Raw genomic sequence first — 57,671 nt, 5'->3', positions numbered from 1 at the left:
AATTCAGTTTGCCTAAATAGGTCACCACTGTAGTCAATATAACTTCGTGTACCCTGCCCGTGGGGTAATCCTCTAGGGTATCTTCATGTACGTTAGTTGGTCCAAATACCTTTTCCTGTATGAGTCTTATTAGGGAATATGGAACCACGTCAATTTTGCTTATAACCAGTGGAACTTTCACGACGACCGCACCGCTCACAATAATTTTGTCACTAGTCAAACGTTTTCTTCTTTTAAATATTCAACGAAGTAAAATTTTTTAATTTAGGTGTATAAGTAGAACCCCTATAAGCAGAGGGAAACGTTGTGTAGCTTACCCTCCGCCTGAGTTTCAATTCTTCGCGTCCCCAGTCACGTAAACCAAAATCACCTTGATTACGAGTAGAATAAAATGTTCTCAAAGGATTTTGACGTCTCGTCCCTCATGGAGTTAGACAATTTTGGCGATTTCGGGTTAATGACCAGAAGAGCCGCTTAAGCGTTTGACGAGATTTCGTAAATCGGGCTTCAATAGTTGCCATAAATCGTTTTTGTAGTCTACTAAAATCGCTATAAACAAAATGTCGACGCTGGACAGCACTCGTAATATGAATAGCTAACCGAAATCAACGAGTATGTTGAGTTCTCCGCTCGGTTAACAACCTTAATCCAGTCATACAATACAGAGTACTTTGTTCATTACAAGAACTACACGTTTTACTCCGACGTGAGTTAAGACAACACTGGTCAATGTACGTTCCCTTTGTTGAGCTGACCTTAGATATGATATTTTTGTCACCAGTACTCAAATTGTTTCAATTAAATGGAGTAATACATAAACTACGCTGACTTAAAACCCAACTATTTTTTTAGAGCTGAGTTAGGGGGCGCCTACAACACGTAGGAGAAAATCCAGTTTACAAAAGCGACGGACCATTACTCAAAAATAAATCATTATTCGACCTGAATCTTGTAAACTGTATGTAGTTAGTCTTAAAATAAAAACTATTTCAACAAAAAGGGCGTTGGCGAAAATAACTCAGTCCAAACCGTCGGCGGTTTGATCATAACGTTGCGTTACGAAAAAGATAACTTGTTAAAGTATAACTTGCAGGTAATATGGGTTTCGTCCGAGTTCTCAAAGTCAACGTTCAGTTCGGTTTTTCGCTGCTTGTTATGTTTTAGTTATAAAAACGCTTCGTTCTACTATTAACCGTTGACAAAAGACTTTACCTTTAGTTAAGCGCTCGCGGCAGCGAAAGACTTAGCCAACTATAGTTACTCAATTTTAGTAGAAAACTCGCAGCGAATCTAAATAGCGTTTAAATACTCTTAAAATTTTTTGTACGAAACAGAATAGCTCTACTTAAGGTCCAAGACGTGCTCTCAATGGACGTAGTACTGTCGTAAAAAAGGTTTTATGAGGACTGGTTTTCGTCGGTTCCGAAATTGATAATAATAGGTGGATAAAACGAACTACCCCACTACGTTTCATAAAATAATGAGTCTTACTTACTTAAACTCGTAAGGTGAATACACGGAATATGCAAACGCGCTTACTGATGTTGAGTCCTTCATGGAGCTTCACACACCTGGGCTAATTGCGTTTCTCGACGACTCGTACTATTACTCGAAACAAAACTACAGTTTAAAATACTATTAAGTCCAAAAGACTAACCACTTTAACTCTTCAAATTTGATTCTTCTCACTGCGTTTCAGTAAAATAAGGAATACTAAGAATAGAAGTCTTAGACATAGTTTGAGCTACCTCAGGGAAGTTCAAGTTAAACGGCTGGGTTTTCGTCTGAAGGTCCAACAAACACTATAGTTTACTCGGCCTCTTCCGTTTTTTCGATAACCCACTAGACCTAATAGTTAATTATGTACCAGATTTACTTAACCCCGGATAACTCTTATTTCTATATCACAAGAATATATTAGTTTCGGTTAAGTTACTAGATAAAGTAACAACAGTTTTTTACAAATTCAACGCCGGAGTAGCGAAGTATAACCAGTGTCTTTTACGTATACGCTAAGTACTATGTCTATTCCATTTAGGGATGGTATGATACCGTACACGAAAAACCTTTTGGAAATCATTGCTTGAACTCGAACAATTTTTAATAAGTTAGCTGAACCTATGGTTCTCATGGAACGGTCTCTATAATTTCATAGATAATCGATGGTTGTCGCAACTTTTAGTCAAACGTTAGGCTCTATGTAAAATATAAGGGTCTAATTTCTTTCGCGTCTAGAGTCGTTTAGAACAGGTTGTTCTCAAATTTTCACTACGTTGGATAGACTAATGCCCACCCTGACCTCCGAACCGTTTTTGTAATTAACTCATGGAATAAGCGTCTCCCCGCGTAATATAACAGTAATGGTCATCTAGCCTCACAAGACTCCTATGGTTTTGCGACTAGCTCGCACGCGCGTTTTTCGTTCATAAATAATTCGTAATAGTCCGTCTACGGTCATTAATAGTCGTTTACCTTGTCTAGTAATGACTATAACTTGTTTCAAGGTTTGGGGACGTTCCGCATAAAGTAGAGCGGCCGTAACACGTTCTACCGAATAACCAATTAAATTCACTGCTACTCTACGTTTTACATAATTCACGCTTTTACCTATCACGCAACTATAACGTAGTCAATTGGTTTCTATAAGGTAACCTAGATAAACAAAACAAAAGGAGGAATCGGAGACATAATCCACGGTCTCCTGTTCGTTTAATACATCGCCGATTACCTAAAGAGCTACCTAACCGAATAAATGCCGTTGTTGTTCCTAATGGACGTGAGAGCTAATTAACCCCCGGAAAAGTGCGTTGGCCTTACTGACGTTTGGACTCGGTCCGATAGGTTGTTGCACCGAAATGGGAATACCTATTCCTGTCATAGCTACAAGAACTACAAAATAATTCACGAGTTAACCGCGTTTAACGACATACAGGATAGTTGACCCTATAAATAAAATTTATAAGTGGCTTTGTTCGTACCAACCGACTCGAATACTTTGTATGAGTAGGTCGGCTAGCTTTAAAGAATTTAAGAGAAGCGGTTGTATGGTTCCTTCTCAGCTAACGGTATGACTCAGTTCAAAACGCGCTTTAATGCCACCTACACAATCCCAATCTGTTATAGCTTGTTTAACTTCATCTACTACCAAACAAGAGTAATCCAAATCTGAGCGATTACCGATATCTTTAAGCGTTAGCATAAGTACTGTTTAACGTTTCAGGTTGGGACTTGAATAGATAACTTATGAAATAATTACTCGGTTCATAATCGTTCTAACGATTTTTATAACGCTTACTTAATGTTTCAAATAAATTGAAACTATTATCTCGCCGTCTGGTATGGCGATATTTGTAGTAACCGCTTCTTCATGGCAATACACTAAAAGTTATGCAAAAAACCCATGAATTGTCCGTTCCGATAAGAATATTACAACCTTGCGTTAATGTCTAAGTTCCGTCCGACTTATTCCTAATACAGCGAGTTCGTAAACTACGACAACACTTTGTTTTATCATCAAAAACCGACTTAAAGTTATGACTTCACGGTTAGGTCCACAATTTATTCTTTCCTGTTAAACTTAATTAGATGTTTCTGTAGAGAGATCTGTTACTCCTCTGCAATGAGCTAGTTCTTAAGGTTTTATTATACTCCTCACTATAAGGCGATTGGGTAGTTGGCGACTAAGCTCATAAAGAAATATTCTATTTATCACTAGACGTACTTAATGTGTACCACTAGGGAGTATAGTAGCAACTACCAGGAAGTACACTAGAACATAACCCAGTTAAATTTTTTATGATACTTTACAACCATGTTCCTGTCTGCAACTAAGACCTTGGTCTTTTCCTCAGCAAAGAATTAAAGCAGTTTTTTTTATTAGTAGAAATACTCTGCTTAAATTTTGTATTTTAATTAAAAACCGTCTTAATATTATTTCCCAAGTTTTACGACATAGAACCTGTATTTATGAAATACGGATATTCGTCGGTCTTTTTCATAAATAAGGTAATAGGATAACTAAGCGTAGTCCGTCTTGTTAAATATCTCACCGTGGCTTGATTTTTATACTTACAGTCGTGCCCTAATTAACGACGTACGGTAGAACAAAAAATGTTCAATTCAGCCGTTTTCTTTTAAGGTAAATAGGTCTAAGTATCGCCGTCCCTTCCGTCAGTTATATTAAGACAACAGCCAAACAAAAGTCTTATATTTGCTAATTTATAGCGCCATGTGCTAGTTATATGCAAGTAACTAAAATAATTCAGCTAACTCCTAGTTGTTAATTTTTGACGAAGAAAAGTTTTTACGAGCGTACACTAATTTTTGTCACTTAAATTTCTAAGACCCAATTGTTATTCGGTAATAAATAAAATATCTACCTTGTTTGAGACCAATTGGTTCGTTAAATTCTTGTCATTTGAAGTAAGCTACTAACAACTAAAAATAGAATTCATAAATTCAACCCGGCTTCATTAACCAAAATTACGTAGTGAATTTTCTTTTCAATTATTTAATAAATTTAATTTATATTGGGACGTTTTTGGTCTCGCTAATTCCTAGGACCACTTATAATGAGGAAGCAAAAAATCGTTTCGTCGAGGTCTTAGCTCAGTATGTTAAGAATTTATAGTTATACGCTTGGTAAAACCTTCACTCCTAGCGGGACATTGATTAGCCAGAAACACCCAAAATAAGAGTTTTTTAGTCCTTCCACTCATGAATTAAAGTGAATTACCCGGGTATTGATGAGTTACATTTCTCAATTAACGGGTACTTAAATTAGTCCACTAACGATTCCATCATCTTTCACTACCCATATGTCAACTGCTAAATTAAGCTACTATGTCATCAACTTTGGTTACGTTAGTTAGACATATTATTAATATGTATTCTAGAAACAAACTCAATTAATAATACGGATTAAAAGAATAGTTTTGTCGGCTATGAAATAATGAACTACAAGGAGCTCCATTTGCAATACATCCACTCGGACTATATGAATCTCGAGTTGGACGAGTTTTTCCTCCATGAACACGCGAGATACGTGATTTAGGCAACGCGAAAGCAAAACCCTTTTTACTATCCCTAGGTCTCGTACCTTTTCTTGCTAAATAACTCAATCAAAAGAGTCTTATAGCAGCCCCTAATTTATTTTAACTTAAGCTATTTTTGTGACGGTTTAACAATAGTCTTCTTAAACTACTGAAATAACGTCTTGTTTTTCTATTCTTATAATGGGTTCTCCACTATTTTTTGAAGTAATTTTTCAACCTTCGCCTATACCTCCTGGAATTCAAGGATAGATACCTATGAAGATTTTATTTTGTTGTCTATCTTTGGATATAACTTAAAACATTACTAATATAGTTTTTCATATTAGTTATACTACTAAAACTTCTTATGGAGTTATTTGCCCTTATGCAACTAACACAGCGTAATCGTCTTTTTTGCGAACTGGCAAATTTTGTATATTGCCCAAAACTACGGCTTTAACGTTATGTTTTAGTAAATCTCAATACATAATTTAGTCACCATTTTAGAGTACTTTTAATAACACTATTATATGTTAATTTATTTCTATTGGGACTCGAGTACCGAGGAAAGATGGTAGTCCGTCACCAAGCAGACCGACGTAGTACGATAGTTAATCTCCCAAGTCTCACCCTAGGAAGTTTTGGCTAACTACCTGAGTACCTCTATGAAGTTCTCATGCCAGGATACCATTAAATATGTCGGGGATCACAGCATAAATAAGGACCTTATACATGGTAACTCTCGTCATGACTATTTATAGTTTAAGTATGATTCTTTGTTCCGGGAGTTTTTTGTTAACTTCCGTCGGTAAGCGAAAATTAACAACCCCGTCTCGCGCCTTTTCTTTGCCTAATACAGATAAACTACCTGGGATTACAAGGTCGAGGTAATTGACCGGGTACGGTTAAGATATTTTAATGAATGTTCCTTGAAAATCTATTAGAACAATTATAAATACCCCATAGATAGTTTCTTCTACGACTATTTTAATATCCTGGAAAGCGAAAAGTTCGCTTCTTTCCCTTAAAACTATCTTATAAAGTCAAACAGCTCCCAAGTCATTTCATACTTTTTAATCGGTTGTGGTTCTTTTGGAGATAACTAGAAAAAAATCTCCTCTAACAAGTCGTTTGCCTTCTTTTTAACCGATTTTTTTGTACTAACTAACTTCACTACATAACTCAAAGTGGATTGTTTTTATCCCTATTCAGTTACTACGTTGTACCTGTAACACTAGTGTGTGTAGTAGTTTTTTTTTGTAGTCTTGGTTACTTACGTGTAGTCCCGACAGTGGCTGTAGTAGTCTACGTTTCTGTCGGTCTAATAGGCCTATCAATAGCCTGACACTGGCCTTAAATGTGAACAGGATACGTAGGTCTTTAAGCAGTTAGGCGCGGGCCTTTAACAGGGTAAACACCGTACCGGGATCTTGGCCTTTCGCAAAGGCGTCTTGTTCTTTTAGGTCTTATGTTCTCGTACTTCGTAGCCAAAACCAATCGTGAATAAGACTCATATGGACATAAACATAATCTTTACCCACCTGTACACAAAGTACTAAAATAGAACCGTTTATCAAGACGGACCTAAGTTAAACATAAGCGTTGGGGGCATCAAAATACCACACCAAAAGGAAAATAGGTTGCGCGCAAGTAAAGTGACTTTTGTGCAGTTGACTTGTACAAGTGGGAATAACGATACCCCTATCCACAACGTACCCAAATGTCATGGTAGCGGAATCATAATGGGCCAAATAAAGGACGACGGAATGTCTTAGTTCCATACTAGTTGCAAATAAAACTTCGTCGACGTCAGTAGTGGTGAAACCAAGACGATCCAGTTCACGACCTTAATTTTCGTGCTCTTGTTTGTCCTCCACGATAAGCGCGAAATAACTTGGACCAAGGACTTTCACGCGCAGCTTAACTAGGTTTTCCATTACTCCTCCTTCATTGGAACCTAGTTCAGGTCCAACCCCTATTCGAGGCACAAGCTGGACCTCTTTTTTATGGGCATCTACCACTCCACAAACTTCCTGCGTCGTGACAGCTACTCAGATACCAATGACCCCTTAGCTACGGTTAGTCATTTTTACACCCGAGTTTTCACTAACCTCGGTGTTATTTGGTCTTACCGTCAAAATATTACTTCCGTCTCGTACAACCGTCGCTATGGTACGATCGTGTGTAACATGTATACCAGTCACTTCGCGTTGCGTCGGCTCGAGGATAAGTTGCTGACCGGCTATGTCAAAGACCAACCAAACACGGACGCCATTAAAACTAACGACATCAACGAAAGTAGCGAACCAAGAAGGACCCGGGCGTTGGACGCAAGTCGATACCAAATGAACGTCGCCAAAGTCACGACTAATAACGGACAGGAACACGAGATCCTAATCGGTGGGGGTACAGGTAATACCAACGACAGCCGTTTCCACGCGTCTTACCACATAATCAATTTTTACGTCACCGTAACCTTGTTTACCTCGTTCACTTTTAAGAACAACAACTATTTTGCCCATGAGACTGGGAACCAGTGGGATTTAATTGGGTTTAATAGTGTCTTTTTCTCAAACTTCGACTACTTTATGAGCGAGATCGCCGACGTGATCTTGTCGTTTCACTTGTAGGAGAACGGTTACGTTAATACTGACGTCGTTTTCTCTTTGTTAATAGTGAACGTCGTCATAGTCTAAAACTTCGTCAAAGCCCTTTTCCTCAATAACCGTTCTAGCTACCAAATTTTTAACGCGAACCCTTAGACGTTAACTACGCTCTTATACCCTGTTTATTAGGGAGTGAATAACTCGCACGTCTACTCAATGCACGGCTTCCTCGTTGGCACTACAAAGACCGATAGCGTCCACTTTGCCACCGCGAAGACAGTCAACTCCTAGGATAATTTAGCTCGTGTGGACTTCGGTATGAACTCAACGTTTTTTTACCCTAACTCCAGATATACGAGTGACCTCTGTCAGTTTTTTGGCGTCTCAGTCACCGCTCAGCCAACCCATAGTTATTACACTAACGACTTTAATACGGGCTCCTATTCGCAGCGCATCAATCACTCGAGTTTCTCTTTCCGAAATAACACCGTTACCGTCCCCTACCCCACTTACTACGAGGTCGAAACCGTTATCGCCTATAACCATAACGTTACCCATGTCCATGACTACATCGTTAACTCTCACGCCCATAATGAGATGAGGTACCACTAAACTTACCTTAGCAATTTCGGATGGTGGACAGAGCCCGTTGTTACTCATTGTATGCGGTCTTAAATAAGAAACGGAAATAAATATTGCCTAATCCTCAAGGCGACCGACGTCCTCATAACATAGGTCATTGGCCTAACGACGAGTTAGGATAATAGCGACGTTGACGTTACCGTAATTCGAGACAAAGCCACTAATAATTACGGGAGTCTAATGCTTCTCGGTACGAAATTTTATCGGAACAAAGTTATGTAAGATATTTGATATCAGACCAATAACTACACTAAATTAACTATGTTTTTAAAAATACGGATTTCATGAGTACTCGCGAACAGAAGAACCAGTTTTTCAAGCAATACTACCCCCTCTAACGAACGTTTCGGTAGGTGAAAACGTCGTTACCAAATTCCTTCCTTTGTATTAATGGTAAACAGGCCTTTACCGACCACCCGATGGATGTGGTTCTGGAGGACGACTCTAAGTCCCATTTTTTAGCCCACGACTACATAATTTCTTTTTACGAAATCAGTTTTGTTTATCGTTAGTCCTACACTGACTAAAAAAAGAAGTTCCCCGCGTTTTTCGTGAACTCGAACATTTTTTTATAGTGTATGCACAACGATAAAATTTCCGCTCTTCGGGAAGAACACCCAATTCACTCTAAATACTACCTTGAAAATGAGCGTGTAATTATTTTCCACGTCCACAATGACGGCGCGATAATTACCTTGTGCCACAAGTCCATAAACTACTTTTAGTATAACTACTCCGTAAAGCACAGCGTTGACGTAATCCCATTTGGAGTCCTTATGTTCAAGTATTAAACACAGATATAACTTTCTTTAAATAAAAGTTCCTCCTCAACATTACCTTATGTTTACAGTATTTACACCTTACCCGCACTTTTTGAATTGCACGTCGTTTACATTAAGTGGTAACCAATTGCTACAACAGTTCTGCTTGCTACCATACCAAGTTCATCGCTTTACAGGATTATCTACACCCGTTTAATTTAGTGGTTGTACAACACCAGTGCTATACCATACAAGACTAATTAATAACCGATACTTAACACCGACCCACCCCGCATCGTTTTTGGCCCAAATAAGTATGAATATATCTTTTAAAGACTCAAGACGATGGAAGATAATTCAATAATTAGAATCGGATGCGGGGCACAAGACTGGGACTCTCCCTCCGCGAAAACCACTGGTAGAGAGTCTGGATTTCGCGTTATGCATCTTGTAGATAATAATTTATTATTCGACGGAAAATATCAAGTCCTGAATGCTTTTTGGGTTAGAGAAGCAATTTTTGTAAAAAACGGAGCTGGAACCCCAAAAGCATTCAGGACATCAACACAATAGAGTCACTATTGTGTTCGTTCTTCCATACCCTACATCGTTCTGTGTACAAGTAATTGAATAAATGCCGTTCGAACGTTTATCTACCTAAACATTTAATTCTTATTTAGGTATAAAGTATGTTATAAGACGACGTATAAGCACTAATGCAACTAAAAAAAGGTCTAGATTTTCTGGACCGAGGGTTTTCGACTGGTGAAGTAACTAAAGTCTTGCAAGACGGTTTCAGTTTAGGACAGGAAATAGAGCTTACCGCGCTTGTGCAACGCCAAGAAAAACCATAGATAAGTACCCTGAGTGTTTGTGGACAAATAAGCAAAAAAGTCGGGTAAGTACACGGGTACGGCCATGAAGCGATATCCCAAACATAACTAGAAGAAGCCCCCGACTGTACTGTTTGAAGTTTATTAGTCGAGCAAGGTTGTAAAAACGTAACCCAAGGTTCATAGCTTAGCAAGCGGGTAAAAAAAGGTCCGTAAACCCTGATTGATGATTATAGCACGAAAAACCTTCCAGTCTATTTTATCTTTATGGCAAGCTAAGTTAAACTCATATAACCTTTATGCCAACCCGAAGGAGATTTTTCCGTCTATTTAAAACAACATTACTCCCAAGGGGTGGTCATTACTGATTTTAATAAAAAAAACGGTCTGGGACCCGGGTCCTCCCCCATCTCTCTGAGGCTAAGACTTTTTTTCGTAGTTAATCCAATAGACGAAGGAGGTTATTTCTCCTTTTTGAAGAGGTAAGTGGTTGCAGTTTCATTCATAGTGTTTTTCTTGTACGATTTAATGTAAACCGATCTGCTTATTTTATCCGTCCTACTGGTGCTTTTCCGGGAAGAGGGACATACCATTTTTTTGCTGACCATTGTTTTTCAAGTGGACCTAAACGACAAAATTTTTTCCTAAAAGGATGAAAAAGCAAGTCCGGCTTGTAACTAAATGGGACCGCACATATTTTAAAAATGTATAATATGAGGTAACGTAAATTTTACAATCGTGAACGATAAATAAAAATAAAATATCAACATAACGCACCAATGAAAACCGATCGATGACTAACCTAGTTCCTTTTAGCAAACTAATTTAACTACAAAAGACTCCGGTTAACTATTTAAGAAAGTTAACAAACGACCGAATAAACTAACTTTCACTCAGAATAAAGTAAAACAACCCTGACACCATAACCATTTATAAGTACGCTCACTTCTTAAAAAAAGTAACTTAAGTTTAGTTATCGTAGTTTTCGTATTTTTAATAACGCTCATATTTAAAGTTCCCCTTTACTACGGAAGAAATAAAGTCCTAATTTTAAGTTAAATGATTTTCCATCAAATAATATCAACCTCGTTAAGTCTAGAAATATAGCAAAATACTTCAAATAAGCTAAATTTATCTTTTTTAGAACGCTTTACGGCGAATCAAAAGACAAATATTTTCTCGTCAATTAATTCCCCTCCGGGTCCGGATGTATTAACTATTTTTCGTTAAGTTTATGAGCAAGTTACATCTAAAGATAAAATACAAGTACTACTAAATAATTACGAAGCACTTATTTAACTTTCAGCTCAGGAAAGGTACCACAACATAGCTTTACATTTATGGTTTCTTCCATCATTTGAGGTAGGGTACCAACACGCATTATGACGAGACGATAAAATAAAACGTTGAATGCTTAGAGTACTTGCTCTCTACCCCATTATTATATTCCTTAAAACCCGAAATTTGTTTGGCGGTACGGTAAACAAAATACTAGTGCTTACCGCTCATTGAGCTATAATACGTGTCGTTAGGACTAATTTTATTTTTTTTGTTATATTTATTCCCTTCTTGTATATCTTCACATCATTTCTTTAGACCTAAAAAGTTTTTTTGCGAAAAAAATAACAAATACCCGCAATCTTTGGTCAGCATGTAGATAATATGAACTTTACACAGAATTAACAAGTGTTTCAACCCAATTACTAAGAAATCCAGGGCTATATAGTTAGTCCAAGTGTCGTTAACGGGGTGCACTAAATAAAAGGTAAACAAGTTACAACATCAAATCAAAACTATATAAAACCCACTAAAAGGGGTAGCGAGGACCCCGTAAAAACAACTATTAATTATATGCCATTGTTAAGCCATGAACTCAACGACTCTCCCTATATAATCCTTTTAATTGTCTTATAAGCTACTACGGTACAAGATTTATTAATGTTTATAACGCTTACTGGTAAAGACGTCGCGAAACAAGACGAAGGACTCATGAACGAGGGTTTACCCCCTTCCTGTTTTGTAACCCTACTGGCCGGTTTAATTGACAACCCTTTAGACATTATATAGGGTACTAAACGACCAATAAATTAACAACGTTTTAGCGTCGAAGTGACTGATAAACAAGCGCGCTTTTTAACTCATTGTCGTATACCCCAAATTGGTTCCATTATAAAAGAAGTAATTAATTTACTCAACATCGACTTAAATTTCCCTATACATCCCATTATTATAGACGTACTCGTTCATTATGTAAGTAAAGGTATTGAAAAAGTTGAGGTCCGTAGTTTCGGTCTCGTAATCAGTTTCAGTATAAGCATAGTTTTGGGTTATGGAAGTAAGGATTTCGGTCGGGTCGTAATCGATGAAACTGCGGATATAATGGATTCGGATACTGGGGGTTTCAAAATGGACTTTAAAGTACCGGTTATTTAAAGAAAAAAAATCAAAGCTAAAGAACTAACTTATTTACGAGGAGGAGAAAACTGTCAAGTCATTATTTCCTCGCCCAAAGTAGATTTACAGATATTGGGTAATAGTACCGTCGGTAGTGGTTAAGAAAATGACGTAACCGTAAACGAGGCCCTCGTATTTTATGGCCTTATGGGTATAAGCATTCATGTAGTTGTCCCTATAATAGTTATGGCCAAGGCCGAGCACGATGGCGGAAATTAGAAAAACTTTTAACTACTAATACATTAAATACCCTCGCGTGTTCTTACCGTAGTCCGAGTTGACCCAATTCCGGATCAACTATTTACAGTCCTACTTTGTTTGAGTTCGGGACACCGCTATATAATAGTTCTTGAACTTACTATTTGTACCAGTAGAGGGAACTAGTCTTGTTGTCTCAATATTTAAAGTCGTTCGGGGACAAGTATTATTCGTATTATAACACTTCCGTTAAAAAAGTTGAGTAAGACTCAATCGGGATTTCCCTAATAGCCCATTTTTGAACTTAACGACTATATTTTTAGTCTCACTAAAAAGTGGGTAAGGAATCCTAAATCCGGACGTTTTGGTTATTTAGCACAATGATAAAGAGCTCGAAGGGTCAGTGAATGCGGTAGTGGATAGTTATTTCTCGCAAGTAGCCCAAACTCATGACTCCGTTAAAGATAGCAAAATGGTAACGGAACCCAGTATAACGAAACAAGTAGTTTAGGAACTATTAATGGAACGAGTAGTTTTATGTGTAGATGACGCTCGTGTAATCAACGTCCTTAAGGATTTCAAACCCGTTTGACTTGGTGACGGTCAAATTAGGGTCGTCTTTATTATATCTAAAAAAATAAGTTTGACACATTATCGACTTACTCAAGAACACGAGGCCCTCGTTATACAACAGACATCGTAAGGCTATTGAGAAGATAAACAAAAGCTCACCCAACCTGTATTAGGTTCGCGACCGCTATTAGTGACCATCAGTATGGGCAAAACGGGTATGTCGCACGTCATTAGACTACATGAACGAGACGCTGGGGCAAATAGCAACGATTAAGTAATTACGGGAGTTATTCCCTATCCCATGGTAGTGTTAGTTTCTTTTTTCATAATTACCCCCATAAATATCGGGTCCCTAAGACTACTACGTACATTAACGGGGATAAAAATTTAACTCTAAGTGTCTTGACCACAAAGACTCGATACCAATATGCGGAGAAACCGGTAATTGGCCACGTTAACAAGCCGTTAACACACGGTTATCAAAAATAGTATTTAATAAGGAACGGCACCAAATATAAGTACCGCAAGATTGTCTGCTAACTTAACAAGTTTATTTATTCACCGTTTTCTCACCAAAAGTATCGCCCATCTTCCCAGGAGTTTTTTAACGAGGTAGACGAAGTATTAATATAGTCATAATAGCGATCGAAGACGAAGTAACAACTAGAAAAGGCGAGAATAAACAGGTAGGAGCCATACCGCGGTGGTTGATTTGGTAGGTAATCCAACCGCCCACAACTATGGGTCAAATATCATTAATGATATTCGTTAGGTACGTGGGCTATACCATAAAAAGTTGAGAAATTCGGTCAGATGTCAATTCAAATATAGACAACGTGTTGGACAATAAACGAGTAAAAAAAAATTTTTTAGCACGCTACTACGTAACTCAAACGCGGCACAGGCACTTCCTAAAAATACGAAATAAACCCCAGAACTAAACCATTCTACTGATTCACCAAAGCATACTCATAATAAACATAGGCCTAGTTACTTACAGTGACTACAATTAGATCTAACAAGAGACCGCCGTTAATTAACGCGGGAAGAAACTCGTTGATTAGGACCTCCTTATAGTTTTAACAAAAAAGGACGTTTACTTCAACTGACGAATAAGAAAAACGGGTAATATTAAGGAATAGGGATTCAATAAGTAATCTCGAAGACGTACACGTAAAAAAGTAAATAACGACGCAATAGAGACAAAGACGTGACGAGTAAATGAAGTACATTTTAGCCGAGGAGCTTTGTTTTTACGGAACATGACTCCGTTTTGGATGTCAATACGTTCTAGAGATAAATAATGTAGTTTAACTATACTAAGATTCCGTTGAATTAGTATATCCGAGAAAAAAATGATACGTTATTAGGACTAGGATTTAAGTAGAACGAAGTTAACAATCTTATTCAATTCCGAATTGCAGCATGGAGTTCTTATCCAGATATGAACCTTATATTAGCCAAGTCCTTTTCCTTACGGATACTTGCGAATATGACATCTATAGGTTGTAGGTCATTGGTAAGGGTCATTTTTACAAATAGAGTTGCCCAAAAATAAGTAGGGACTCCTCCGCTTCCCATACCACTAAAAACATGTACCTTCACCTTCGTCAGCTAAGTCGTTAGCGTTGGTTATACATCGTTCGTGGAACTTACTTCCTTTTATACGTTGCAACGAAAAACTAGATGAATGGAGTGTTCTTCTACAGTAACTATTACAGTGAGCACTTAAAGCAAAACTATAAGTAAATAACCGGAGAGCTGAAGAACTACATTAAGTAACCACATGGTTTCTTAAACGTCGTATAGTAAAAGGTTAACCAAACAAACCCCGATCGTGTCCTCCACCACGCCGTGAACATCGTCGTCGTGTCCCGGGACTAAATCAGTTTCGCTAACATAGTGCACCACCATCTGGTCTAAATCGGGCTTTGATAAATGGAGTTCAGTTCTCGGGATGCAATGAATAACAACCACCTCTACTACTCCATCAATAACCCGAATTAGTCGTCCGCTACAGAGTTTACTCGACGTAGTGTGTTAACCTTGACCAAGGGCCTCGTTGAGTAAACAAACTCCTCGGACCTTTTAACCTCCTCCAAAGTTTGAATCGGTTTTTTACCAAACTGGTTATAACATAACCTATTTCAAACACAGGCTCCTCCGAAAATACTTATTCCTACGAAACGTTTTCGACCAGCTACTTGACTTACTATGTTAACAGGGAAACCCGCGGGTTCTACTTCTAATACTACGTCACGAACTCGTTTATCCGCTACGAGCAAAACATTACTAACCACTTCGCAGGGTACCTTGGGTACTCAAGATAGTCCGAGCATAAGTTTATAGGGTTGCAGAATAATTTCTCACGCCTAAATACCGTTAACGTTAACTTCCTCTAACCGGACTACGAATAGCACAGGTAGCAATAAATGTCCCTCTTCCTTGATATCGAGTATCACTCGTTAGAAACCTACGAAAACTCGCTAAAGGTTGAACCTACACCGCATTATGCTGCGAAGGAGGTAAAGAATTAACCAATGCAGATATATTACTGTCAAACGGACGTCGTTTTTTTTAACCTAAAATACCAGAACTAAATATATCGAATTTAAGTAGCTACGTTCGTCATTAACTAAAAGATTTATTTTAGCTAGGACTTCGCCGTGATGCACGGTTTGTCGCTATACGCACAAAACTAGTAGAATTAGTTCTAGGAGTTTACATGCCGATAGATTAATCACGGCCTTAATTTTTTAGGACATAATTACTTCGTCACCGAGTTAATCAACTTAACGTTGTGGCACGAAAACTTATGGACGTAGCACTACCTTAACGACAACTTCTACTTATAAAGAAACGTTGAGTTTTACGAGCTAACCATTTTTTACGTCTTTTAATAATAGCGAGGTACGACCTTCCGTCCCAAAGTTGTACCTTATAGGCTCTATGAGTATACCGTCTTTGTGAATTACAGAACCGACTAGTAAACCTTTGTGCGAAGTTATTCGGCCGATTTTAGTAATAAACCCGCGTATTAAGTGTACAACCCCTAAGCGCACGCTGACTTTACCCACTTGCACTACTTAAATTAGACCCCGTCAACCATGCGCTCGTTATACCGTATTTAAGAATAAGAGAACCAAAGAGTTGAATACTCCCGTGACAATACCGACGTAGACTAACCCCTTCTCGTCCTCTCTTTTTCGTGTATTCTGGACCAAACGGTCCTTCGATACTTCTTGAGAAAGTAGTCGATTTTATGTTCTTAAAAAAGAATTTAAATGAGTTATTACTCTTTAACCTTATGATAAATTTATAAGGAGCGAACGTCGCCCGATATCCTCACCAGATAGAAGGTCTTTCGCTTGCGAAGTCGGTAATAAAAAAATGCGCTGAAGGAATAGTTAAGCTACCCAATTAAGTAAAACTATTTTGCTCGCGAAATTTCGGTAATTCAGTTTTTGTCGAATACTGGTTAGTTACTATTGTTTTTTCCTATGGAAAACTACATACATTTGACCTACATCGTCTCACCTTGAGCGCTAAGACCTTATGAAGTTAATGGGCCCAAAACGACACTCAGGGGTCCGATGCTAATAATAAACTATACATTACACCGATTTAGAAGAAGTAAGTCTCAAAGAAAAAAGTTATTATTTCAGCGCGGAAAAAGATTTTAAAATTATACGAAAAAATATTATAAATGCCGTAGTAGTTTACGCCAAACCTATTAAAACGCCTGACGACGTAGTTAGAGTGTTCGTCAAAGAAGTGATTTGAGTGCTAGCACTCCGCAGTATCCTCTGAGGTCCTTACCACTCACAAGAAAGACCATCCAATGTCCAGGCTCAAGAAACAGGTACGGCATTGCGTACTGGTATGAAGCACGTTATAGACAACGGAACCGTTCTAGTAGCCGACGAGGGCAACTTTTAGCTGGTTTATGTTGTTTAAGACGACGAGAAGGAGGCTCGTTATGGTAGTAAAATAAAAAATTAAGAAGGAGTCAGTAGTCTATCGCCAGAAGTCACCCCGCAACTTACCATATGGGGTTTGAGGGATACGGCGCACCTTATTATCTTTGAAACACGTGGACTAGATGTAATCCATTTCTTTCGCGCTAGTTTCACACGGGGTAAAGCACTATACGGTGACGAAAAGCGAGAAGTCCTAACTCATTCGCTAAGAAAAAGAGGTTTGGGCGATGTTAAGCAAGTTGTCGCAACCATTTCAGTAGGTACGAATGTCTAAGTCGTAGTACTGCGCACCGTTCGTTTCGACGGAGCAACTGCTCTAAACGGTTTAGACGTGGTCTTTTTGGGCCGCAATTCCGACGTTAACAAAGTCCTAGTTATAGCCTCCGAAAAAAATAAAAAAAGTCTACTTGTAAATCTTAAAGATGAGCCGGAAAAAATAGTCCAGCTAGCTGCTCATGTACCGCTAGTTTTGCAGGTCGTGCGTTATTACGGCCTAGTTCTTAAAGACCAGCTAAGCAGCGCCGCTCATTCTAATTAGGGAGTGACCCCAGTTTCGGTAGGTAAAGTCTTTCATTGACTAAATTTCAGACAAGGAAGAGTAGTACAGGTGGCGGTTCTCCTATACGTGGTGCACGAGAGGGGTTTCGTAGTTCGAGTAGTTATTTTTATTAACGGCCTCGACAAAGGGCACGTACCTATTTCTCTAGAGCATGCGCACGTCGGGGTTGTGGTTGTTTGTAAAGATGCTTAAGACTTGGTAATTAACTTTTTTTACCATGAGGACGGAGAGGACGGTGGCGAGCACGCTCATTACAAAATGGACAAGGTCCTCCTGGTTGATTTTCATGAGGAAATCCATATACCCGAGGCTATGCTCATATTACGACGCCTAAGAACTCCTTGAGCTGCTGAAGGTATTCGAGTCGAAAACGAAGTAGATGAGGACGTTGTAGAACTTTACTATGTACACAAAGAAAAAGGTACATCTAAAATCGAAATGAAAAGGGTTGTAGGTTTTGAGGCGGTCGTCGACTTGGGTACGCGGAATAGTTTTTTGAGGTGTTTCGTTTTTTTTCATTACGTCCTTATTAGGTTCTGTCATAGTACCAATCGGTAAACAAAAGTCGAACAGGTAATTTAACATGAAAACGACGAAGGTCTCACCTATGTTCTCTCCCTAGTAATTATGCCTGACATCATTAGACCCCAAGAAACGGTGGCATAAGAAAATAAAGAAACTCAAATAGAAGACCCTCATTAAGACAATTTGGAAGTCCAAAATTCAAACGCCATTATATCAGAACTCATTCATTCTGCAATAGATTGAATAGACGAAAGTTTTCAAAATATTTTAGCGATATTCGTTATAGATGTCCTACACTACGCTTTTTTATCAAGACCTTATTCTCCTATTAGGTCTTTTAGTAGTTTTATATGGTCTCGCTTTTGACGGTAACAAATAAAAGGTGGTGAGGGGGACTAAATTCTAAAAATAGAATGAATCATCTCTTTTGCTTGACCAAAATATGTCATATATGGTTTGCTACTTACTAGTACAGTAGTCATAATCGGTTTAAACTATAAAAAATGCACATCTACAGTACGGTACTACGGATTAACTCGTTATGATCGCGAGTAAAAAATTCAGCGTTTAGCTATTTAAACCCACACGATTGATAAGGTCTTCTATTATTCTTTTCTTTTTCACTCTATAGACTTAGACTTAATAAACTCCCCCCGCGTTATATGGCGGTTTTTTAGTAGAAACTTAATTATATCCCTTGCTTATATTTTTTAGTAGTTTTATGGTCGTTTGACGACAACCAAAGATGATGTGAAAGTTAAATTCTGATAATAAAAAAATCATCTTTTTTACTCGACTAAAATAGTGAGGTACAATATCCTATTTAGTAGTACAGGAGTCGGAATGAAGGTAAGGTATAAAAAAATACGCCGCTACAGTACTGACCCTCTCCTTAACTAGTTTAAAATTGCGTAGGAACACTTGGTGTTGAGATACTTAGAATACAATGTCTACGGGCATAAATACAAAGGGAACGGCTTTCTCGATTACCATGCTAAGGAGAACCGTTGTTTCCTCGTATACACACCCCCCTACCGAATTTACTTAATTTCGATTCCTTTGGTCTAAAAGCAAATTAATTAAACCTTTGTTCGTAATGGTCGTCGTTATGAGGTACCGGTAGCTTCCCCTAGTTAATAGCGTACGTAGGACTCTTATATCTACGATAATGAAGTCGTGTATAACTACAAACACGAAACCGTTTATTAGTACATAACCTAACCCCATCTCTTCCAAAAAATCTTTGTGATAACTGAGACCTATTCCGTGCTTATCCAATATGACCACGACCTTTTTTGTAAGTCCTTCGTTGACGTGGTCGTTAAGTAAAATAAGGCCCAAAGTTCCCATCTCAAGAGCACAAGAGATACCCCGAATCAAGGTCACCATAAAAGTTTCTTACCCCACGATGGGTCCTTGTCGGTCCTCATACCAACGATGGACTAGACGTTCTTCTAAGGTAGTTCGTTTATTTCTTGTATTAACTCTTAATATCTTTCAGTCTTCTAAATACATAACAATCGTAAGTAACCCCCCCCTTAACCCCCATACTCTAGGGTCGGGTTGTAGTCGTTAAACGAGTATCTGAATAACTACTTCGTCCGCAATTGCACTAAGTACCAGTGAGTAGTGTAGTAGGGTAACCATAACTTACCATGGTAGTTCCAAATTAAAAAATACCAACACCGCTAAACTAATTACTAATACTCCCGTATTCACCGACCCTTCTCAAGTTTTCACTAAACAGCCACTACATAAAAGAGAGAAAACTACGGGTAAATGTCAACAGTGTTAACCTCAACCAAGGTTACGATTCTTTTTTAAAGTTTAACGTCATAGGTTCATTGCTACGGACAGTTACCTACCACTTTTTAGAACGCTTTAGAAGTGTTCTAAAAGTCTGTAGGAAACTTAACTTTCTGGTATAGTAAATAACAATATTTATCTAATCCCGTTAATGAATCCAAAGATCATTACTATTTTGGTTTAGTGACGTTGGTCGAAGAAATCCTGAAAAACGGAGCTTAATCTTCTTAGCCGTAGCTGCGCAACGCTTATTGTGGAAGACGCTGTGATGGTTCGTTATTTACGACTATCGGTGCTGCTGGTACTCAAGGATCCTGTTAGTTTAGTCGTCCGGTTAAAAAACGACGAAGTTACTAAAAAAGTCGTTGAAAAAGCCATCTCCCTAAGTAAAGTTCTTCAACACGAAGTGTCAGCCGTACGACAACTTCACGATACCAAACGTAGAATAAGTTTTTAACAACTGGTATAAGAAACTTACTTCGGAGTTCGAAGAGTATTAGTTGGGGCCAAGGTTCTATTCCTCGTATTTTGAGTAAACATTACACGTGTTAAGCATTAAAACGGACTACGTGAAATGACTCGAATTAGCGAAGGACCTTCCGAACGTAACTACATAGCGATAGTAGTTAGCGTTGATTTTATAAGACTATGTAAAGATAAAGGAATACTTTCATTACCCAAGGTGACAAGTCGTTATAGAATGGGATATTAGATCTTACTTTGTATCTATCTTACAAAATTAATTAAAATCTTCTTTATTTACTTAATTAAAACTCATACTTATTGACGTACTCCGTTGATACTGATGCTTGGTACTTTAAAATAAATCAGGAAAATTAAATTCTCTCGAGTGCGATTTTTTAGCGTAACAGTACCGAGGTAATTGCGCTTTAGCAAGTTAGGTACCTTAACTATGAGGAAGTCTTGAATTGCGTCTTATAATACGCGTTGCGCGCCTACGTCCGAATTAATAGCGGCTTCGTTGCGTTTAAAGCGGCTGGCCTTTTCCTATACGAACCTGGGGGCCTTAGATAAGGAGTCTTGTTTAACGACCTACCTTTAACCATTGCCTACGACAAGTGCGTTTTCCTCCCCGATATATAAACGTTGAAACCGTACATCCCGCTTAAAGTGTAGGAAGAGACGTTGGTCCTCCGTAACGAGGACAACGAGGGAGTCGGTAACGCCGTAGTCCTGTCGCGTGTAAATAACTTTTACCATGAAAACAGCTTCAACCTCACGGTGCACGTAATTTCGAGTCACTTTAAGGGGCGGAATAACTTCTAATAGCTTAACGACGTTCTTTACGATAAAATCGCCCCAAACTACCGCAACTTTAAGTACGTCGGTTACCTATAGAGTAAGTAGTTAAAAACACACTACCCTGTTTAGTAGCTTGCCTAGTTATACCGCCAAGTTAACGTTTGGCTAATGCAAAACGTGACCTTCACTGACGATGGTAACAACTACTTTAACCGCGTGTAGCTTGTCCTTAGGCAGAGCGAGGTCATTCAGTACGGTTACCTCAGTGTCTATGACGTGGACGACGACAAAAAAAAGGTGAACATGCTCTTGACTCAGCTAAACTCAACCGAATACAAGTACAATAACTTCCTCTTTGAGTTCCCCGTGCGCTTATAATACCAAAACTAAAGTTGCGTAATGCGTTTCTTAAATTACCGGGGACCTACCATTTATTGCCAATATGTAACCTTTACCGGCTGCTTCGTCAGTGGTCACCAATACGGCTAGAGCACCGAAAACCTGCTATAAAATAAAGGTTGGGGCTAGACCAGTACGCCAAATCTTTTTTGCGCGGTAACTTACTTAATCTAGCACGTTGAAATATGCCCCCGTCACGTTTTCCTATATGTCTAATGGGTAAAAATGTTAGTTTTGTTACCTACATCTACTTTATTTTACTACGTTTTCGTTACCAATGACCAAGAGAAAGAAAAATAAAATAAACGATGGCACCGCATAAAAACCGTTGCAATAAAGTAAATAAAGGGTAGAAGACTTGTTGGATTAAACGTTCTAAAAGTCCGACTTCTGTACGTTTAATAATTTTAGGGACAACGCTTACCTAACTGAAATTCAAGAACCATATTTGGGAGGCACCTATTCTTTGGTCATTAAGAGATAAACGTACCTTTACGTCCCGTATAACCGATAGCATACGGAGAACAAGCAGTTGAAGAGAGTCTTCCCAAACCACACAATAATGACCTTATAGCACCCATACCTCCTTTAGGCCCTTCCGGTTGACTTAGTCCTAATATAGTCCTACGCGCTCGCCGTTATGTTAAAAATGTTGTTGTCCCCCAACTTCTTTTAGTATAGCACGAGATACCTCTTAGTAATCCTTGACCTCAACGTTGTGTTTACCGCTGTCTTAAAGGACACACGCGAAATCACGACGTTAGCGGTATATGGAGTAATTGCCGAGACCGTGCAAAAGTAATAAGGACCAATGGTTACGGGTACTAACTATTCATACTAAGAAATAGTGCGTAAGTTTTTTAAGTACAAGGGTAGAACTACAACGTACCCTTTGACCTACTACAACAAGGAATGTTAGTTCCAAACCAAGACAAATTAGTTCGGTTGGTCGGATTCCTTACCTAACTCAAAAGACTATTTCCCGTAGTCTTGAATACCTTACGAGTAAAACGCGTTCGTCAATAACTAAAATAATTACATATAACACCGTGAGTGAGGTTCGTTGATAAACTATTTATTAGGAGTAAATCGGACGGCTCGGCTTTTCCATGTAGACGTCTAATTAACTATTATTTAGACTATTTAAAACTTGGTTACCAGAACGTCATCTTTTTTTATAATTGTATCTTACCAAATACAAAGAACAATTCCCCAATACCTACTGGATAAACTTCGTGTAATGGCAATAAAGATTACGAGAGAACAATCAAGTCCCTAATTCAAAGCGTTTTTGTTTATGTCTTTGTTCCTATACGCTACGGTCATAGGTATTAGGGACATAACACGTTCTGTCACTCGCAAGTAGAAGAGGTAATTTTACCAATGCACTACGGAGATACTAACGGTTACGCATACTTCCCTTATGTAACCCGTAATTGCTTAACTGGTACAGACCGTCACTTCTCGGCTCACTTTTCCCTACCTTTCTATAAAGACTAATATAACGGTACGTACCTATAAATGCACTATTCGGTCATGACCACAACCTAAATGCGGTCCTTTCGGTACCGATAGAATTACCGTCTCGCTAATGTAATCATTCACTTATACTAACCTATTTAGCGCCTTTTTGTTTACGGGTTTCAGAACGTCTAGTCCTTTTAACCGAGCCAAGTAATTTTTGAGTCTTTTTTTATTCGCCTTAAGATAGAAGCGTTGTCAAGCGACGGTTCCTCAAAAGGTCGCCGTTTTCGTAGGGCCATTTTTTCTATTTTTTACTTCGCCTGTATCAAAGTTCTAATCCAAAACTTATAGTAGCTAATATGCAATGGCTAGTAACACGTGGCAGACTAAGTCTTCAGCTACGGAAAAATCGGTATTATTTTTTACGCGGATTTCTATGAACCAAAGTGTATGTAACATCTCCTCCTTTTCCCGCCTGTTGCTCAAAAAAACACTACATGCTGTACAATTTTTTACGTCTATTTCACTCAAAACTTCTTTAATAACGTGCTGTGCGTAGTTATGGAGGGATAATATTAAACAAACTTCAGTTAGCTCGTCTCGGAATGGATTGAGGAATAATACTCGTCTCTTAAAACAAGGAACGGGTAAAAATAGTCAAACGCGTTGTCGCAAATTTCCCTATAGTTCCTTGCACCCCCGTTACCTTATACTCATTAAGACTTTCCAAACTATTCCAGTCCTGAACGCTTTTTAGGGTTCCAGCTCCGTTTTTTACAAAAATTACTCCCTCAAATCTATCTGATTTACTGGCTTAATTTTTGTAAAAAATTGTTTCTCTAACCCCAAAAAGCATTCAGGACTTCCAAACTAACGCTCCTATTAGAACTTGTTATTACGACTTTATTTTGAGCCAGCATTTAACTATTCTATACCGCAAAAAAATAAAAATAATCCGAATTATTGCCCCAAATATAATGGAAATTACGTATTAGGGTCTTACCCCGAAAGGTCAGTAGAACTCCCTTATGAGTTACCATAAAAGGATTAAGATAATCCTAATTATACCGGCGTTAATTTAAATAGTTGTGCACATGTCTCAACACCTAAGCAAGAAAGAGATAAACCGTGGATATGGTTAACCCGTTGGTGAAAAAATCGGCCTTACACCCCGCGACCACGTCTTTACTACGGATAACGACCTCCATTAAAGATACCCAATCCGACCGTTCTTCACGAGTAATTTAACCCTAATTAAAGGAACAGTAACCGTTACCAAGAGCAGACGACGTATCATGAAACCCCGGACTCCCCTCGATGAGTGTTTTTTTCACTTTTTCTCTAGATTATGCTATGAGAAGATGACATTCAAAATATCAAACATGATATCGCTCGTCGAAGTCGAGACATACGTAAGGAATTGTATAAAAAACACACCGCCGTCAACATATGGTGAAAAGAGGTTCTTCCTAAACGAGGGTGGTCGAGTCGTAAAAACTGCGTAAGTAAAGAACGGTAAGGTGGCCGACATTGTGATTGCGTAGTCGGTAAGCAAAACTGTTTAGTATGTAGCGTTGAGCAAATCCTTCTCTCAGAAAGAGGGTAAGTAATTAACGAACGACTTGTAGAAGTATAAAGAACTCTACGAGTGACTCCGAATTACGTAGGACTTACCGATTCCTTCGTGGTAAAGGATGTACCCCCGCATTATGACACGAGCGTAGTGGATTATTTTCGCGAGGTAGTCAGTGTTCTGCTATTCGTGTCTTTAGGTGTTAAAAGACGTATTTTCCTCTAACTCATAGCTCCTAATAAACTCGACGTCGGACCCCATTGAACAGTACACGATTAACTATCTCTACAAGAAATCGAAAATGTCTTTTCAGCTATTTTCTACAACCTGGGTTTAGAAGATCTAGGAGTTCTCGTTAAAAAAGTATTTTTTGGGTCAAGTTAAATAAAAAAAACACTACTATATGGCCTATTCAATTATTTACAGGAAATAATTTTGTCATTATTTCAGGAACGAGTAATTTTTCTCAAAATAAAACATAAGCAAGTTTAAGGTTCCAGGGCGCGGTACGTTGTATTGGACTTATAAGACCAACGCGTAACCTATAGTTGACAGAAGGTTTCCTAACTTGTGGTAGCCGTTTTTGTTAATTTAGTTTAACGTCACAAAAAGGTCTAAGATTTCATTAAACCGGCCCCGGAAATAGGAACTCAAAATGCAGATATTGGAATTGTGGAACTTCCATATAACCCAGACCATAAGAAAAGGAATTTAACCATTTATTTCATAGGGTCACGTCCGAACGGTACCTTTAAGGGACAACGGTATTTTTAAAGGGTATTTGACCAAGTAATAGACGGACCGTTATTTTTGATGCACGTCACGTTCATACCCTATTACACAGAACTAGTTATTCTAAAAACCGCTTATTTCGCAAATCATTAAGTTCGCTTTAGCATTATGGGCGAGGCGCGCTGAAATTTAGTAGACGAGCGAGTTTTTGACATTGAACCTTAACCAGAAAATTATTATTCCGATCCCGCGTAGGCCGATATCTCGGTGGTTATTATGGCTAAAAGTTACATTAAAGAAGGACTTTTAACTTATTTATGTCACCTAATATATTTCATTAGTTTGTTTTAGTTAATTCTCGTTGATATTCGTGGCCCCAAACACAATTTGGTTTTTAAAAGTATCCGTTTTGGTACGATCTCCGTGAGCTACGCCAAAAGTTCGTACTAAACCACTTGCTATATCAGTAAAAGGGTGGTTTGTTGGAATCTATACTCGGTGTTTTGCGTCCTAAGGTAAACATGGAACCCCTGCTAAAGACCGTAGAACAAGTCTCATATGCAAATTTTTTTATTTCACCAAAAACGATTCTGATATCTGGTAGGGACCTGGTTAACGGGTTTGTGAAAGGAAGGCTGGGCCCTTAGGTTGAGGTAATTGGTTTCACAGTCATTAGACTAACTTTTTCATCGGTAAATGGGGGTGTCACTTGAAAAGATCATGGCGCATTGGATGTCGTTACAGACGTTTTTATCGGACAGGACGAACTTACCTCAATTGTAACCCAGGTTTCCGTTGTAAACCTGATACTAACTGTGGTAAGGTGTCTATTACGTTAGCGCGCCTGCATCTGTTAAATCCGCAGTAGGTTTTGCATTTTCGGGTTATGCCTAAATTTCTGGTTTTTGCCGACGACCGTAATTAACGTAATTACGACGACATAGCAGGATAACCCCGGTGTTGTAGGTCAAGCTAAGCACTTTGTTTATTTCCAGGAAAAGGTAGAAAAGCGTATTAACCTAGCTTAACGTCGCGTCCGGGTTAGGTGTTTAGTGGACCAGGTAAAAGACGAAAATTGTGCGATAAAGGGTTAGGTAGTAGATGTGCTAGTAATTGTTGGGTTCCATTTTCGCGTCTTTTTGGATTTAATCGAGGCTTTTAAAAAAAACAACATTCTATTTATTTGACTCAATATAAGCGATGTTGTAGTTCGAGACATGCCCCGTCTCTCTCAGATAACGGGAACAACAGCAATTTCGCTAACCTACACATCATGACTTTTATTAGGACCTTTATTTTCGGACCCGGTCTTCCTCCGTAAGGTAGTATTTTTGACCATATGGGGTCTAAGTGTTGGCCAAGTAGCATTCGGTCACAACCACTACGCTGGTTATGCTAATGATTTGATTTTTTTCTTACGTCATAGGGAAAGGTAACGTATTTTTTAACAGGAAAGATTTAGACAGAGAAAAAACCTCAATGAGTTAACTATACAAGATAATAGAACTTGATTTAATAACAATGAAACTTACGATGACGTCTTTATATTCGAAAAAGTACCGAGCCGCAAAACAAAACCTTCAAGGGTTAGTAAGGGAAAACATATAGGTAATCGGTATTAATTTAGTAATAAGAAACTATTAAGTACTTTAATACAGACTAAATACGTTCTTCCTGTTATACTTTTTTTAACTAAAAAAATATACTCAGTTACTAATTTGCAATTACTCTCTTTAAATTATTTTACAAAGGGTATCTAAAATCTATTTTAGGTTCATTTCTTTTAGTGCGATGGATCCCAGATAACTGCTAACGAACTAATCGGATGCAAAGCGCGAAATACGGCCGTAGGTCATTTCCGGCGAAATTTTTATCCATGTAAAATCACACAGAGAAATATCTAGGTCGCGTATTTCGCGCTCTTCATCCCCCTTAATTTACTTTACAGTTATCTGAGATCATAAACTTACCTTAATTTTTATTTTTCTTACATTAAAGAAATTACTATAAGTCCTCATAAACTACCTCCATTTATGTTACGCATGGCGTAAATATCCAGACCTGATATAATAACTATAATACGTAGGCGTTCCGTTCTATCGCGCGAGTCGGCGCGTGAGAGTCCTCGCACTATATTAATTTTTTCATTTATTTCAAGAATTTTAACGTTTTAATTTTTTAACCAATTGGTAAAACCACTTTCACCCGAAATCACGTGTAATAAGCCTTGTTGGTTTCGTAAGCGGATAGAAACCATTCCAAGTACTTAACCTACGAGACTTCGAACCGAGATTTCCTTGTCTTAAAGTAGGACTTAACGACTAACCGCTTTCAAATCATTACCACTTTGGTTCTTAATCGCGTAAAATACCCTGACGTGAACTACGCCGCGATGCTCGTTTGGTTTATCTTGCTCACTATGATCCTCCTCAGTCATGAAGGACCCGTCACGTTTCGTGACGAGCGCTACGAGTACTAGCACTAATATTTCACACGCAACAACTTCTATAAACACGTCGCCGATTAGTCCTTCTTGTAGTTAAAAGGTAGGTTAATTACCTTTTTTATCGCGTTTAACAGTGACATTTACTTAATTTTCCATAGATTACATGCAATAAAGGTTCTGCTATGTTTGTAATTTTCTACTTTAAGACTATCCCAGAAACGACGCTCCGTAGTAACATAACACAGGGAACCGAGAAGAAATAAACTCATGGTTATTGGGATAAACCGAAGTTAGAAGACAAAATTGATATAGTTGAGAATAACATCTCCTTGCAGAACTCGAATGACGTAATCCTCATAATGAAGTACCCACGTACTAGCAACATTACAAAATAAACGATAAATAGTGGGTTGAATACGGACACGACATATAACAGAGTACGTGGGAGCGACGATGCTGTCATTAAAACCAATGTTATTTCCCCCTCTTCAACGCGGGAAATCCCTCAACCTGAAAATAAGGACGGTAATAAGAGCGATGTCTCAAACGACGTCTCTGATTAGGATGCCGTTACAATGTAGTCCGAGTAGTTAAAAATGGAATAAACAACTAACGTAACCAGGGATGATATAACGAACGGGTTAAACTACTTTATTCGCGTATAATGTTTTTTGCACTATAAGTAATGGTGGGTAACGCTAATCCTCCAAATTTACTAAAACCTCTCGTTTTAGGAATACAACTTTCGTACTAGCGATACCGTTAGCGGCAAACATAAAGTCGTAAAAACCAGCTTATAAAAGTCTACGTTTTGCCCGTCACCTACTAAACCCCCTGACGGTCACAGCAATGACCGTTACATTGATGTAGTGGTGTTTTTAACTCAGTTGCATAATAACCACATAGTAATCCACAAGGGAATCCATAAAATAAGCCTAAATAAGAAGGGTCGTGTGGAAAACTAAACTGGAAACGGTAAACACCGTAAAAAAATTGAAATCAAAGGAAAGCAGCAATACAGTAACGTATAAGAAAAGCCACAAAGAAACAACGTTGTTGACACTACAATCAGTGAGTAAGTCAGTCGCAACGTAGTCTCGCGAACTGCGTACAATATAACCCGCCCTAGTATCCCAAGCCAAGTCAATATAAGACAGTAAAACGATTGGCACGTGTGAGTGTAACCTACTTTTTTATTTTAAATTTTACGTTTGAATCGACTCAAAAACGCTAGTAACAGAAAGATAGAAGAGACATAAAATCGTTTAAAGAAGACATAATAAAATTTCTAGTAGACGTTATATGGAATGTCCTCCATTCGTACGCATCATAACAAAGAAGTTTAAGAGAATCACGATAAAATAACTGAAATTAATAATAAGGCTGGGCGAGTAACCGTCGTGTTTTTAGAGTAGAAACTATTCATTTCCGTTTTTTTATTCTACAGCATTTAATATAAGATTTTTATTTTTCCGAACTTTTTACGAACGATAGCAACTTAGGATAGCACGACCAAATGATTGTAGTTTTATAACCTATGTTTTAGATTAACGACCTAACTAACAACCTCAACAACGTAACGGGAATCGCTACCGTAAACGATAACGAAGACCACAGTTTGGTCTCGTTCCAGAAATATGGCGTTAATAACGCCGTAATTAGCATCCATAAAAACCACCATCGGCCCATGTTTAACGTCCAGGATGACCACGTAAGCAATAATAAGAACGTTTATAGTGTCGCGCTATACCGTAACTACCAAACGTTTATCGTTGGAATAAACGCCCGAAATAAAATCAAAAATACCCGAAAGAGTTTAACCCCCGTCACTAATTTAAATATGGTCTAGGTCAATAACAGCCCAAATGACCACCATAGCCACAATAATAAAAACATCCACTTACCTTGCTAAAAAAACCTAACAGGCATGTGTAGGGAGAATTACGTGGAAAGATAAATTTCAATAATAGTAATTAATCTCGTAAGGGAGTAGAACTAACCGGTTGTCATCCTAACCGAAGAAACTCAGAAAATAACTATTAGTAATGGGGTTTTAAAAATTTCGCGTAAGGACCAGGAAATTAACGTTACCAACATCGATGCCACAATGTTTGTGAAAAGGTGAAGTTTTCACAACGTTGATAGCCGTCGTGCAAACCACCGTAGTGCGTTTGAAATGGTGTCAAAGTAAATGGGGTTTAGGTTAATCTTATACGAAAATTAAATTAGCCAGGTCGCAAATGATAACGAAACGAGCCACGCTAACTTAGTGAAAACAGACGTTGTCGCCGTCTACCGTACAGTCGGTGTGCGGTATTAAGATTAGTTCTCAACTAACCTGTTCCAAATCGATTATAAAAAAGTGGCAATAAACCACCTAAACGACGTTGTCCACGATAACGCGCTTGTCGGTGTTTATAAGCGTTACCGCCGTTATCAGGAGAGCGACGCTAACAGGTAAGATATAAAAATTAGAACCAATAACACAATGATCGCGGAATACGTAGACTATAGGGTGACACATGCGAACGCCGCTAAGATAAACAACAACGTATGTTATACTCGCTGTATGGAGTAAAATATGTATACTATTTCGTACGTGGTTCAATACTAGATGAGCATAATTAATGCTGAAAAAATGAATGATATAAATGACTAAATCAGCAGCGTCAATTACAACCACAATAAGAACGTTACGATGAAAAACATGCAGCGTACCCCGTTAAACAGCGATAACTCGTCGTCCTAGTACTTTGTGAATTTTTACTTGATAGACTATAATAAAACGGTTTCCTATGCCAACATATATGATATGTTCCCGGAAAGAAAAAGCGACGTCGTCTTTTTAATCTTGCCCGAAAATACTAGTGTGTAAGGCTAGGTTTTTTATAACAGAAAGCTAATTTTCTACATGGAAAATACCTATAATGGCCAAATGTTTGTAAATAGCTTTATTAGCTCCTCAAAGTATTTGCAGTATAATTACAAATGGAAACACTTCGATTAAGATTTCAATTTTTCTTCAATTACTTATATCCTCACTCCGTAACCTATTTTCCTCCCGCGTATAAAGAGTGTAATTTTCTGTGTTAATTTTTCGATGTTTTGATTTTTTGACCAACTTAGCCGGTTCTCGTGAGTTACGTCCCCTCCCGGTCTCTGGAAATAAAGGTACGGTCTTAAAGACCACGAAATGCTCGGTGATGTCCCCCAAGTGGTCGGCCTTATGGATGTTATTAACCACGTTAACGACACTACAGTCTCCCTTCTAAATCAAAACAAAAGGTGAGACCCCATAAATTACGACTTTGTCGTTCTGGTTACTGTGTTCATGGTTCAGGAACTCGTGTTCGTCAGTCGTAATTCAAAAGTCGACGGTTGGTTGTTAGTCGACGATGTTTTCCTGGAACTATAAATGACATCTAGTGTTACTCCCATGAACGTAATATTTTACGTACTTTTAGTCCTAATAATTGGTCAAGAACGTCGCTAAAGTAAACGTGAAACCTTTTTAATACCCGAAGTCATATTTAGTCTCGAAAGTGTGACAGACTATTCGCTAAATTACATAGGACTAGAACTTACTAATGTTTCCTGGTTCCAAGAAGTACGTAGCGACATCCCCGAACTTGACGTCGTAGATCGTTACTTACTTACTCGCTCGCTAGGTCGAAAACGCCAAATATTAATGCATGCCGCGCTGCGAATATTTAACGAAGTTAAAGTGAGTAATCCCGGAAAAGAAGGAATTAAAAAAAACTTCATCGGTATTAAAAGAGGTATATTTTGAGCACTGAACACGTCAAAAAGATATTGTAGTTATTAAGGAAAATACCAGGAATTTAAGACCAAGTAGAAGGATGAAACAGTTCGAGAAAACGTAAGTCTCGTCACGTATCACTTATAAAGTACTTATTAGAGAATAGTATATTTAGTAAACTAACATATTATTTACTTATAAAACCAATAATTATTCTAATTTTTACCGAAAATTTCTCAATTACCTTTAACTTGCTAATTTTGACTTATTATAGTTTCTTGGCTTTGTTGTATCACTTGAAAAATCTTCTCAGGTTCTTCTTATATATTTTCTTCAAGTCTCAGAGTATCTTGTCAATTTATTTTCGGTTCTACGAGTTGCATCGCTACATAATTTTGTTTAGTTTCTTTGCCTGGTTGAGATAGAACTTTATTTTCCCTAAGCTTAATGTCCAGTACAGAATAAGTCAGCAGTACCTTTTACGTCTTCAACCCTTGTTTTCTTTAAACCAAATTCGGGTTTACGACGAGAAAGACTTCTTCGACTTTTTTTGTACCCTCCTTGATCAGTTAGGTGACCACTAAATAATAAAATGAGAGGTTCGCTCGTAGGAGGGAGTTAGCGACAAAGTGGTTACTTAGCTCGTGATGTTTGTCGACCTAACCACTAAGGTTTCCTTTAATTTTTACGTTGTTAACGACAAGACGGAAAAAACCGCCTTTTGTCATTACGTGGAAGCCCAATACTACAAGCAAGATACCGTCTATACGTCTTCAATAGACTAGTCTAAAGGAAAACCTACAGCGGATAGTTTTTTGAAGAAAATTTCGATAGCAATACCTAAATATCACTAGTTCTGAAGCGAAACGAATTATTTTTCTCTTTCTTACGACGACTTTTTTATGTCCTCGTACCATTATTCTAAGAAGAGCTCCCTGAACTACTACAGACGGTTCTAAACCTAATGCTACCGCTGTTTTATCTCCTATGAGTTTAAAAATAACCTTTACATCTTGTCGCTCTAACAACCAACAAACCTGTACCTTTTTTAAAGTTTCGGAAAAAAGTTTGTCAAAATCCTTAATGCAATCTAAAACTAATACCGCTTTGTGCGGCACAAATATTCCATCTTCTACTCTTAGTATTTAGGAGTAATAAACAAGGAGGTATACACTACGAGTAACTAGTTCTTTGACCTTTTTAATTTCCTCTTAAATGCCCGCAGTAGCCGAGAAGAAACGTTTTCCTTAGACTTTGAGATAGATTCTTTCTCAATACAGGTTTCTATAGTTTCCGCTATTCGTCAAATCCTCCAAGTCAACATTGCGTTCTTTAGGTCGTTCTTTTACGAAACGTGCTAGGTTGTTTATAACCCAACGTTGGGCTAAGTTTTTAAGTCATAGACCTCTCGCTCGGAAACTATCGCTTTTTCGGGACTTAAACCGCGAGTACTGAGATCGCGTAACAAGAATAGTCTAAATACATTAATATTTTTTTACTATTTCAGAGATATTCTGTGTCGACGTATTTCCACCTACCTATGGTACATGCTACGTTAATAAAAACTAAAACTGCCCCAATAAAATCTATCGCTTGGGTAAGTAATACTTCGTACAACAATACAAGAATTCAGTGATCCTTATTCATATCTAATAAGGCTCATATACCTTTTTATGAATCCAAATCGACTATTTCTATACAAGGGGTTCGATAACGTGTTACTCCCATAATTCTAAAGACTACACCTTTGATTTGCAAACTAAGTCGTTTTTCGCCTCCAAATGTAGTTTTAATAATTATGGGCTTTGTGGGAGGGAGACTAACATCTGAAACTCGTTAAATAAAAATTTTAACGAAGGTTTTATTTATTTTAACGGTAAACGTCGCCTAGGTTGGCACTGCTTTATAGACGCCATGAAAGTGCTCATTCTCTCCCATTTAACGTACTTATAAAACTACGTTAACACTGTTAACTCCTGCATGTCTCACCCTTCGGAAGAGGACTTCCAATAAATAATCGTCGATTTGCAAATTTACAATAAGGATCGGCCACAAATCATTAGCTTCTGTGTGACGTACCTTATTTCCGTCGTTTTCGGCGGCCTTACGTCCATTAACCCAACTGATGTTGGATACTGGCTGTAGTCAAAAATTAACGTCTAGTTCAATAATGTCCAATAGCTGTTAATAATTCGTCCCAAACCATTCCACGCATAAAAAACGTCGTAAGATACTCAGATAACTAAACGGTTGGTTAGAAGTATCCAATCTCGTTTCGCATTTACTAGTGTGGTATATGGTAATTAAAAATTCATAGAACCACTCTTGGGGAGGAACTCTTTTGGTAAAACCCACTAATTCACCTACCTACGTCGTAAGCAACCAACTTACAAACGAAGTTACGCCACGTCAAACTCAGGATTCTTATAAAGAAAATTTTGGTCAAAATTACGCACTGAGTAATTCGGAACCGAACGTATTCAATGACTACGTTTTATAGGGTATATCCGCGAAACTTTATGCGGAGCTTAGTAAAGTGATTACAACTTATGGGGCTATTACACTAGCAAAACTAAATTACGGTTTTTTGTAGCAACTAAAAGAACGACCTTAAAAAAATCCATCTAAACCTTAAGGAGTACTCAAACCCCCCGACATTATTTTCCCATCACTTTTAGGGCCGAAAAGACGTACCAATTCTCTTTTAAGCGAAGTAGTACAACTAGATTAACCGCGTCTATATAGAATAAAAATCACACGTATCCCTAGCTGTAAAACCCTTTATACTTTAAAATAGTATCTAGAATACGGCCCAAATAGGAAATTGTGAGGACGGACCTTAAGCGACTATTTAATTGCCATTATGTATTAAACTTAGTGAGATAAAAAACCCTATTTTAGCGCGCTTTTTATTGTCCAATGGTCGAGATTTACTAATAAAACTCTAAGTTTGTTGTTTGAACTTCTTTTACTTAATTCCGTTATACTTGTTTAATACGAACCCTTAACACAATAAAAAAAAGAATTAGCCCTTAAGTTACTCATACCGATACCTGTATCATTGACACCTTGTTGGACTTATGGCAGTCCAAGATTTCTCATTTCGGGTTCTTCACGTCAAAGGAAATTCAGTCCTACTATTTCTAAATTAGTGTCGGTACTTTTCATTCAACGTACTCAATCCACCCCAACCAAACCGCCGTGGAGTCCAATTAAAAGGCTCTTCTTAGTAATGTCACATGTAAGGACTTCTCCGCTGAAATAATTCCCTATTACAATTTTTTAAGATAGGATACGTACACTACTAATTAGGTTCGATACTTGGGCATAGTCCAAGACATTATGTCGTTCTATATCTTCCCACAATGAGACAAAGGTCGTTTAGGCCCTTCCAGGGCGCTATACTTGTTTAGTGGCACTCGATAATACTACTCAGTCCGGTCAAAGTAGTCGTGTAACTTCTTCCTAAAATACGAGCACAAAACGTCGTACTTTAACTAGTAAATTTGCCGAAAAATTAATGGCTAGCGGAATGAGGTCTAACGTAGGTTCCAAGAGAACTTCTTTACTACCGAAATGCCGCTCTTAGGAACGGGGGACTTTTTTCTCGAGAGATACTAGTCCAATACCGAGCGTTCCGTTTTTTTATCCAAACATAGATTTTCTAATTTAATATAGCGTAACAATCATACTTCGACTCTCAACGAAAAATTATTAAGGCGATTTAAAACTCGCCATTCAACCCGAAAACGAACAAGTATAGGACGAAGTCATTAAAGAAACATAAAAAATTTTAGGTTTTATGGCTTGACCAGATGAAAATTTCACTACGGTATTAGTCGGTATCGGTAGTAAAAGCGTCATAAAACTACCCTCGATTACCAATTATTGGCGTTGTGGTTGAGTGGATTTAATTACCCGTTATAACTAAGAAAGGGGTACTTAAACAACATTTCGTTGAAGGTTGGACTTTCTCTTATTCCATAACCTCAATTAAACTTCTCCGATGACAATAATAAGTGTAAACTCCGTTATTAAAATGATGATACTCTTATGACGGAGTACTGTAGTCATCCATATAATAAGTTATGTGGCGGTAGTTATTCGTCAGACAGTAATTTGCTATGGCCACCCATCTATTTCCCATCCCTATATGACCTCGCTTAACTAAGGGTATTAGCAGGAGATAGTACTTACATATTTAAAAACGACTAATTCAGACAACTCTGTGTTTTTATCAAGTCGGTGTTTAGAAGCTAAACTGACAGGAGTGGTATCTCAAGTTAATCCGACAGACACCGAGAAGACGGACATCGTTATCGTTATATTCCCTTCCATTTTAGTTAAAAACGAGGAAACTAATTTATAAGAAGTTGTTCAAAATTCTCGAGTGAACTTCTTATAGGGTAGCGGTTTTGTCGTCGTTCGTAACGAGGGTATGAACATGGCCGTTATATCAGGTGGCCATAAGGTGCGAGAAGATTATCGGCTATTTGTGGATACACGCGTTCTGGCGCACGAGGTGGTGGCGACTCATGATTCCTTTACCATAACAGCCATTTCTAAGCGTAGTACGCTCTATATGGAAGTAGACATAACGAAGCTTGTACTTTTACTGACAACTGCCACGCAAAAAGATTGGTCGAAAATCATAAAGCTCCACCCAAACGTCAAACTACGTCTTCATGATTATGCAAAGCAAATTATTTTAATACGACGTACACATTATATATTACAAGATGAAGTCTATTTAGTCGTAGTACAAGAAGACGTTCGCGATTTATCCGCTCGCTTAGACGAACTGCCCGTGTTTTAAATCAGGTTAATCAATAGCAAAGTAGGCGATTTATTTTTTATTTTCTCATAAGAAAAAGCTAAACCAATTAGGTATTTTAAGGGAGTAATGAGTATAAAGGTAATAGTAGGTCCTCCGGTCCAAATAAAAGATCCTTTGACGATCAATTATTTTCTTAAAAAAGGGGTATTCTTATTGCTTTTTAGTAAAGAACATTAACTTTAAGCTCTAGAAAATACCCAGAATAACCTTAATTTCGTTAACTAAATAATGCACTTCTCCGTCGTACTTAAGGGACATCACTTAGCCAATTAGCGAATTAACACTTAACTCAATAAAATAACTCATCAAGTCCTATACTAGACGTATTAAAATCCTTTAAAAAGAAGCTATTAAAATTCTACTATGATAGCGCGTTACATATCTGTAATCGTCTCGCCCCATTTAGTCTATTTTCCCGGTAAAGTGGCTACTAACGGGGAAGTACATTAAGCGGAACTTTACAGTGTAAAGGAAGCCATAGACAATGGACTATCATCTCTGCAGGAAATTAGTCCTACATTTCTAGTAAGTACAAAAGGGGAAAAACTTAGTTTTCCCTTAGTCGTCAAGCTCTAAGATAGAGGTTTTGTGCCCTTTCAAAACTTTCTGTACGCAGCGAGTACGTTGATTTACCAAGTACGACGAATTACTTAAGTTTTTAAAGAAAACCACACTTATCTCCAACTAAGTATAGAATAATAATTATCACGCAATTAATAAGAATTAATATCTGTCACAAAAATTAATTCCAACGAAACGTTCCGATTCAGGACATTCATTATTTGGAATAATTACATAACTCATTATTAAATAAGAAAATGGTTCCTTTCTTCTCTTTCCAAGTCACGATGTAGTAATGTCACTCAAACTACAACTACTTGCTTGACCTTGACTAAACGCATAGCGTCAAGATAGCTCGCCGGACGAACTAAAAATGTCCTGAATGCTTTTTGGGGTTAGAGAAACAATTTTTTACAAAAATTAAGCCAGTAAATCAGATAGATTTGAGGGAGTAATTTTTGTAAAAAACGGAGCTGGAACTCTAAAAAGCATTCAGGACAAAATAAACGGCCTAAGTGAAATTCCTTTTGGTAATTAAAGGTATCCGCTTGAACTGTTTTAATTTAAAATGAAGGATTTTACGTTCACCGATTTAATATAAAACGGATATCGTATAAATTGATTGAGATTTTCCTTAATTCATTTACTTATTTAATGTTAATTGTCCGCAACGAAATCGTTAACCACGACGAAGATACAAGCGATAACGAGGACGAAAACGTCGTCTACTTCGAAGATGACCATACCATTTTACGGTTCCACCATTGCGAACATTTCCTGTTCCGCGAACGTTTTGACGACTGTTACGAACGTTTCCGGTTTTGCGAACGTTTCCGTTCCCTTACTGACTTTACTGATTTCTTCTGACGGTTTTTCGACCACCGTGACAACAAGTTATTAAAGTTAACTTTAAGCGTAACGAGGTCCGTACTTAACGTACGGACCAAAGAGAAGTAGGGGCCTAAATTATGTACCTATCGGGTTTTATATTTCACTGAGTTTTTTACGGGAAAAATCCCAAACCTGACCCTAATGCTGGGCTAATAATACTTCTTTAGAACCGCGTTTTCGGACTAAATCTAACCAAACTCTATGAATGGCTTTTAATATACCAAGGCCCCCCTTTCGGTGAAATAATGGAACTGGTTTATGCTCGAGTAATAGGTTATCATTACGTACCACAAAGAGAAAGTAATCCTTCATGCCTAGGAGACCTATTACTGATAAATTTCGTCGATTTCCTTGAGCAATGAGCTCAGCTTGGTCATACCCAAAGACTGGTAAATACGACCTGTCCGCAATTGCCTTATTTACGTGTACTAAACAACGGACAAGGGATATGAGCACTTCGCCATTTAGTATAACATAGCGCTTAAGTCGTTCATGTTCTATAAAATCCTGCGGGCTAAAATTAACTTTTACAAAGATCAATAGATTGAATGTTTGTTAGACTTTACAGTCTTACCCTTAAATAGGATCTTTAACATTTTGTCCGCCTAACAATATAAGATAATCTACATTTATTGCAAATACAATCAAGACATTTAGTAGTCAAATTGGGTTACCTAATATAAAAACGATACGGAGGGCTCGCACAACGGGTTTAGGTAAATCGTCCGGTGAGCTTAGTACCACTAATGTAATAGCTATGCGTACTACGTGGTCATTAAGTTGGGCAGACCCTAGAAATACGACGTTGTAATGTCGCGAACCCCGGCTATAGCAGCTACTAACTTGCCCTACTATTATACGGAGGAAAACGTCTCAATGATCGGCTTTAGTTAGTACGTTCTGCCTAACGTCTTAGTTAAAACCAACTTCTCCACGAACATACTTACTCGAAAAAGTGAATCTTCTAGTTAAAGTTTTCAAAGATAATAGTCCAGCCCGTCTCTAAATACTAAGTTAACAGGTTTGACTTAATCAAAGCCACCTATGAGCGAATCCATAAATAGCACTGCGCATGTTTGAAGCTGAATAACTCTCAAATTCATAATTAAAAGGACGTAACATACGAATAAATCCCTGACTCCTTAAATTGTTCGATAGTTGAATAATATAACTGCGGGTAGGAAGAAGAATAGCAAGCTAAGCGACCATACCACTAAATAATAGGCTAAAATAATTCGTGTTAATGAGTGTTATAGGAATAAATCGTCTCGAACGACTAAAACTTACCTTTTACTTGACCCGAAAACTACGACGACTACTTGTCCAACATGCCCAACTCCTATACCGGCGTTAAGGAGGACTTCGCACCCGTCTAAATGTTAAATACGAAGTAGGTAGTGATGTTTCTTAGTTAATAAATACCTTGTATTAAGGAGAAACCGTCCGAAATTAAGTACTATCTCTCGAAGGACTTAACGTTGTATCAGGCCTCGGATGTCGGACCCAGTATACCGCGCGTGGCCTTATATTCTAAGTTAAAATGTCGAATAGAGTTCTTCTCCGAACCCGAAACCTATCGAATAGTGTTCCTGATAGAAAGCCCCGAGAAACACTTCCTGATACAGTTACCTATGTTGGGCTTCTTCATCCATACTTGCGACGAAGAATGGATTTCCCGACCTAAGTTTTCCCATACTATAGCGTTAATGAGTAACGTCTAATCGATGAACCAAAGGTTCTTCAATGAAAGATAACGCTCAATTAGAGAGAGCATCGTATTATACACTTGTAGAACACAAGATATCTACCCTTTAGCCCCCTCTTTTTAAGTTACAGATACTCATTTTATTATTAATCGTTCCTTGTTAGGTGCCGATTAGGGTCGAAGTTTCTACTAGGGTGATATCTCAACGTTCTTTCTTAATAACTATTAGGACGGTTTCCATTAACACCAATAATACGGAAGCGTTAACCGAATTAATTATAATAAGTCGTTCTTCCTTGACCTTATTGAAAACTGTTTACCCAGGTTAACCTAGGGAGATATTTCTTAATAATACTACGGTAAACATTTAAACTAAAACTATTGGGACTATTGTTCAATGAGCTTCATAATGTTTCTTGTAATTCTAATTAATGAATGTTAAATGTCTAGCTGCTTAATGCGACCCGTACGTGAAGTCGCTTTTTTCTTCTACTTATATCTCGTAACCAACGTTAATCATGAATATCTTTTAAACGACTTTACATAGTACCATGACTAAATCTAGGAGCAAAGTTGGTCAAACAAAGTAGGCAACTGTAATTTTTACGCGAGTTTTTTTAACTAGTAAGTTCTTAACATCGCCTCGTACTTAGTAATCACAATCGCGGTAATAAATATAGTAATTAAATACCACTTCTCCAGCGAGGTCTTTGATAATGTCATAGCTGGCTTGGGTTTAAATTGAGAGGGTATTAAGACCGTAATGTGTCGTAGTGAGTTCTAAAACATACCCGTTGAGTAAATCTTGACCTAATAAATCGATTACGTAAACTCCATTTAGACGTATGCGACCTTTTACCCCACGTCGTTATACTCATGTTCCTGAACGGAAGAGTTGTATGTTAATGCGATTTATTAGTCGTATTATACGTAACCTGATGTTTTCATTGTTACCGATTTAGTGCTTTTAGAAGTCGAGTTGGACCGCTAAGAAGACCTCCGAGACGGGAACCAAATTCGTCGTTTTTTTATTTTCGATATCTGAGTCTTGGAGTACAGTTCTTTGTTTGATCCCTTCTTTTTCTACGGTATCGTAATTGTTAAGTTCTACTTCTAAACGTCTTTTGCTTTTGTCCATGAGTTTTCTTTTGACTCGGACATTCTCGCCTACAACTTTATTTTGTTTTATTTTTCGCCCCATTTGAGGTTCTTAAAAGGTCATTTGGAAGAGAAAAGTCCGTTGCACTTCTTTATAGCAACCGCAATTAATGAAGTTTACGCCTCGTTTTTCTTAACTTAGCCAATTAGGCGTATCAGTTATCTCGCCACCACCTAATAACAAGAATGTCGCTACCTTAAGAAAAAAGTTAAAAGGTATCTGTGCCACTTAGACCGTCCTCTTCTCGAGCCTTCAAATTACCTCTCAAAAGAGACGAATTGTTTCTCAAAAGATTTTAATTACCACTCAAAAGAAGGTAATGGCGAGAATAAGTTCGGTTCCTTTACAATTAACTAATAGATTTTCTACCATTTTTGCCATCCTGAGTGGGAGTAAGTAAGTCCTGATACAATAACGTCCCTAATAATTGTTTGTTTAACCTCTCCCTTTACCTAAATTTTATACAAAGATTTTTAATAAGGTTAGAGAATCGGCTTAAACTTCTTGATAATTAAGGAGTATCTCCCGTAGTTATATAATTAATCCGATTAAAGTAACTAGAGTTGTAAGTAATTTTAACATCGGACCTATCCTAGTTAGGTCCAATGCGAAGATAAAAAGGTACCAAGCAAAAGCTGAGTAATTTCATTCTTATCCACCCTCATTTCTTTATTTTTATTACGACATTTAATGATAGCTCTTTAAAAGAAAATAATTACCTTAACTAGGGTCTTTTATTGGATTCGAGTTGTCTGACTTCTAGGTATAATTCCGTGATTGGTTTAACATATCGCTTTTTACTTCTTACACGTAGCTAGGATATGGGCGTTGTTTACCTCGTTTTCATGCATACTATCCTTCTTTTGCACGTTTTTAATAGCAAAAAGGAGGTACAAAAAGTATTTTACGTACTCAAAGAACATTCACAAAAAATAACTCATTGGTCCTAGATAGCCACTTTTTTTATGCACCGGGCTCGTTTGCTGGTTAGTATTTTAACTAAACTAAAGGATTTTGACTCCGTTTCTTTTCGTCCTATTTATTTTAGCTATATAAATTACCCAAAGGACGAACCCGACGATATGAGGGACGTCGTTTTTCGTTCCTTAGAGGTCCATTTTTTCCACAGTGATGTTCGGGACAAAGTGTCTTTTAATGACGTTTATTTTCGTTTATCCAGGTTTTAGGTATTCAACACTGTTACCATAAATTTATATGTAGTTACACTTAATACATTAGTTTTTATCTCAAATTTTCGTAAAATACAAATTTAACCTAATTTATTTCATTTATAAGAATGTGTGAATAAAGAATTAATTATATTTAAAATATAGATGTCGAATTATACAACAATGATAAGAAATATATTATTTGGTAATATTCCTAATACTACTTTTGAAATAAAGTAGAACGCAAAGGTCACGTACTGGAGCGAAACCGCTTTGTCAAAATAGTAGTAGTCAACCCAAAAAGTAATCCTGCACTTAGGCTCGTACGTAACTAAAATCTCAAACCGTTAGTAGTTTATCATCGTGTATTTTAACTGTGGTAAGAAGGAGGTGTTCTTCCGTAGATAGGCTCTGTAAAACCGAATTAAAAAGAACTCGCTATACTCATACTACGAAAAGATCTTGTTCAATTCTTCCTCGTGTAAAGGAAACTCTAAGGTAACTTTTGTGCTAAATTTTTATGAGCTTAACTTGTAGTTAGAAAAAAGAACTTTCTAGGGTCGTTATTAAATGAGCTTAAATTTATAATACTTAAACCAAGTCGATATAAACCACTTTTTCTAATATTTTTTTAACCGCTCAGTAAAAGAGTCTTTACTTAATTCTCGTTACTGTATTTTTAGCAGGGGGCCCCAAAGTAAAGCGACGTGGGCTAGATGTCCCATCAATATTACTTTACGTTGAAGAGCTGAACGTAATAGTTTTGTTTTGCTTAGTAAGGATAAGCACATCACTAAAATTCTTAAAGGAGACATAGTATTCCTATTGGTTTGTTTAGAGGACGAACAAAGCTAATTAAACGGTGTCTCGAGCATGCTTTTAGAACTATTCCTCGTTCGGTAATTGGGAGGTCCTACCAGAACGAGGAAAACTTTCCAATTTTTATTAGTATATTTTGTCTATACAACTTATTGTCAAAAGCATTGGAATGTTACAGATAATACTCTCCTCAAAAGTTCAGTTCCTACGAACCACGCAAAAAATAAGGGATAGTCGAATAAGAATTCGCGGTAAGAAAATAAATCGTAAGTTGGGTACCAGCGCTTTAGAAACAACGGACAAATACCCCCTTGTGGCCGTCAAACCTGATAAACGTACAAGAAAAAAGTCCACTATAATGACAAACGAATACCTATACGGCATCATGAACCAAAAAAACTATTTGGCTAACGTACCGCTGATTGCGTGTCGCAAGAGTAAAAAAATTCGAAGGAACGACACGGATAAAATAAAGCTGGAAATTAATTATCACTTTCAGGACTTACCCCATAAAATAGATTAAACAATTAGCTTGACCCTAACGGGAATGATCAATAACCTCGGAGTCGGGGAAATGATGTTAAACGAATGTCGGTTTGATTCCTTTTTCCACGACGACTAGGAATAAAAAATATGCGACGAAGATTAGACCCTTCAGAGAATAGAAATAATGAGATAGGGACCCATTAGCTCGCAAAATATCCCGAGTTCCTCGTTAAAATAAATACCTCGTATCCGATACATCAAATACATCAAGATAACAAATAATAAGAGATACGGTTAGCAATAGTTAGTAACTTTTTTGTTTTACTTCAGTAACGGTGGACCGGAACCGTCTTGTACGACATAACCTAAAAAAATTCAAAACAGGGTACGTCAAATTACGAACCTCACTGAGATATATAATGATGCCTATAACGTCGTTGAGGAAATAAAACCCATGATGGGGACCGAGATATAGATGAGTGAAAACACGAACGTAAGTGGTTATTAAGGAACTAAAGTAAATTTACCTATCGTGCTTTATCATAAAAAAAAGAATAAAAAGGTTAACAACCTAAATAAAATTTACGCCCCGTTCATTTATAACCCGTTTCATAAAATAAAGTAAACAACTTAAAAAAGTAAAACCGCAATGAAACAGTAGCGGTCAATAAAAATCTATCCGGATACGGGCTTAACGACTGCAATAAAATAAAAACAAACCGGGAACCACCCCATAATCGACCTCATAAATTACCTCAAAACCGGGGTGTAACCAAGTTACCCTAAATACTTATAGGAAATCGTTAAAATGACTCAGAAAAACGAAACGGGGTTAACGGTTACTTCTTACCGACCACCCAAGGACACCACCAAGACTAACAAAACAACAAAGTAATGACGTAGTAACCACAAGTAACCGGACCACCAAAAAGGAGTAAAGTTCACACACGGAAAAACCGCAATTAATAATATCAATAGACCGTTTTTTCATTTTAATCAAACTAAAATAGAAATAACTAAAATAAACCCAAATAAAAAAGTGGTAATAGTGTTCTACTATGTCAAAATTACGTCCATGCGCTAAAAATACCTCATTTTTTTCATTATCTATTTGTTCCTCAGGTACAGAATTAGTTGGTCAGATGTCACGTACCCAATGTTCAACAACCTCTCTTTTTTGGATTTCCTGACTGAAGAATAATACCTCGCTGATTTGGATATCAACTACGTTACGTTGTTTTTTCCTCGAGAAATAGTCATTGTTAGTAACCTAATCCCCAACCATGGTACGAGACAGTTAAAGCGTTTCTCCTATTCCAATTTCATTAACTTTAACTAATAGTCCAGTAACTGGAACGTTCATTAGGGGTTAACAAATGAATGAATGCTCTAACAAGTGGTTTACACTGATAATACTTTTCGCTACCTGCTAATCGGCATCTTGTTAATGGCCTAGTGAGAGTTTTGAATAATCAATATCTACGCAAATCAAGTCTGAGTTAAGGTCACGTAAATAATTGGGAACTTCGTAAATAAAATATAGTTGTCTTTTAATGACTTCTGCCGCCATATAACTAAGTAAATTCATTAGCTGTAAACGTTAATAATGGTCACTAATTACGACGCCCATCCAGAAACTCGGAAGAATCATATAAAATACATTTAATATTTTCATAAAACCGCAATCCAGTCAAATTAAGCCTCACCCAAAAAAACTGGAGCTTTCTTCTAGACCGAAAAGTTGAATACTTTCCCTCGTTAACCGCCAAATTACGTTCGCTGCTTGTCAAAAATACCTGACTACTAATAAGATTAAATTAAGGTAATAAGTTCACTTTCCTTCACCTTGGACGTAGTTTATCTCAATTCGGGACGGAGCAATTTTTTCCTCCGTTCGTTAGGCGTATATTAATTTGCAGTCGATTCAAAGGGAACCAGAGATTGGTCTGAAAAGATAGCGAACGGGCAAAAAATAAATCGTAGTATAGGTATTAACGAAGCCGAGGATGGAGTAGTAGGTACCACTCAACTTGGTTAGCGGACCATAACCCTAGGTATCAGCAAAGTGCATCAACATACCCTAAGTAAAGTGGATTTGGAAATTTGGAAACCTGTAACCCAAATCGAGCTCAACAAACACGGTTTACCAACTCTTATGCTAAAAAAAGAAGTAGTAGGTCACGTATTATTTGTAGAAATGGACGTAGTTAAGCTATTTCACCACCGTATCGTTGTTTATGTACGGGTCGAACCTGGTCTCCGAATTTCACCGCATTTTTGTTTCGTGTTTAGTTTCATCGTTATACACGTGGTAGACTCAGACGTAGACGCTCTTACGTATTAAACGGTATCGCTTCTGGCGAATCCAGGCTTCTCGGTCCTAGATGAGGATAGCGATGCCTCTATAGTACTTAAAGGACTCTACGGTCCTGAACACTGCTTAGGTGAAGGGTTCTCAATTCTTAAAAAGGCGCGTTGCCATTTTACCGGACCTTTAGAAATAATGCACGAACAAAACGACTAGGTGGACGCCTTAGTGGAAGATGATTTTTATTAAGCCGGACTGACTCTAGTCATTCGTTCGTTAGTCGGTTAAATGGTCCCTCTCGCCCCGGAACTGAATGAGCAAACGCACGATGAACAAAACGAACAGAATTTGCAAAAACACGCGCGAGCTAACGGTTTCTTCGTTAGCAGAGTGGAACTAAAGCTACAACTAACTCGGTTTCACGTTTTCGCAGAAATTGATGTAATGACTGTTTTCGTCTTTAAACTGCTCTCGAATTCGCAAGAAACCAAACAGGACGTTTAACACCAAGAAAGTAAAAGTGGCTATTATGTATGACTGTCCCGAGGGTTTCTAGTAGACGACATTCAAAATAAGGAGATCCATCATTTAAAGAATCGAGTGTTTTAAGACGGTATCGTAGTTTATTCGGCCTCGCATTCGGTAATTGTACCCATGGCGGAACTTAACAACCTTAATTTAAATGTATTGAAAGTGATTTTGGTGACGAACTAGGTAATCTGGTTTGGTTACGGGTTAGTTGACAACGAAGTAGCGAAAACTTAAGTGGACATTTCCCAAGAAGTCCATTTATTAGAGGTAGCCCGTTACTAACTAAATTTATTAGTTATTCTGGGACAAGTATCGTGGTTACGTAAAGGAGTAATCAACGAAATAATTATTTGCAGTATCTGTTTGGGCACGTCTCATGTCGAAAACGAGAGTCGTGTACCCAATTTACAAAATGCCTCTATGCACACCATAGTTTTATGAAACCTAACCCGGTTTTCGCCTATTAACACGGCCACAGAGAAAAAAATCACTCAGGACAAAGTAACTCAAGCGTATTAAATAGCGGTAACCGTTTTCTGTAAACCATGTGTTAAGGTAACGCGAACTACCAGTGTAGTTCTGCCAGTCTTTCTCGTAACTGATGTCTTTGGGGGTGAGGTACGTTAGGTGGACTTTTCGACATTAAAAATAGTCTTTTAAATGGAGGTCGTACATTAGCTCAGTATTACTGAAGTTGCGGTGAATTCGGATTAACACCTACATTTAGATGTCCGTACGGCGCTGGTAGTAGGAGATGAAGTTATCTTGGTAGAAGTACTTCGCACTGTGCCTATACTGAACGTTTCGGTCGGTCATGGAGTAGGTGTGACAATAGTTAGTGAAGAACTCGGTTCACCAACCCTGCGCAACATAGCCATATGTACGGTCCCGCAGCAACTTGTCCAAGTTCAGGTGAATTCTGAAGTTATCGAACCCGTCATATCAAAAGACTGTACCCAAAAAGAGTTTAGTTTCAATCCAAATAAAATGGTATATAATACTATGTCATCTGCTTTCTGCTTTTCAATGAAACATTTAGATAATATTTCTAGGGGACAAGACGTTCGTCCTACAACAATAACTTCGGACCTAACCCGCTCGGAATTAGGCCCTTTACTCATTTCTACTAAAGGACCCCGTATGAAACTGAGGACCGGTAGTTCAATTCCCTTTTTGAAAGCAAGGGCACTTCCACCCTTGCTAAAGATTATTCCGTGTCACGGTTAGCTTCTTATCTAAGGTCGAAAGCGCCCTTACTGTTTTTAGGAATTGAGTTACCGTCAATACGAAACTGGTCCGGTCCGATTTATCTTTTGTATACGTTTTTTTGTCACGACTTTAAGTGGTTAATAGACATCGTAAAGTTGTAGCGGTATTCTACCACAGACGAAACCTATTTCAGTCGAAATTAAATATAGGACCACTTTGGAACCAAAATAATCCACTTAGTCCAACGCCGTTTAGGGAGTGAAGAGACCGCAATTACGCGAACAATGGATTTAGGCCACAAATACCATAACTATCAAATTAGGTACAGCTACCTGTTCTGTAAAACCTAAATGGTCTTGTTTACTACGCCGTTAACTCTCCAGCGTTCTACCGATACTAAAAAGTTCTCGGTTACTGGCGTGAATTAGGTCATTACTGTTATCCTCTTGTCAATTGTCTTCGGAACCATTTTACATTGAGCAAATGACGGTTTCTTAACGTTCTTCGTAATAATAGAAACGAAATACTCCAGCTTTACGGAGTTGGTCTTTAATTTTAAGTAGTTATAGGCGTAGTTAACAGGCCACCAGTCTTTGTCGCCCAACAATAACGGTACCGGGACCGAACATTTGGACTATAAAATTAACGACTACTTGGTTGTTGGCGAAACCTACAATGTTAGGTCCGAGTTTAGGAAAGAAATAATTTTTTTCATGTTTTTTGGGTAGTTTACTCAAATGAGGACTAATGAGTACTAGATCCTCATCACTCCCGGTACCGTAGTGCACAGACACACTACATACGTCCTGTTCACCATCGAGTTAGGAGACATCTTCTAAAAAAAAGCGCTCAATTTGTTGTAGGTATACATGTCGTTAACAACCGCAGATATGGAAGAAACCGTTTTGCACTCCTCGCAAATAGTCATTAAGCACCTAATCATGGACGAAACCTACTTTACGGAAGCCCAACGGCAAAAGTAGGAGCAACGTAAATACGTAAACTTGCAACAAGCCACCTACTCGGCGTTAATGTTCTTGTTTTACCTGCTAACCATGCTACAGTAGATATAGGACTGAGGGTTCTCAATGGGGGAAACGTTTTTCTATTTTATCAAACCCTGCAACGCTGATGCCTCCTTTTTTGTTATGAGTGCCACTTACTAAATAGGCAACCGAAATAGGTCTTTTTTCCAAATAAGTCAGCAGTATCTCAAAGTAAATTTCGTCATCTACCAGACAGTAAAGCAAATAACGTTCCTTTTTGTAACCGAAATCACCCACTTAGTCCTACACCATTTTGGTGCCGGTCAGCACGGAATAACGCAAATAATGGGTAAACACCCCCCCTCTATGTGATATTTCTTGTCCTACACGCCCGTAATTTTCCCGCGAGTAATTCTCTTATGGCTTTTTTTCATGTTTAATAAAAGGTCCTAGGAAAAAGAAGATACTTAGGCGCGTACTGCCATTCACTTTATTAGCGACTTCCTTACGTACGGGTTCCTTACTTCGTAAGCCATTATTCATGTGCCGATTTTCTTGATGACTTGGTCCAATTAAACGGATCGTTAACGAATGTCGCAATGGGTGTAGTTAAAAGACCACCCGTTTCTGTCGCTTAAACATAACGAGCTCGAAATCGATGTCCTGGTCTATAGAACTAAACACTACTTGGTTGGTCACGAAACCTACAAAGACACGTCCGTGTTTAGGAGTTAAATAATTTCCTCAATGTTGTTCTTTGTCCGTAAAGAATAAATAAATAATGGGTATTATACCCACACCAAAGAATATAGCGACTACTTCAGAATCAATACTTTTTACCTCAGCCGCAGCTCAAACCCTCAACACTTAGGGAAAAATTTACAGGATTTCTTCGCATATGCGTTGTCGAAAACTTACGACACGACCTACAATAAATCGGTATAACCATTTAGCTTTGAGAAGAAGAAAGTATAAAATAACCAATTTTTACACTATATAAACGCGTGATATACCTATTATTACAGAATCATAGATAATAAACCCCCTGTACCAACGTACTCATAGTGACATCCGCTTGTATCGAAATTATGATAGCTCTTAAAATGACGGATAAATCTTTGGTGAATGCTTGTTCTATTTAGCCAAAACCCGCTTCAGTTAAATGGAAACTGCACACTAGTTAAATGGGTTCTTCTGAAATTATTTAACCAACTAAAAGAAAGTTTTGGTCTCGCTTGCTCTGCAATGTTTAAACTTTAATGAGGATTCTTCATAGTTAATCGGAAACTATTACATATAGATTAGTTATTTGCTGTTTTCAAAAGAAAGCTTAAGGTTGTTGTTCATCGGCTCGAGAGATTCTGTCGTTAAAAAAAAGTAGGAGTACGGCGATCTTATGCTTTTTGATTTTTCTTAACCCAACTCTTATATTTTTCAGGGTCATACCCAAATGTCGAAGTTATAGTTTAAGGTTGCTTTGTACTTCGCGTAGTAGTTGTTTAATTTCGTTGAGTCGCTTTCGCGTTTTTGTTACATCTTGGTGGTATAGTTGTGGGCGTTGTTCCGTGAGGAAACTGCGTTTAAGGACTCGAACGACTTCTTTTACGCGCGTTATAACAACCAAGAATGGCGGTTAAGTCAGAGAATTTGTTACCAAGATTTTTGTCTCTAGCAATGTCCTTTCTCAAATTTTTAAATACCTCACTTTTATCGAGCGGCCTTGTTGCGGTTCGCCGAAAATAAAATAAGAACAGACAGCATTGTCTTCTATTACGTGGTTTTAACCTCTCCTATTTATCTAATGAGGTCCGCTATGGAAATCCACTAGAATTAATATTTCCAGACCGAGCTCACAATTAAGTATGACCTCGACTACCACAAAATGAGAATAACGTTGTTGACTTCCATAATGTACTATTCCTTAAAAAATTTCTGAAATTACTCAATAAAGACCTATTTGGACTTTTGATAGAACGCAATTACAGTGCGGTTCCAAACCGGTTAGAAGTTTTCAACTCACTTAATTCGTCGCTTGTTTTTTATACCACCCAATTAAATCAAAGAGTTGTATTTCGTTGTCCACGAGCATGACTTAAATTACTAAATAAACTTCGAATACTAATAAAAGATTTATCCGACCTCCTTTTTCTGGACTTCAATGGAAAAAGGACATGAAATCTTTTATATCCGAGATACTTTGGGTGTAATCTAGCGAATGACAAGTAGTATTTATTGTCGTCACTAGGACTCCTCGTTGAATGAACAAATCTACCCAATCTAGAATTACCTCGGATGGTACGGTCAGCATTATTGTTAATATTCGACCATAGTTCCGTTTACTTAAATTCTAGGTTATAGCTACTTCTACAGGAACTAATAAGTTGGGGACGTTACGGCTTCCTACATTCACGGACCAATTCGGCAAACCTGGCGGGTATACTCCTCTAACATTGAACAAAAATAGCAAAATAACCACACGTCCTCACCCGTAAATCAGACCTACAAATAGTTTTCTAACTTGTCCTTTAATCATTGTTAGTTTTAGACTCACAAGTCTTATTTCATAATAATGAATCATAGCGACGTAACTACTGATGCCCCGTCGCCCGCACATGATTTTGTTATCTGGGAATATGATCGAAATTTTCAAACGAACTGTTTAAATGCCGTTATCGGTTAGTGAAATTACTCCTATACTCACCAGTTAATAGTTACCATGAAGGACAAAAAAATCCCCTTGATCTCTTAATGTCAACCCTCAGTTACGGACGGCGACTACTCAACTTATCCGAGTAACTATAGAATAGTGAGTGCAATTTTTGACTTCTGAATTATAGTCTTGTTCGTGCCGTACTAAAAATACTTCGTTCACAGGAACGAAACTTCGAATACTTCCTTATACCACTGCGTCGGAGTAGACAACAGTTATTAATACTTGCCGCAAACTCATATCTTGTCCGAGTATTACGGGGTTAGGTTTTTAAAAGAAAAAGACGAGACGAAGTCGTAAATTGATGGGGAAGATTTAATTTATATAAAAATAGACTCGAAAAAGTGCTAGTTGGACTGAGTAACGGAGTCAAACAGTATGAGAAGAGAAATAATTCACTACTTCATGGCCTTTACTGTGTTCTACCGCTTCTTCTATCACTCAAACTTCGTTTTTATTTTTATAACCGTTTTCTAGACGTGCTATACGTCCGACTCGCATCTCCCGTCAATAAACGTTAAGAGTGACTGTAATTATATCTTCGAAGAAAAGCAAACGGAAGGGAACTCGTCGACTATTTTTAGCAATTGAGTCACTGGCTTGCAGTTTCACGACTACAAAAACGTTAACAAGCATGACTTAACGGACTCTATTTTTATCCTTTTCTACGTCAATTGCTCGGTCATTAATTGGAAAAATCGAACTATCTTGTCTATATACTCCTAACCGTTGAGGTTTGACTTAAACTTCCAAACGGTCTTTTTGATTGTCCTATAAACCTCAGGACCTATTGAAGAGTAGTTCAACATTACACCGTAAACTCCGTTGCGGGGCAACTACGAGTTTCTCGAAAGCTCCAAAACCGGCTCCTTCTTGTTCTTCGTTTCTTAAACAATTTGTCATCCACCAAAAAAACCCGAAATAGACCTAAAGGTCTTCTCTCTTTTGTTTACCTAGCGCAAAACCCATCACTTAAAAAATGGGTCTTTAGGAAGTCACGTCATGATTCTGGGTCTTATCTACGGCGAACGTTTAGATTAAATTCCCGGCGATAGTTACGTAATGTTTGTAGTTTGTTTCTAAAACTGGCAAAAGATAATTTCGTTTAATTCCTTGATCTGTGGCGAGATGGATAGCTACTTCGGGATAACTTTAACCTCGTTGTTAATTCACGTAACTTACCTAATTAGTCAAGTAATTAAGCATAATTTTTGGTTTTGTTGTAACTCAAAGAGGCAAGATAAAGTAATAATTGTCTACATTAATTCAGGTGTCATAAACCTTTTTTAAGACTATGTCATCGGGTCTATTCCTTAAATGACCTACATAATTCGCTTCCTTTTTGAAGACGTCAACGTAGAGGGAATCGTTAAAATACGTTCTATGATTTTCTTTGTGGTGTAGTGAGTTGTCCCGTCGATTTTTAACGAAACTCGCTCCAATAAATAGATTGTTTTATGGCTCTTTAGGAACCCCTTCTTCGTATACTTTAGGACAACGCAACAAGTAAGTCAGTATTAAATTGAGTCCTTAGGAATAAGGGTAATTTTTTGGACTACCTTAACTTTAGTAATCGTCTGCACCTACTGGTCGTAAGACTTCTAAACAAACTACGAGATTAGTTACCTTATTTTTTTCGTCCAAGCTTACAACTACTCTTTAATTAATAGTTACACCAATTATTTTGGGATAGCCAATAAGTCCGCTTTCATCTTCATCTAAGTGACCACGGCAACGAATGAAATAATTACTTTCGTACATGTTTTACGCTATTTCTACTCAATTTAGCAATAATATTGAATCAGACATCTAATCTTTTATGTCGCCTAAAACTAAATTTATTAACCCGTTTTTATAATTAACACGAACCACTCGTACGTTGACTACGTTTATAAGTAGCGAACAACCTACAAGTTCGTCCAGAACTTAAACTAGGTGACTCAGATGGCCTAGAACGTGTTAATAAACTAATAGGTGGAATAGGACTCTACCTTGGCAAATAGTTACACAATTTACCTCTACAATTTCTAGATTCTCGAATACGACTACTTAAACTGTCCCTAGGATTTAGTCCTGCACGTGGTGTTTTTTTACCTAAACCAAAATAAAATTTTCTATGTCTCGTTCAAGAACTACTCGTTAAACTATGGAGATTTCAACGCGCTCAATAACGACTATAATCTTTATAACATCTTCCTTGGCGCAATTCATCTGTCCTCGTTGTACTAAATCGCGTTGTTTAATAGATGTAGTTACGCTATCCTTCTCTGTTTGGAAATTGAAACCAACATCCTTTATTGAGTTGTTGCATAGTTTAATTTCGTATGGTCCTAAACTGTTTTCAGTCAGCGTGTCTCAATGCACTTAATAGTCTATGTGACTAACGACATTATTCTTGTGGCGTAAATCTCCGAGTACTCTTTGATTTTCGAGTCAACTCTAACGAACGACACAATGCACTTGTCATGAAAGCCAGATGACCTTATAAACAACTATGGGGCGTCGAATAACGGTAAAATTACCGTAATTTTTTGGTCGTTTTGTTATACGACTACCTTGATCTATGACTTCTCCCGTTAACACAACGATTACGTAATGAAAGACATTACGTCACCCAACTTCGCCTACCTCCCTGATAACTACGCACACGGCAGTTGGCTCCGAACTACCAAGTCTTAATATTTTTACTGTTTCTAAAAAAACGAAGAAATCCATAGCGAAAGCCAGCACAACTCCACTCAAGAGGGTTTCCTTGCATAGTCCAACCACCCTATTTAATGAGATGATATCCACTAGACCGAAGTATAGCACGAGCCCGACATCAGCTTTTACTTCTGTACAGCACAATATTCCTACCAGTAGGACATCGCTCAGTAAATTAAGAAAAACCAAGACTAAAGAGACTTAATCTACTTTTCTGATATAAATTAGAACGAGAATTCTCGCTCCCCTTACTTCTTCTAATAAGAATATGTACCCAAATAGGAAATTAATTACTTAAATAATTAGTCTTTGTTAAATTTTAAGAGCTATTTCCGACCTCGCTCCTAGTTCTATATTAGGTCAATTCTCTTAAGGAGCTGTCTGTACGTGGATGATCAGCCGTATTTCGCAGCAATTTGAGTAATGGACTATTTTTTAAATTAAATACCTAGTTACGACGATAACTTCGTGTCGCAAAACAACTCCCCCTTCTAAAATAATAAGGTGGAAGATTTTGCCGTGCTGTACAACGATAAGGGAATTTAGTTTTTCGAAGAGTTCTACTAAATTGAAAATACTGCGTAGTTAAAGACGTACGAGCCGACGTTTTCTTTATGGGACTAACCCTTAAGCAATAACTCGGACTTTACGCAACATAACTAAGACATAGTTGGTTCCTGAACTAACTAGTGATATTTTTTGTCCCTGCGTAATAATCGTAGAGCTTGTGAAATCCAGCTTTTCTCTCTTATCAGCTTGTTACATTGTTCAAGCCATACCTATAGCGCACATTTTATGGTAGAGTAGTTTTTTTATCTACACAGTTTGACCGATGTGCTCACTATCGTTTAGTTTGTCGAATACATGCGCGACATTTTCTTCGGTAATTAGTTCGTGTTCGTCCTGTTGGATAACAGGATAAACGCTTTCTACAATTGCTCCATTTCGAAGAACGTCTATTTGATTTTTGTGTCAAGGCATTTTCGTTATATTGACGTAAATGTCCGTGACTTAGACACCGTCTTGCTTTTTTTACCTAATTGTTAGTCAGACCATTCGTTTTATGTTATTGCTAATGATGATGTCGTGAACGTGTTTTGCGACTAAAACGCTGTGTTGTAGGCTTCCCTAAAAATCGCTAAGTTTGAATAAACCTACGGGCCCGACGCGCCGCTCATTGTTCGACACAACCGTTCCTTCCATCCGGACGATTCATGCAACGATAGATACTTTGAGTTCCTCGTAAGCAAAATGTTAGGCCCAAGATAGTCTGGGTTTCATTTGTCTTCTTTTATGAACGAAGAAACCGTCTTGACGTTTCAGTTGTTTTACTTCTTCGACGACAATACGCAGTAATGTACGTTTTTCATAGGTTATATGTTGTTCAACAAGACCTTGTTAAGGTTCTCACCTTTCTTAACAATGTAGAACAAATAGGTTTTAGTCTTACCTTATGTGACCTACGTCGCAACAATTATGTTTCTCTCCTAAACTCAGCAAGAAACTCACTTGTAACCCTGCTTACGGAACTTATATTACGCGGTGTTTTTCTTGTAGGATTAGGAATATATGCGGCATGACTTTTATTCTTCAAAGTTTGATAGCGTAACTTATTTCGTTATTGGCGAATACTTTAACGACATCCGAGTCAAACCCTAGTTGTGGCCCGCGACGAATTTCTTTTTCAACTCCTAAAGTATCTTCTTCCAAGTCAATTACGCAATGCAACAGTAATAGACCTACTTCATAGAAATTTACTCGTTAATTTTAAATTAGTCAACCGACGCGCATGTTCGTTCTTTCTTGTCGAACGACTCTTCTTTTTTTGCGCAGCTATACAACTTAGGCCTAATCTTCATTTGCCTCGCTACGATGCTAAACGACTGCCGCTACATCTTTCGATAGCACTTCGAAAACGATTTTCGGTTCATTTTAATAATCGTTTCCTGTAATCGACGTAATATCTTTTATTAGGAGTAAATTTCTTTTAACACGCTAGGTATAACCAAGTTGTTCAATACCGACGTTGTTTAAATCTATTAGAGTAACTAAAAAATGAACTAATACGGTTATTTCTAAACGGGCTTCTAGCTATATGACTTTTTATACGGTACGTTGGACATTAAGTTCTCAACAACGCCCATATATTTCTTCATCCGGAACATCTTTGTTCGCTAGATTTTCTTAATTTTCGTCAAATAAAACTATCTCATTAATGTCTCGAACATCTACTTAACCTTTGGTCGGATAGGACCCGATTTGTTCTTGTAGCACCGAATCCAATAAACGAGCTTGCTTGTCGACAATGACTACGCCGATCTCTGTATAACTTACGACACGTACATAATCCTCTCCGGCTGTTTGATTTTCCTCGACTATTTGAAAGACGTGTTGTTTCACGATAATCCTCAAATATAGCTCATAACCGTCTCGTACTTCGCGTTGACCTTCCAAATACCTATAAGAGAAACCCTGTGTTCTTATGCGCATGGAATTAATTTCTTTGAAACCGATGTGAACTACCTAATTGCCGATAACCAAGTTTATTTTTATTTGACCTACGACTAAAATAGGTACTAACATTTCTTCTTAGAGAAACACGTCATTGCTTTTCTTTTGACCTAAGACGCTAGGTATGATACCTTCTCTGCCTTTATCCAAATGTCTTTTTGTCTCTTACCTTACGCTAATTCATATGTAATTTACATTATGTTTGGCTCTCGTTGAGACAAATACGAAAAGTACTTTACATGCTACAAGAGAGCTTATTTTACCTTCTTGAACGTGCTTTTTTAAGATTTAATGTTCCTGGACATCGAGCTGATGCTCCTCTCCACGCTGCATAAACACTTAGTAACTCGGTTCTTGTATTTCTCAATAAATTATGTTCATTTATAGACTCTAGATTCCGACTTTTAGAGTTCCTTTTTGAATTACCTGATTTGCCTAAATTTCAGTTTCTCCAAGTCGAGTTCCTCCCGTTATTACCGAAATCGTTAATAAAACTAAATCACTAACTTCCGTGACCGAGAGTAGGGAATAACGTTGTAAAATACGTGATATTAAGTGCGTGGGTCCTAAATTATTTGGTTTCTAGACGAGATCTTCTTTCGGATTCCGTTCGGTATCTTGTCTATTTATGAAATCTAGTTAACTATCCTCTTCTTCATGGAGATGAATTTAACCTTCTTTTTTCCTTCCGCTTACACAGTTTTAAAGGACTTGTTAAAGTCCTAGTCCAATTACTTTAAGACCCAAATTTTCTTAATTAGCGGCTAGTTCATGGACTATTAAATCTAAGTAAAGGTCTTAGTCAAGCGTTCGTAAAAGAACTGGCTCTCAACGAGTTTTGTAAACTAAAAGGATTAAATCTCCGTCTTCTTTAACTTGTTTAAGTTCTATATCACAATTTTTAGCTAAAATCCCTGAACGTCCTCGCCTAGCAACTCCCTTGCTTCGGGTTTTTAAATACCCCATTAAAATGAAGGATATACAGTTCGATGCATAAATGGGGGCTTTTATACCTTCTAACCGCGGTCCTTAAAGTCCTGAATTGATTTTCTGGATGCTCTTTAAATTTGTTACGCAAAGCAAGACTATAAGTTTTTTTCGTCTTATATAATCGACCGGTTGAACTCGTTAATGTAGTTGTTTATCATCCCGTCCGGCTTAGCTACGTTGTTGTTTAACGTAAGGAGTTACTCTTTTAACTACTTCTTCTCTTTTTTCTTCCCTAAATACGGTACTCTTAATCGTTACACCGACTCGAAAGATTTAAACTTTTTCTCTATTACTTCCAATTTAGCGTTGTTTTTCGCTTAGGTAGAGAGCTACTCTTAGCTTTTAGATGATTTCGTAGTCCCCATAGATAACTATCGTGACTTTGTCATTAAGTTAGTCGTGACTAAAACATTAGTATACATCGCGACCCATGGTCGCGATGGATCAATATTTCTACAAGTTAGTACGTAATTCATAGTAGTGAGAAGG

General features: G+C 37.7%; 7 protein-coding genes. 3 read left to right on the top strand and 4 right to left on the bottom strand.

Annotated features, from left to right (window positions below):
* Positions 1 to 3,055: 3,055 nt before the first annotated feature.
* Positions 3,056 to 3,199 carry a hypothetical protein gene (locus DGG96_RS20745; protein WP_165831573.1) on the bottom strand — a complete coding sequence of 48 codons (144 nt, stop codon included), beginning with the start codon at positions 3,197 to 3,199 and terminating at the stop codon, positions 3,056 to 3,058.
* A 3,840-nt stretch (positions 3,200 to 7,039) separates the two neighbouring features.
* Here DGG96_RS20745 and DGG96_RS20645 point away from each other — a divergent pair.
* The 3 genes from DGG96_RS20645 to DGG96_RS03565 all read left to right on the top strand — a co-directional run bounded on the left by DGG96_RS20645 (position 7,040) and on the right by DGG96_RS03565 (position 36,423).
* Complete coding sequence (locus DGG96_RS20645; RefSeq protein WP_133249325.1) at positions 7,040 to 7,663, top strand: hypothetical protein; 624 nt, start codon at positions 7,040 to 7,042, stop codon at positions 7,661 to 7,663.
* A gap of 1,820 nt (positions 7,664 to 9,483) precedes the next feature.
* Complete coding sequence (locus tag DGG96_RS21290; protein WP_276309312.1) at positions 9,484 to 9,615, top strand: hypothetical protein; 132 nt, start codon at positions 9,484 to 9,486, stop codon at positions 9,613 to 9,615.
* A 26,436-nt stretch (positions 9,616 to 36,051) separates the two neighbouring features.
* Positions 36,052 to 36,423, top strand: a complete 372-nt coding sequence (locus DGG96_RS03565) for a hypothetical protein (protein WP_110141600.1) — start codon at positions 36,052 to 36,054, stop codon at positions 36,421 to 36,423.
* Positions 36,424 to 40,568: 4,145 nt separating this feature from the next.
* Here the strand turns inward: DGG96_RS03565 and DGG96_RS20740 are convergent.
* The 3 genes from DGG96_RS20740 to DGG96_RS20735 form a co-directional block, all read right to left on the bottom strand.
* Positions 40,569 to 40,802: a hypothetical protein gene (locus DGG96_RS20740; protein WP_110141598.1), complete on the bottom strand. Its 234-nt coding sequence runs from the start codon at positions 40,800 to 40,802 to the stop codon at positions 40,569 to 40,571.
* Between the two features lie 7,565 nt (positions 40,803 to 48,367).
* Positions 48,368 to 48,565, bottom strand: coding sequence for a hypothetical protein (locus tag DGG96_RS03525; RefSeq protein WP_110141592.1), 198 nt, complete (start codon positions 48,563 to 48,565; stop codon positions 48,368 to 48,370).
* 7,348 nt (positions 48,566 to 55,913) lie between these two features.
* Entirely contained in the window at positions 55,914 to 56,081 is a 168-nt protein-coding gene (locus tag DGG96_RS20735; protein ID WP_165831572.1) for a hypothetical protein, read from the bottom strand.
* Between the last annotated feature and the right edge of the window lie 1,590 nt (positions 56,082 to 57,671).

It is taken from the genome of Legionella qingyii, assembly GCF_003184185.1.
The sequence above is the reverse complement of the archived record's forward strand: the minus strand, read 5'-3'. Positions and strand labels throughout refer to the sequence as shown.

Bases quoted from the DNA above. Each gene is read 5' to 3' on its own strand.
- DGG96_RS20745 (WP_165831573.1), bottom strand. From the start codon at position 3,199: ATGCTAACGCTTAAAGATATCGGTAATCGCTCAGATTTGGATTACTCT.
- DGG96_RS20645 (WP_133249325.1), top strand. From the start codon at position 7,040: ATGGGCATCTACCACTCCACAAACTTCCTGCGTCGTGACAGCTACTCA.
- DGG96_RS21290 (WP_276309312.1), top strand. From the start codon at position 9,484: ATGCATCTTGTAGATAATAATTTATTATTCGACGGAAAATATCAAGTC.
- DGG96_RS03565 (WP_110141600.1), top strand. From the start codon at position 36,052: ATGGCCGTTATATCAGGTGGCCATAAGGTGCGAGAAGATTATCGGCTA.
- DGG96_RS20740 (WP_110141598.1), bottom strand. From the start codon at position 40,802: ATGGGGCGAAAAATAAAACAAAATAAAGTTGTAGGCGAGAATGTCCGA.